The organism is Marinomonas spartinae (assembly GCF_016461715.1).
In the GTDB taxonomy this organism is placed as follows: domain Bacteria; phylum Pseudomonadota; class Gammaproteobacteria; order Pseudomonadales; family Marinomonadaceae; genus Marinomonas; species Marinomonas spartinae_A.
In genome coordinates this window covers 173,014-230,684 of the sequence record NZ_JAEMUI010000003.1, presented here as the reverse complement: position 1 = coordinate 230,684, position 57,671 = coordinate 173,014, and the positions used below count along the sequence as shown (strand labels likewise).

Here is a 57,671-nt window from a genome sequence, read left to right as displayed (position 1 = left end):
GGTAATGGGACATCAAAGAAAAAGTAAAACTGCCCTCCTGCAATCGGCATCACTGATACACGCTTCCCATCACCAACAAAGGTCGTCCATTGCTCTAATGGCGCTATTTCTTCATCCGCTTTCACCAAGCCATTCCAATTAACGTACCCTGCGTAACGTCGCTGAATTTGATAACCAAGGACATGGGACCGAGCAACAGAATGTGCACCATCGGCGGCAATCATAAAATCCCCATGAGCAATACTGCCATCAGTAAAATGAGCGACCACGCTGGTATCGGTTTGTTCAACACGCTCCAGTCGTTTGGCAAATTGCACCTGATCTCTTCCCCAGTGATCAATCATCTGTACTTGCAGCCCAGCACGAGCAACAGGACAAGGTCGTTCTCCCACCGCCTCAATCAAGGGCATGAGACTAAACTGGGTCATGACCTCTCCAGACTTGCCATCTTGGTACGCCATCGCTCGCATAGGCCCACCAAGATCATCCATAATGTGCCCCATCCCTAAATGATTCATACATTTCACCCCGTTAGACCAGACTGAAATGGCTGCTCCAACAGGCTTAATCTCTTTTACTGCTTCAAAAACATCACAATCAACACCTTGCTGCTTTAAGGCGGCTGCAGCTGACATACCACCGATGCCCGCGCCAATAATCAATGCTTTCATGCTTTCTATCCTCTTATGACCGATATCCTCACAAAGCACAATGCGTTCCAACCACTTACTGATTCAGCGCACCTGAATGAAAAAGATATTTATTTTTAATAATTAGAATTCCGAAACATTTGTTTCCATAGTCTGACGATAACGCAAATCTAAGGAAGATATAAGTGCCTTACATCAAGCAAACTTAGACTAATATTATTTATCTATAAATAAAAACTATCGAATTGATTTTTCCCATAAACCCACTTGCTAGTTTGGTCAAGTCATGGCAATTTAAACTTCGAAGGGTTAACAGCACTAGAGGACAAAAATAACAATGACAGTCCATGAAAAGAAAAATCGAAGTCTTTATCGAGACCAGTTAATCAAAGAGAAAGTAGGTCTGGAACGGTTGCGGACGTTGCTCGACAATACGGGCAATAGGCTACTTCGCATTCCACAAGTCTACTTTGCAGATAAAGACACCATTAGCATGCAAGCGATTAAGCAAACCCATGCCAGCGAACAACAAATGGCTCAACTAGGCAGAGGCCTTGCCATGCTTCATTCTCATCCACTAAAACGTTACGGCCTCGATCACGACAATTATATTGGACTTAACCCACAATATAATAATTGGTCGGATAATTGGGGGGCTTTTTATGTTTCTTATCGTCTCGAAGCTCAAATTCAAATGGTCAAAAACGCCAGTGTGGCTGAGCAATTTCAAAACCAACTAGATAAGCAAAAAGCGCATTTGATTGATTTTTTAAATCGACATTGCCATCAGCCAACGATGCTCCATGGTGATTTGTGGTCTGGCAATGTTCTGTTTGATGAACAAGATGTGTGGCTAATAGACCCCGCTATTTACCAAGGTGATAACGAGGTCGACATTGCCATGACGGAACTATTTGGCGGCTTTAGCGAGGAGTTTTATCGCTCATATCACGCAATACTTCCCCGTTCTGAACACTACGCAATCAAACGTGATATCTACAACCTTTACCACTATTTAAACCACTATAATCTATTTGGTGCTAGCTATTTAAGCGACTGTGAGCGTTGTTTTCAATCAATTGGTAGGCTGAATCTATAGTGGACTCGGCTTGTTTCAACGTATTTAAATCGCACCTCCTGTATATCAGGAGGCGAAAGTCTCTTATCATTCCTCAACTAATCGCTGGCTTTTACCATCTGGGTGTTTTTTATCACCTGGATGCTTTTTACCATCTGGATGCTTTTTCAAAATCGTGTACATGTAAGCAACGACAATCAAGTTAATACCCAATACAGCCCCAGTCACGAGATTCGGATCTTTTATGATTTCATAAAACTCAAAAGGCAAATACACCGCACCACTCAAAAAGGCAAACCATTCAGTCCAACGCATTTCGTGCCACAAACCATAAGCCTCTACAAAACGCACTAAGGCATAAAATACAGCAATCACAGTCACCAGCGTAAAACTGGAGTGAGTTAAACCATCAACCGCATGCAATATCATCTGCGCATAATGGCCATCAGCATTCCAGTGCAAATGGGTTAATAACTTTAACACCTCAACATGTAAATTAACGCCTTCCAAGATATGGATACCAATTGCGAGCAACAAGGCTGCCGCCCCTTTTAATGCCTCAAGAAAAGCAATGGTCTTAAGACCTGAAAATTTCATATACGACTCTTACTATCAAAAAGAATGCTCAAAGGCAGAAAAATATAGGCGCTCATTCTATAAAGAGACGCTTACCGTCAAAAAGAAAAAACCACAATTTTACATAAAACACAATCAATCATGACACTTTAATAACAAACCTCTCTTAGAAAGCGGGGTCAAAAAAGCCCAAACTCATTGAAATGAGTTTGGGCTCTAATCTAACCACGAATGACGTGAAAGAAATATTATTAATCAGTCTTTTACGCGCTTCATTGAAGAGAAACCATAAAAAGACACAACGAGGAAGCAAATACCCGGCACAATATAAGACATGGCAGCACCATAAGAATCAATCACCCCGCCTTGAACTACCGGCATAATCGCCCCACCAAGGATCGCCATAACAAGGCCAGCAGAGCCAAATTTAGCATCTTTACCTAGGCCGTTTAATGCCACGCCGTAAATCGTTGGAAACATCAAAGACAAACTGGCAGAAATCATGACAATCGCCCATACACCTGACATACCAGGGTTAATTGCTGCATACACACACAAAGCGGTACCTAATAGTGCCATAACACCCAACAAAAGCGTTGGACGGAAAATACCGATCAACCATGTCATGACAAAGCGAGAAACAAGAAACACGAGCAAGCTGTACTGAAGATAATCACTGGCATGGGTAGCACTGCCCCCCATCGCAGACTGAACATATTGAATAGTGAAGGTCCAAGTACAGGTCTGACCAGCAACATTAAAGAACTGAGCGATCACCCCCCAGCGATAGTTTGGAAGTTTAATCAAACGACCCAAGGTGGCAATAAAACCATAATGATCTTTATCGGTAAGATCGACTTTTTCAGCCACTTTTTCAGACTTGGGTAGCTTAACCAACGCAATCATAATCCAGATAATAATCAGGAAGAATGCCATACCGACGTAAGGGGTCATCACCGCATCCAACTCAGAATGCTGAATGGCAGCTAGAGCCTGAGGTGCCATGGCGGCACGCTGCTCAGCGGTGGCAGGGTTTAAGTTTGGCAAAATCAAAGTCGATGCTAACAAAACACCAATATTGGTCCCCACTGGGTTAAACGCTTGAGCAAGGTTTAAACGTCGAGTAGCCGTCAGCTTTGGCCCCATCGCCATCACAAATGGGTTTGCCGACGTCTCGAGAATAGACAAGCCAGCCGCTAAAATAAACAAGGCAGCCAGAAAAGCGCCATATGTCATTGAGACACTAGCAGGGTAAAACGATAACGCGCCAAGCGTCGCTAGACCAAGACCAGTCAATACACCCGTTTTATAAGAAAAACGTACGTTAATAAATGCAGCAGGTAATGCCAGACAAAAATATGCGCCATAATAAGCAAATTGAACCAGTGCCGACTCAAGATTACTCATGGTAAAGATTTGGCTAAATACTTTTACCAGAGGGTCTGTCATGTTTGCAGCCACCCCCCAAGCAGTGAAACAGGTAATCAATAAAATGAAGGCCAGTTTCATATTGGAATACACAAAAGGGGTTTTTGAGGTTTCAGTTTGTAGATTATTCATATTGTAATAAACATCTTCTCGAGGTTCTTATTCGCTAGTTTGTTGCGGTATTCAGCTCATCATTAGAAAGCAAGAGGTGATCAGATCATCCTCTCTAATACAGGTAACATCACTAACACTTAGGCTACTTATTCGTACCTTACTTACCTATGGCCAAGCGTTATTTTGCTGTCCTAGGGTATTTAGAGGCTGGACTATACAAGCCCAGTTATTACACAAGATGAACAGAGCGCCACGAATGTGCAAATAAAAAGAATCCATATAATTAACAACGACTCGGTCAGCGTGACCTCCATAAAAAAACCCACTAAGACGAAACCTAGTGGGTTTTGATTGGTTAGTTTTTACCCTATTATCATTTTAAAGAGTAAAAGCCGATTAAAATGAGCCCAATTAAGCTAGATCAAAGCGATCCAACTCCATAACTTTTACCCAAGCTGCAACAAAATCATTGACGAAACGATCTTCAGCATCAGAAGAAGCATATACCTCAGCCAATGCTCGCAACTGCGAATTGGAACCGAAGATTAAGTCCGCACGCGTTGCGGTCCACTTAACCGAACCTGACTGGCGATCACGCCCTTCAAATTCCATTTCATCATCGGAAAGCGATTTCCACGTTGTGCCCATGTCCAACAAGTTAACGAAGAAGTCATTGGTCAATGTTTCAGCACGGTCTGTGAAAACACCGTGTTGGGATTGGTCTGTATTTGCGTTCAACACTCGCAAACCACCTACCAATACGGTCATTTCTGGTGCGGTCAATGTTAGCAGTTGAGCACGATCGACCAATAACTCTTCTGTTGTAACCGTAAAACGACCTTTTTGGTAATTACGGAATCCATCAGCAATTGGCTCAAGTACATCGAACGACTCAACATCAGTCTGCTCTTGAGTAGCATCCGCGCGGCCTGGCGTAAATGGCACAGATACCGTTTTTCCAGCTTTTTTCGCCGCTTGTTCAACACCAACATTACCAGCAAGCACAATCAAATCCGCCAACGAAATTTGTTTGCTTGTGTTCGCGCTGTTAAAGGCTTGTTGAATGCCTTCTAGCTTGCTCAATACTGTTGCCAATTGAGCTGGTTGGTTAACCGCCCAATCTTTTTGAGGTGCTAAACGAATACGAGCACCATTGGCACCACCACGCATATCAGAACCACGGTAAGTCGAAGCAGATGCCCACGCAGTGGAGACTAGCTGAGCCACACTCAAACCAGAGTCCGCAATCTTAGCTTTAAGATCGGCAACTTCCTTATCACCTACCAACTCATGAGTCACCGCAGGAATCGGATCTTGCCAAATCAACTCTTCTTTTGGCACCAAGTGACCAAGGTAACGACTGGTTGGCCCCATATCACGGTGAGTCAATTTAAACCATGCACGCGCGAATACATCAGCAAAATACTCTGGGTCTTTATGGAAACGCTCAGAAATCACTTTGTAAGCAGGATCTTCTTTCAAGGCGATATCAGACGTCGCCATCATTGGTGCATGGCGACGAGTAGGATCATGAGCATCAGGAACAGAATTCGCTAGAGCACCATCTTTTGGTGTCCATTGGTAAGCGCCAGCTGGGCTCTTAGTCAATTCCCAATCGTAACCAAGCAATGTATCGAAATAACCGTTATCCCATTTAATTGGGTCTGGAGTCCAAGCGCCTTCTAGACCACTAGAAATGGTATCAACCCCTTTACCAGAGCCCATGCTGTTGCTCCAGCCTAGACCTTGTTGAGTAATACCAGCCGCTTCTGGTTCTGGACCAACCTGAGCAGCATCACCCGCACCGTGCGTTTTACCAAATGTATGACCACCAGCAATCAAAGCAACAGTTTCTTCGTCATTCATTGCCATACGGGCAAAGGTATCACGAATATCAACAGCGGAAGCTAATGGATCTGGTTTTCCATCAGGCCCTTCAGGGTTCACATAAATTAACCCCATTTGTACCGCTGCAAGAGGGTTTTCCAGATCACGCTCACCAGAATAGCGACTTTTTTCACCACCACTCAGTTCTAACCATTCTTGCTCTGCTCCCCAGTAGATGTCCTCTTCTGGTTCCCAAATATCGGCACGACCACCACCAAAACCAAAGGTTTTAAAGCCCATGGATTCCAATGCACAGTTACCAGTCAAAATCATCAGATCTGCCCAAGAGATTTTGCTGCCGTATTTTTGTTTAATCGGCCAAAGCAAACGACGTGCTTTATCCAAGTTAACGTTATCTGGCCAGCTGTTTAATGGCGCGAAACGTTGAGATCCCGTCGCGGAACCGCCACGGCCATCTGCAGTACGGTAAGTCCCCGCACTGTGCCAAGCCATACGAATAAAGAAAGGACCATAGTGACCATAATCGGCTGGCCACCACTCTTGAGAATCTGTCATTAGATCCATTAGATCTTTACGAAGTGCCTCAAGGTCTAAAGTTTTGAACGCTTCAGCGTAATTAAAATCTGTCCCCATTGGGTTAGATTTATTAGAATGTTGGTGAAGGATACGAAGGTTTAATTGGTTAGGCCACCACTCCTTGTTAGACGTACCACGACCTGTTGAGCCATTGCTGCCAACTGCAGTATGATTAAAAGGGCATTTGCTCTCATTAGACATTGGTTACTCTCCTGTTTTTTGTTTTCGCTTATGTATTGCTCGACTCGTTATTAAGCAACTCTGCTTACGTTGCATCTTGTATAATAGTTATAGCCTTTCAAAAAAAATACATCTAATAAATTTAGACTAATAAGTTAATAGTCTACCTGCCGTAGGTTACAAATAGAATCTAAGGATAGTCGAGCGAGCGTCAATTCGATGTAAAAAAGCGTAAGAGCACGATGCTTATTCCATGCGCACTATCACGCTAGAATAGTCTCCCTTGTTGAAATCGAAGTAAAAAAAACCTCGCCGAAGCGAGGTTTAAAGTTTAAAAACAAGAAGATTGCTAAATTCTTTCAAAGACCGTCGCGATACCCTGCCCCATTCCAATACACATGGTCGCCAGACCAATGGTTGCATCTTTTTCTGTCATGACATTGAGCAAAGTGGTCGAAATACGCGTACCAGAGCAGCCCAATGGATGCCCAAGCGCAATGGCACCACCATTCAGGTTCACTTTTTCATCGACTATATCCAGCAATTTCAAGTCTTTTAAAACCGGAATAGATTGAGCCGCAAATGCCTCGTTCAGCTCTACAATCTCAATGTCGTCTATGGTTAGTCCAGCGCGTTTTAGTGCTTTTTTCGTGGCAGGAACAGGCCCATATCCCATGATAGCTGGATCGCATCCCGCCACGCCCATACTGCGGACACGAGCAATCGGTGTCAGTCCAAGCTCTTGAGCCTTCTTAGCCGACATCATTAACATGGCCGATGCCCCATCCGATAAGGCCGATGATGTTCCTGCCGTCACCGTACCGACTTTCGGCATAAAAACTGGAGGCAGTGACGCTAAGGATTCCATCGAGGTCTCAGGACGAATGACCTCATCCACTTCAACCAGTATTTTATTGCCATCAGCATCATGGCCCTCAATAGGCACGATTTCGTTTTTAAAGCGACCTTGTTGGGTTGCTTCATAGGCCAGCCGATGGGAGCGAACAGCAAAAGCATCTTGAGCCTCTCGGCTCACACCATGCATTTTACCAAGCATTTCGGCGGTCACCCCCATCATCATAGAGGCTTTCGCCATATGTTTGGATAATGCTGGGTTAACATCAACACCATGCATCATGCCAACGTGGCCCATATGCTCGACACCACCCACAACGAAAACATCACCTTGCCCTGTCATGATGGCTTGCGACGCTGTATGAATGGCTGACATCGACGAACCACACAAACGATTCACGGTTTGAGCCGCCGTTGTAATCGGTAAGCCTGCCAATAATGAAATCGCACGAGCAACGTTAAACCCCTGCTCTAAAGTCTGATTGACACATCCCCAGATCAGATCTTCCACCTCTTTCGGATCCACTTTCGGATTGCGTTTGAATAATGCCTTTACCAAAGCGGCCGATAGGTTCTCGGCTCGGACGTGACGAAAAACACCGTTTTTCGTCTTGCCCATAGGGGATCGAACTGCGTCAATAATGACTACATCATTTGCATTGAGTTTCATAAAATTCTCCTTAAATCGTTCAACCGTGGGGCATTATTCGCCGTAATACGTTTCGTTGTTGGTTGCCATTTCACGCATTCTTGCGGTGGGCTCATACAACGTACCTAAGTGGCTGTAGTTATCTGCAAGTTGACAAAACGCTTGCAGCCCCATTTGGTCTAGATAGTGCAAAGCACCGCCCAGATAAGGAGGGAAACCAATCCCGTAAATTAACCCCATGTCCGCTTCCGCAGCACTGGATACGATGTTTTCTTCTAAACAACGAGCGGTTTCGATACACAGTGGAATCATCATTCGAGCGATGATATCGTCGTCGGATAATTCTGTTTTAGCGTCCACTGTTGACGCCAAAAGAGCGTTGATTTCTGGATCAAAGAGCTTTTTCGGTTTGCCTTTACGATCAGGCTCATACATATAAAAGCCTTTACCATTTTTCTGGCCAAAGCGCTCTAATTCATAAAGACGATCAACCGCATTCACGCCTTCATGCTTCATACGATCTGGGTAACCATCTGCCATCACTCGATCAGCATGATACGCAGTGTCTATACCCACCACATCAAGAAGATACGCAGGTCCCATTGGCCAACCAAATTTTTCCATCGTCTTATCGACTTGCTGAAAATCTGCTCCTTCTTTCATCATCAAGGAGAAACCAGCGAAATAAGGGAACAGGACTCGGTTAACCAAAAATCCTGGGCAGTCATTCACGACAATTGGCGTTTTCCCCATCGCCTGAGCATAGGAAACCGTCTTAGCGATCGCTGCATCACTGGTTTTCGCACCACGAATAACTTCAACTAATGGCATGCGATGAACAGGATTAAAGAAGTGCATGCCACAAAAATTTTCTGGACGTTTTAGGTCTTTCGCCAGTTCTGTAATGGAGATGGTCGACGTATTGGAGGCTAAAATAGTAGTATCAGCGATATACTGTTCGGTTTCAGCCAACACGGCTTTTTTGACTTTAACATTTTCGACCACGGCTTCCACGACTAAATCAACATGACCAAACTCACCATAACTTAGTGCTGGCGTGATGCCATTCATGGCTTTCAACGCTTTATCAGCGGTTAAACGGCCTCTCTCAATTTGACCATTAAATAGCTTATTCGCTTCACTCAGCCCAAGTTCAAGCGCTTCGGGTCGAATGTCTTTCATAATAATTGGCGTGCCTTTGGAAGCGGATTGATAAGCCACACCGCCACCCATTATACCAGCGCCTAACACAGCGGCTTGTTTGACAGGGGTCGCATCTTTTGCGTATTTGCCAGCTGTTTTCTTGATGACTTGATCACTTAAGAACAAGGTCACCAAGGATTTTGCTACCGTACTTTTAGCGAGTTTAACAAAACCTTTGATTTCTGTTTCAGCCGCTTTTTCCATGTCTTGGCTAATGCCTTTTTCCATGGTTTTAATGGCCGCCATTGGCGCAGGATAATGCTTACCAGCTTTCGCCCCGACTACCCCTCGAACGGACTCAAACACCATCATCTTTTCGATTGGCGAGAACTGCATCGGCGCCCGTAGTATATCTCGGCGAGAACGATAGCTAAGTTTGCCATCTTGCACTTGCTGAATAAGATGTCGAGCAGACTCTTGTACCTTCTCAACGGGCACAACAGCATCCACCGCCCCATCTTTTAATGCTTCTTCGCTGCGTTTTTGAGCACCACCGCAGATCCATTCACAAGCATTATCAGCTCCGATCAAACGAGGTAAACGCACTGTTCCACCCCAACCTGGGTAGATGCCTAGTTGAGTTTCTGGCAAACCCACTTTAGCGGAATCCGCCATGACACGATAATCACAAGCAAGGCACAACTCAAAACCACCGCCCAGAGCAATACCATTGATCGCCGCCACAGTTGGACAACACAGATTCGAAATTTCCTTAAAAATATGGTGAGCTTCACGAAGTTTATCGGCTAAGTCTTCATCTTCTAACTTAAACCAAGCCGTAAACTCTGTGATATCTGCTCCAACAACAAAGACATTTTTTGCACTGGCAAAAATCACCCCTTGTAAATCATCGGTGGTCTTTAACATGGCAACGACTTCAGATAATTCTTTGAGTGCTAATCCATTAAATTTATTAACGGATTCACCTTCAAGATCGAGTGTAACGGTCGCGATATTCGTATCGTCCATCGAGACCTTTATTGCTTTTCCTTGGAACATCATGTTGCTCTCCCATTATTTTTATTGTGTATACGACGAACACTTTGCCCGTCGTATACAGTCGGATGCTGATAATTATGACGTTATACTAATGAGTACGGTGCTATAGACTTTTTTCTAACTCAGGCACCGCATCAAATAAATCCGCCACTAAGCCATAGTCTGCTACTTGAAAAATTGGCGCATCTTCGTCCTTATTGATCGCGACAATCACTTTAGAATCTTTCATACCTGCCAAGTGTTGAATCGCACCAGAAATCCCAACAGCAATGTACAAGTCTGGCGCAACAGTTTTCCCCGTTTGACCCACTTGCAAATCGTTCGGCACAAAGCCTGCATCAACCGCTGCTCGTGAAGCCCCGATCGCCGCGCCCAATTTGTCCGCAATGCCATCCAACAACTTAAAGTTATCACCACTGCCCATGCCTCGACCGCCAGAAATGACCACACTCGCGGCGGTTAATTCTGGGCGATCAGACTCCGCTAATTGCTCACTCACGAAACGACTCTTTTCTGAGGCAATCACCTGTGATAGGACCTCTGTTTGAGCATCGCCACCTTCATCAGCAGCGGCATCAAAACCCGTCGCACGTACCGTAATGACTTTTACTGAATCGCTGGATTTAACGGTCGCAATGGCATTGCCTGCGTATATTGGACGCACAAATGTATCAGCCGATTCCACTTTGATAACATCGGACAATTGGGCGACATCAAGCAAAGCCGCAACACGAGGTAAGGTGTTTTTCCCCGTGGTGGTCGCAGGTGCCAAGATATGGCTGTAGCCCTCGGCGACATCTACCACCAACTTAGCAATATTTTCAGCTAATTGATGTTCGTAAACAGCATTATCGGCAGACAACACTTTACTGACGCCAGCCACTTTTGATGCCTGTGCAATGACTGTCTGGCACTCAAACCCCGCCACAAGTAAATGAACGTCTCCACCAATCTGCGAAGCCGCAGTAATCGTATTAAGCGTCGCTGGCTTTAGAGACTGATTGTCGTGTTCTGCTAAAACTAAAATACTCATGACACCACCTTCGCTTCGTTTTTCAATTTATCAACTAACTCACTCACCGATCCTACCTTAATCCCTGCAGCACGTTCTGGCGGCGGTGTGACAGAGACGATACTGACATTCGAACCTACTTCTACACCAAAATCCGCTGGTGTTTTCACATCCAGAGGCTTTTTCTTAGCTTTCATAATATTAGGTAAGGAGGCGAAACGCGGTTCGTTTAGTCGCAAATCGGTTGTCACCACTGCAGGTAAAGTAATTGCTAACGTTTGTAGACCACCGTCTATTTCACGAGTGACCTTAGCTTCGCCATTTTCTACTATCACTTCCGATGCAAAGGTAGCTTGAGGGTAATCCAAAAGAGCGGCGACCATCTGACCTGTTTGGTTATTATCAGAATCGATGGATTGTTTACCCATAATAATAAGATCCGCCGCTTCGTCCTTGGCAACACCCGCTAACAGTTTCGCCACGGACAAAGAGTCCAACCCATCCTCTGTCTCTACTTGAATCGCACGGTCTGCTCCCAATGCCAAAGCAGTACGCAAGGTCTCTTGGCAAGATTTTGATCCTACCGATACAACCACCACCTCATCAGCGACACCTTTTTCTTTTAAACGAATCGCTTCTTCTACAGCGATTTCACAAAAAGGATTCATCGACATTTTGACATTGGTAAGATCAACGGCGGAATGATCTGCTTTCACACGTACTTTCACGTTGTAATCGATCACCCGCTTTACGGATACTAGTACTTTCATAAGCCCTCTTTACATTCTTTTTACTTTATTAAGGTTCAATCCAACGGTTTGCTGTCTATAGAGTCCAGTCCACTCCAGACTCAGTCAAACCATGACACCTGCTTGTTAATAGTGCGCTTAAATAAGTAGAATTTGTACTACTAATAATAAGTTACAAACTTTTTCCATCAATGACAAAAAAGCCCCAGTTAACTAACAAAAAAAATCACGCAATCAAACAAAGTCAGAAAGCATGTGATTTGGAAAGTCTATTATAGTCGGTGTGGATAAACCTTTGTTAACTAAACAGTGAAAAGATAAGGGCGAAACAGAATCCAGCTTTAATCCATAGAACGCGTTCGCGATAGAAAAGCGGCAAACGCCTCACGAGCTTCTTTGGATTTCAGTCGATCCTTAAAAATACGCCCTTCACGCATCAGTGCCATTTGAACGTCATCTTGACACCGATATTTCAATAAATCCTTACTTAACATCACCGCTTCTGCCGGCAAATTCGTCAGCTTTTGGGCGTATTGCAACGCCACCTCATATGCCTCACCTGAGTCACAAAGATGATTCACTAAGCCCATAGCCTGTGCCTCTACACCACTAAAAGCGTCCCCTAAAATAAGTACCTCAAAGGCTTTTTGATAGCCCACTAGCTTGGGTAATAAATAGCTAGAAGCCGCCTCAGGCACGAGTCCCAAAGGCACGAAAGGAAACTGAAAAGTTGCCTCTCGAGCACTTAATACTAGATCGCAATGGAGCAACATGGTCGCCCCCACACCGACAGCCCTCCCTTCAACCCCCGCGACCAATGGTTTTTTATAGCCACTTAATGTTTGTAAAAATGTAAGAGCGGAGGACATCTTGTCTGGATTTTGAGCAACTTGTAAAAACTCATTGATGTCGTTCCCGGCGGAGAATTCACCATTGGCCCCATGAATTAAGGTGACTTTGATCGAGTCGTCCTGCTCGGCTCGCTGTAAAGCAAGTGCCAAGTTGTCATACATTTCTAAGGTAATGGCATTTTTTTTATCAGGGCGATTCATTTGTAAAACCTGCACTCCCGACAAACAGGTTTCAACAACCATATCTGTAGTCAACTCGCTCATTTACACCTCCTCTTCAGGTAGGCGAATCACATCCTCTGTCACTAATTTGCGTACCATTGGGCCATCATCAGACCAACCATGGCAAGAATTCACAAGTCCCTGTAACGTTTTAGAGATCTGTTCTGGGTATTTATCGCTTAATGGGCCCCACATCATTTGATAAGCCGTTGTCGCAGCCACTGGCAGCAATTCAAGTACATGAGTACAACCGACTTTGCCTTTAAACTCTTGTTTTAGCCAACGGCTCCAACCAGGACCAATTCGCGTTCCTTTGATCACTTCAAAGCTTGGTATTGCACCACTACAGTTTGGAAATGGGAACGCATCCATATGAACATGAATATCAATCACCTTAAACGAATCATCTAATGTCATGGTAAGGCTGATATCGTGAAAAGGGCTCCCTTCTGGCACCTTGCTTCCATCAAAATCCCGATAAACATCATAAGTCTTAAGGTCTTTCATATGAGCTTCTATATCCCATAAACCATCATCACGACGATAACCATTTGACTCAACTCGCCGCCGATGCATTAGCTCGCGTTTTGTTTTGCTTCCAACCGCCTTATCAATCTCATGACCGCTATTAGCATCATCTTGTTCTGTCTGTATTTTTTTATTTGATGACATAAAACTAAGACCTCTCTCATTTCCAATTGCTCGGACTGCAAATCTTGCGCTTCTTAGGCCTTTTCATCGCGTAATGATCGACGCAACACCTTACCGACATTGCTCTTAGGAAGCTCTTTGCGTACCTCGACGTATTTAGGTACTTTGTAGGCAGTAAGGTTTTCTTTGCAATAAGTCCGCACCGCTTTTAAATCGATGGAAACATTGGGATCTTTTAATACAATAAAGGCTTTAATAGCCTCGCCTGCTTTTTCATCAGCCACGCCAATAACAGCGGCTTCCAAAATATCTGGATGCGCAGATAAACATTCTTCGACTTCAGTCGGATACACATTAAATCCCGACACGATGATCATATCCTTGGCTCGATCAACGATTTGTAAATAGCCATCTGGATGCTCCATGGCAATATCGCCTGTAATGAAAAAACCATCCTCTGTCATGGCCTCTCGTGTGGCATCTTCACGCTGCCAATAACCCTTCATCACTTGGGGACCTCGCACACATAACATCCCTGCCTCCCCTTGTGCCACAGGCTTCCCACTGTCATCAAGGATACTGATTTCCGTTTCACTAACAGGCAAACCAATGGTACCAATTCGCTCTTTACCATAAGGGTTAAAGGATACAACAGGGGATGTTTCCGTTAATCCGTAGCCTTCAACAATTTTACAGCCAGTGACATCGAACCATTTAGCCGCCGCAGCACTCGTTAAAGGCATACCACCTGAGCAGGTTAATTTGAGTTCGCTAAAATCCACCTCGGAAAATTCAGGGCGATTGCATAGACCCACAAATAACGTATTCAACCCCGCAAAGCCAGTAAACTTCCACTTTTTCAATTCTTTAATAAAGGCGGGTAAATCCCTCGGATTCGGAATCAAAATAGAATGGCCGCCACGCGACAGCAAACTGAGTCCATGAATTAAAAAAGCATAAATATGGTAGAGAGGAAGTGGCGCAATAAAAATCTCTTTCCCCTCATGCAGAACACTCTCTAAACGAAAGTTCAGCTGATACATATTCGAAATCAAATTGGCATGAGTCAGCATTGCTCCTTTGGCAATGCCTGTGGTACCTCCGGTGTATTGCAAGACAGCAATATCTTCTGGGGTAATGTTCACGGGAGTTACTGTGTGATGCCGGCCTTTCGCAAGGGCCTCATTTAAAGAGATTGCTTGAGGCAAATGGTAGTTTGGCACCAATTTTTTGATGTACTTCACCACACCGTTAATCAGCAAGCGCTTAGGAGCGCTGTGAAAATCAGCAATCTGAGTGATAATGACGTGTTTCAGCTCGGTTTTATGCAGAATTTTCTCGATGTTATGCGCCATATTCGCAAATACAACGAGAACCTTTGCCCCCGCATCATTAAATTGATGCTCCAGTTCATGAGGGGTATACAAGGGGTTCGTGTTCACCACAATCAACCCCGCTTTTAGCGCACCAAAAAAGACCACTGGGTATTGAATAATATTCGGGAGCTGAATCGCGATGCGATCCCCTTTTTTGACACCCGGCAATTGCTGTAGATAGGCGGCAAATTGGTTTGCTTTCTCTTCCAATTGACGATAGGTAATTGTGTGGCCAACACTGCTAAAGGCAGATAAATCGGCAAACCGTTGACAAGATGCATTGAACACATCCAATAACGATTGGTAATGATGTGGGTTCAGTGAATCCGGAATATAACTACCAGGCGTTTTGGTGCCCAATGCATTACCATCAGGAACACGACTACCGGATACATTTTTCATGGTTTCACTCTCCCTGAGAACAGAGCCAGCTGAAGACTGACCACCCTCATTTTGTGTAGAGATCGAATTGTCCATCTGCATTCTTAACTCCAATTATTGTTTTTGTCAGGAGAATGTGCATTGCTTGGAACTCGCGCCAAATAGTGACTATTTGGCGCTCATGTATGCTATGACCAGCAAAGCTAAAGGCTAATGAGGAAAAATCTGCGTCAACTTAGTTGCCAGCATAATATCCCCATCCGCCCGTATTTTTCCCTGCATAAAGGCCGCCATTCCATCCAACTCGCCACTCATCACGTCTTTTAACGTCTGTAAATCCATTTCAAGAGTAACCGTTGGATCATCATGTTCACCTTCAGCAAGAGCACACTTACCATCCTCGATACTAAGGTGATAATGCTCACCTTCATCCATATCAAATTGGAAGACAGCGCTCATATCATCCGCTTCGTCTGCATCAAAACGTCCAAGCATAGCATCAAACACTGCTTTTACTTCACTCATTTCCTATCCTCCAGTCTAGTCTAAAAATACCATCATTCTATTGCGCCTACTCACTTTATAAGCAACTTTTACTCGGCACAGTCACTTCAGCTAAGCATTCAGAAAAAGAAAGTTGTCTTCTTCCATAGCTAATAGGTTACCCGCTCCGGACAACATGGCTTCCGCATGCATTTTTGTCCGTGGCAATAAGCGCTCATAATAAAAGGTCGCCGTTTGCAGTTTCGCTGTGTAGAAACCTACCTCATCCGTTCCTTCGTCGAGTTTCGTTTGCGCAACAACAGCCATCCGAGCCCAGAAATAGGCTAATACAACATAACCAGAGAACATCAAGTAATCGACTGAAGCCGCACCAACTTCCTCTTTGTTTTTCATGGCCTTCATACCGATTTTCATGGTCACATCCCCCCACTCGCTGTTCAATTTATCCAGCGCAGAGATGTAGGATTTAAAGCGTTTGTCGCCTTTGTGTTCCTTACAAAATTTATGAATGATTTTGGTGAAACGACGCAATGTTGCCCCTTGAGTCATTAAGACTTTTCGTCCTAATAAATCCAACGCCTGAATCCCCGTTGTTCCTTCATAAAGCATGGCAATACGACAGTCACGCACGTTTTGTTCCATTCCCCATTCCGCGATGTACCCATGACCTCCATAGACCTGCAAGCCGTGGTTCGCTGCTTCAAAACCAGTTTCTGTTAAAAATGCCTTCGCAATCGGCGTTAGCAACGACATCAACTCATCCGCCTCAGCTTTATCTTCCTCATTACCGTGCTTCATCTTATCCACCAGCATAGAACAATAATGAATAAGTGCTCGTCCTCCTTCTGCAAAAGCCTTTTGTGTTAACAACATACGACGAACATCAGGATGAAAGATAATCGGATCGGCTGCTTTATCTGGCATTTTGGCACCGGATAGCGCACGCATTTGCAGGCGATCTTTTGCATAAGCAACCGAGTTTTGCAACGCCCACTCTGCATGGGCCAACCCTTGAACTGCCGTTCCTAAGCGAGCAACATTCATGAAGGTAAACATGCAGTTAAGGCCACGGTTTGGTGGACCAATCAAAAAGCCCTTAGCACCATCAAAGTTCATCACACAAGTCGCATTACCATGGATGCCCATTTTATGTTCAATAGAACCGCAGGAAACTTGATTGCGTTCGCCCTTATCTCCCGCATCATTGACGGTATATTTAGGCACGATAAAGAGGGAAATTCCTTTGGTACCCACCGGGGCGTCAGGAAGACGGGCTAAAACGATATGAACAATATTTTCCGCCATATCGTGCTCACCTGCGGAGATGAATATTTTGGTACCGGAGATGGCATAACTGCCATCGCTCTGTGGTTCCGCTTTGGTTTTCAACATCCCCAGATCAGTACCACAGTGGGGCTCAGTCAGACACATGGTGCCCGTCCACTGACCAGAGACAAGTTTGGTTAGATAGGTTTGTTTTTGCTCCTCGGTACCATGCTGCTCAATCGTGTTCATGGCCCCATGACTTAAGCCTGGGTACATCCCCCACGCCCAATTCGAGGTGGCAATCATCTCTGTCACCAGCATCCCCAAAGAATCAGGCAAACCTTGTCCCCCCATACTTTCAGGGTGAGATAAAGAGGGCCAGCCGCCTTCGACATACTGGTGATAAGCTTCTTTGAAACCCTCGGGCGTGGTCACCACACCGTCTTTGAATTGACAACCTTGCTGATCGCCAACACGGTTTAAAGGAGAGAGAACACGCTCAGCAAATTTAGCGCCTTCTTCAAGAATCGCTGACACCATATCGGGTGTCGCCTCTTCTGCTCCTGGCAATTTGGCATAATGACTCTGAAAGTCCAAAACCTCATCGGTAACAAATTTAATATCTCGCAAGGGCGCTTTATATTCTGGCATAACCTATGACCTCTTATTGTTTTTAGTCACATCAAACTCAAACAGAGCGATTAACATACCATAAAGAGTCGTCTATAAGTCGCATTCTCTCAATAACAAAACGAACCAAAATCAATGACAAAATTCATCACGAGAATGAGAGAAATGGTTTTTTCATATAGAGAACGGAGTAAAAACTTTTTCAAAACAAAGCATTGTTTATGACACTCATGAAGTTTTGTGCATTTTGGCCCGTATCAAACAAACATTCAAAACGGCTTTCTTTTAGTACTTCAGCGGTCACAATGGATTGCTCAACAGCACTTACATTAACTTGAACAGAGTGCCCATCCGCCGTATTGATAACCCCTTTGGCCCGCCAAAAACCAGGTTGAGATTGCAAATTCGACAACATGTCAACCAGGGCATCAAGGGCAAAAACATAACGATCCTCCATTACCCATCCCAAGCTGCTTAGTTCGCTATCGCGTTTATGAAATACTGTCACCCCTTGCTTAGGCTGACTGGTAAACGACTCGACTTGATCGTGGTGATCGTGGTGATCGTGGTGATCGTGGTGATCGTGGTGATCAATCTTACAAGACTGACGAATTGGCTCAACATTTAACCAATCCAGATCCACAATACCATCGCTAGAAAACCCAATGACGGCTTTTGCAGGCTCAAACTGCTTAGCAAACTCGATAAAGCGCACTTCTTCAAACTCATCATAGGTATCTTGTTTGCTGGCAATCAACACATCGGCCATATTGATTTGGTCGAAAAAGGCCGGATGCCCTAAATAACGAGGATCCGATAAGTTTCGTGCATCCAGCAAGCATATACTCGCTCCAACTTCTAGCACGCCATGGTAATGGGATGCGTTCAGTTGCTTCACTATTTGGTCTGGATGGCCTATCCCTGTGGGTTCAATAATAATCCGGTCAGGGTTTGCTATGGTAATCAGCTCGTTCAGCCCCGTTCCAAACGCAGCCGATGTAGTACAGCATAAGCAGCCCCCTGGCACCTGCTTAACCTTAATACCTTTGCCTTCAATTAAAGCGCCATCAATGCCGACATCACCAAACTCATTAATCAGCACTGCCCAATGTTCGCCATCCGGTACATGAGATAGTAAATGCTGAATCATAGTGGTTTTTCCTGCGCCTAAAAAACCGGTGATTAGCGTTACTTTAATACCTTGATAACGGTCATGGCTTTTACTCATTCAACTCTCCCATTCAGATTAATAAAAGAACGGTTTTCAAGGCAGTTTTACGTCTTACCTGCCTAAAAATAGGATACCCTTGACAAGGTAAAGTATAAAAAGAGCAGAATAATAGCACTCTTTCAGCATATTACGCTGATAATCAATTTTGCTCTCCGCCCCGCATTGCAGTTCTCATAAAAACGGCGCTATTCTGGTAAACAAACTTCAAGTCGGATGCTGTTTATGAGCTTTATCAAAAAATGCGGTCTTACTTTACTCACTGCTGCCACCTTTCAAACCCAAGCAGCCTCTGTCTGGAAGGTGTCCTCGGGTGATCACACCTTGTATATAGGCGGTACCGTACACATGCTCACCCCAGATGACTACCCGTTACCTCACGCTTATGAACAAGCCTATCAAGCTGCAGACAAAGTGGTCTTCGAAACCGATATAAATGCCATCAGCAAACCCGAATTTCGCCAACAGATGCAAGAGCAGCTGTCTTTCACAGATGGCACCACCATTGGCGATGTTATTACCCCAAGCACTTACGGCGCACTAAAAGACTACTTAACCACACGCCATGTTCCCATTGAAGCCATTCAGCATCTAAAGCCCAGCTCCATCGCCATGACATTAACCACCCTTGAGCTCAAACATATGGGATTCATCAGCGAAGGAGTCGATCAATTTTATGCCAATAAAGCCTTACAAGACCATAAGCCACAAGCCTGGCTAGAGACACCAGATGCACAGATTAAAATGCTATCGGACTTGAACAAGGAAGATAGTAACAGCATGGTTCAATACGCCTTAGATGACATAAAAGACATGACAAAAAGTATGAGCCAGATTAGAAAAAGCTGGCGTGAAGGCGATCTAGCGGCTATGGAAGCACAAGAGTTGACCGAGTTTAGGCAAGAGTATCCAGAAATCTACCAAGAGCTTCTTGTCAAACGCAATAATACTTGGATGCCTCAAATCCAAAAAATGCTCACCGACAAACCCGTCGAGTTTATTATGGTCGGAACCTTACATTTGGCGGGGCCAGATAGTCTATTAGCCAAACTTCAAGACAGTGGCTACCAAGTTGAAAAACTCTAAATCAGAGAAGGGCATCAATGTCGGCTTTTTGTTTTTCAAGCTGTTTAGGTAAATCATTAATGCAATAGTTAATGTAATACAGAGTGAACAAAAAGGTGTAAATCACATTCATCTTATACACCTGCTGGTGCTCTACTAGAGCCACCTGCTGCAACGCCTTTCTTGCCTTAAATGCCCACACTTCATAAAGAGCCAACAGGCTCACTGAAATAGCCAAACTCAGAAGCGCCACTAAAGGATAAATACTCTCTGAAAAGACACCAGCCCACGCAAAACAAACCGACATAACCAGTAAAAATGGCTGCCCCACCACTTTAATCCCAGTATGACATTGGATTTTATTGGTTGTTGTAAATATCCAAACCAAATTGTAAATTCCAACTGTCACAAGAGTCAGTAACAATAACTGCCATGTTTTCATGTTTACGTCTTTCTTTAATGCGGCAATATCAGACATGCGGTCACTCACTCTAAAACAGGTTTGAAAGCGCGCATCTTAACGACTAAAACGAATAAAAACCAATACATACCTGAAAAAAATCCATTCAATAAGTATCGTTCTCGGAGCGAACATAAATGGACGGCGAGCCATCAAATGCCATCTCAACATTAAAAACAATTGGGCGGCAACAAACTTGACAGTCTTCAATATATTCTTGGCTCTCTTCTAACACTTCAACCATCACCTCAATCGCCTCTCCACAATAAGGGCATGAGATATCGGTGGTGAGTAAATCGTTCATACACAGACTCCATACAAGCATTACAAATATACAATAGCCTAACGACTTAACATTTGGACGCCAAGCAGGTAAGCAAGGAATCATTTTTGTTCATCCTTATTTCATACCAGTGAAGCACAAAACGAGGTAAATGGCTCAATTCAGTTGTCAGCACTTATTCAGTCGGTGATAATGACTGTTTTGATCAGCAATTGTGGATAACGAAAACTTATGATGTCGAATAACCCTAATAAGAATGACCTTCCAGTAATTATTGCAGGTGGCGGTATCGGTGGCTTAACACTGGCCTTAACACTCGAACAAATAGGCATTCAATGTGTTGTCTATGAAAGTGTCGCCGAGCTAAAACCACTGGGGGTTGGCATCAATATTCAGCCCAACGCAGTACGAGAGCTATATGATTTAGGGTTAGACACAACGCAACTTGATAAAATTGGTCTACAAACAAAAGAATGGGCGTTGGTAGGACTAAATGGAAAGGAAGTCTATTGTGAACCTCGTGGCACAGATGCGGGCTATCATTGGCCTCAATATTCTGTCCATCGCGGCAAACTGCAAATGCTCTTATACCATACGGTTTTAGAGCGACTTGGCGAAGAGTCCATTCAAACAGGCCATAAAGTGACGGGCTACCAAAATACGGATCAGGGAGTGACCGTTCATATTACCAACAAAGAAGGTGAACTGCTGGAAGTCCAAGGCGCCCTACTGATTGCGGCCGATGGTTTACACTCTGCCGTTCGTGCGCAAATGCATCCCTCCCAACCACCTATTCATTGGGGTGGCGCGGTTATGTGGCGCGGCACCACCCAAGCTAAGCCGATTCGCACTGGCGCATCTTTTATTGGTTTAGGGACACATCATCACCGTATCGTGTTTTACCCGATTACACCAGCTGATCCCGTTACAGGATTAGCCACCATCAACTGGATTGCTGAAGTAACGATGGACAATTCACAAGGATGGACAAGTGGTGATTGGAATAAAAAAGTCGATTTGAACGATTTCATCCACCACTTCGAAGACTGGGACTATGACTGGGTCGACATTCAGGGCCTACTTCGCGGAGCAACGGAAGTCTTTGAATACCCCATGATTGACAGGGATCCTATCCCCACTTGGATAGATAATAACGTCGCACTAATGGGCGATGCCGCTCATATTATGTACCCAACAGGCTCGAACGGTGCCAGTCAGGCCATTGTAGACGCCCGTATTCTTGGCGCCGCACTATTGGAGCATGGTGTCAATAGTTCAGCCCTTAACGCATTTAACAAGCAACTTTGTGAGCCTATTTCTAACGTCGTATTACGTAATCGAGGGGCAGGCCCATTTGTTATTCTAAATGAGCTGGATAAACGCTGTGGCGGAGTGTTTGAGGATATTGAAGACGTTTTTCCTGAGGCTGATCGCCAGGAGTTAATGGCCAACTATAAGGCTGCGGCTGGTTACGCAATCGATGCCCTCAATACCGCCCCACCCACCATTAAAATGAAGAAAAAAGTGGCTTAGCTTTATAAATTGGGAGATCGCACATGCTGCAACATTACGTTTTTATCAAATATCAAGAAGACACATCGGATGAACATATCCAAGCCTTTAAAGACAAAATGCTCGCACTCAAAAACACCATTAAAGAAATCAGACGTATTGAGGTAAGCATTGATGAGCTTCACGAAGAGCGAAGCTGGGATGTTGTCTTGAATATGCAGTTTGACTCACTTGAAGATTTACGCACCTACCAAAGGCATCCAGATCACGTTGCAGTCGTACAGTTTAATGGCCCGAAAGTGGCTCAGGCTGGCGCACTGGATTGCCACATTTAGAACGTTTGCCAAAAAACATACACACTTAAAACACAAAAAAACAGCCCAGCCTAAACCAACTGGGCTGTTTTTCTCACTACACTCTTTTTCCTAATGCTCTCTTTTTACTAATGCATAATATGGCAATGCTTAACCCTACGTCCCAAAAAAACGCCAGCCAAAAACCTCACCCTCATTTTATCAAAAAATGTTTATTTCAAGGTTCCCATGGCTAACCAAAAATAGTCACTCTCTTCAATACTGACATCATGACAAAACTCCTCCATCAAAATCTCTAATTCTTCTTGGTCAGGGAAGTTTTTTAGTACCTCATAGCTACATCCATCCGAGAGTACTCTCGTCTGATAAGTATCGCCATGCTCGCTACGAGATGAGATCGGCGTGCTACAGCCTTCAACATAGCGATTATCAAATAAAATCACCCTAGAACCGGGCTTCATAGCTCGGTCAATGCCTTTCATAAAGGTTCGACGCTGCTGTATTTTTATATGAGAAAAGAAAAATCCTGCTAAAAAAACATCAAACTCACTGCTATCGGGAATCTGAAATGCATCCATCACCCGATAGTCAACATGCCCGCCTTCACAACTCTCTAACGCACTTTTAGCCAGTTTTTCGGATGCATCTGTCGCCAGTACATAAAGCGCCGCATTGGCTATTCGTCGTGTCCAATACCCGGTACCGCAGGCCGCTTCTAACACTCGTCGACCAAGAACCGATGCTTCAAGCCTACGTTGCAACCACGCCAAATCGTCTTGTCTTTCAATAATAGAGTAGATTTGTTCATATTCAGGTTGTCGTTGTTCATAATACTCAAGCATCCAGCAGCCCTCTTACTATTCAAATCAATTAAAACGGTTATCCGAAGAAGCGTTGTAAGACAACCTATATCCACGGCCAACAAAACACGCCCCTCTAAAAAGGGCAATTATATCAAATCACATATTCCTGCCCACCCATGATGACGCACTGGCCTCCTCCGATTTCGGCAGGATTCATATACATTTTTTACGATTTTTCTCCCCAAATCCTCCGTCTTTTTTTATACTAGCCGCCCCTTGGCATAAAACTGACCAAAAAATCAGTTTTACTATCTTATCTTGGCGTGTTGATGATGAATAATAACAACCATTATCTAACATTTAGGTTTCACATCACGCCACCCCATTAGCAATAAGGTTTCTCTATGTTTGAACGTTATTTTCAGCTCAAGGCGCACAACACCACGGTGCGCAAAGAAGTCATTGGTGGTGTTACCACATTCTTAACCATGGCTTACATCATTTTCGTCAACCCATCCATTCTTGCGCAAGCAGGTATGGATCAAGGGGCTGTCTTTGTTGCCACCTGCCTTGCCTCCGCAGTAGGCTGTTTGATCATGGGGCTATACGCCAACTACCCCATTGCACTCGCACCAGGAATGGGACTCAATGCTTTTTTTACCTACAGTGTCGTATTAGGCATGCATTACACTTGGGAACAAGCATTAGGCGCGGTGTTTCTATCCGGTATCATCTTTATTCTCATCAGTATTTTTAAGATTCGCGAATGGATCATCAACGCCATACCCAACTCATTAAAATTAGGCATTGCAGCGGGTATTGGTCTGTTTTTGGCCATGATTGCACTGCAAAATGCGGGCATTATTGTTAAAAACCCAGCTACGGCTGTTGGTCTTGGCGATTTATCATCCCCTTCTGCCCTCTACGGATTACTTGGCTTCTTTGTTATTTGCGCTTTGTCCTATTTGAATGTGACAGGGGCTGTGATGATCGGCATTCTATTTATTGCAGTTCTTTCAATGATCTTTGGTCAAAACCACTTTGCAGGGATCGTGTCAGTTCCACCATCTATTGCGCCTACTTTTATGGCCATGGATGTTGAAGGTGCTTTTCAACTCAGCATGATCAGTGTGGTGTTTGCTTTCTTATTCGTGGATCTATTCGATACCTCAGGTACACTTCTTGGCGTGGGTCAACGCGGTGGATTACTTGATAAAGAAGGCAAACTACCCCGCTTGAAAAAAGCCCTTTTAGCGGACTCTAGCGCTACAGCCATCGGCGCAGCACTCGGCACCTCTTCGACAACCAGCTATATTGAAAGCGCATCAGGCGTGGCCGCTGGAGGGCGAACTGGCTTAACCGCTGTTGTTGTTGCTGGTTTATTCTTAGTCAGTTTGTTCTTTTCTCCTTTGGCTGGCTCTATTCCAAGCTACGCCACTGCTGGCGCACTCTTATATGTTGCCGTATTAATGACAAGCAGTCTGGCAAAAGTAAACTGGGATGATATTAGTGATGCGGCTCCCGTACTCATTGCCGCCTTTTCGATGCCATTGACTCACTCAATTGCCGATGGCATTGCTTTATCCTTTGTTAGTTATGCCATTATCAAAGTTTTATCTGGTCAATATAAGCAAGTAAACATCGCGACCTATGTACTGGCCATCTTGTTTATCTGTAAATTTGTTGTGTTTATCTAAGTGACATACACCAACCTAAGTTGAATAGAAGAGCCCTAAAACGAGTATCAGGATGCCTGATACTCGTTTTTCCTTGATGAACCATTCAATACGCTCCTAATATGAGTGATTTTTAAAAGAGTATTCATGCCCCATAACGCCTTATACACAGACCTTTCTGGCTACTATGACCTGATGTGCGCCGATATAGACTATAAAGCACAAAGTGATAGTGCCCATCGCATGCACCAAATTTTTGGTAATGGAGGAAAACGCCACTTAGATTTGGCCTGTGGAACAGGACCACATATTCAATATTTTTGCGCCACAAACTACGACTGTTCTGGCTTAGATATCAACCAACCCATGCTTGATATCGCTCAAGAGCGCTGTCCCCAGGCACAATTTTCACTCGGCAACATGTGTGCATTTCGTTACGAAAAGCGCTTTGATTTAATTACCTGTTTCTTGTATTCCATTCATTACAGCGGCGTTCTTAAAGAACTGGCAGGGTGCATCGAAAGTGCTCACGGTGCATTAGAAAAAGGCGGTGTATTCTTTTTTAATGTGGTGGATAAGCATCAGATCAATAATGACTTATTTATTCAACACAGTATCAACCATGAAGACAGTTGCTTCACCTTCCGGTCAGCCTGGCATTATGTTGGCAACGGTGAAAAGCAAACATTAAACTTAAGCATTAACAAAGTCTCGAACGACTCTCAACAAACTTGGCAAGATGCGCATCCAATGGTGGCGTTAGACTTTGATGAACTACAAGACATGCTATCACCATATTTTGAAGTGCATATCTTTGAACATGACTATGAAAAAATCATACCGTGGCAAAGGCAATCAGGAAATGCGATCTTTGTGTGCGTAAAAGCTTAGCGAATATAAACAACGAAACGATAAACAGATCTGCGACTTATGCCATCGAGCGATATTTCAAAATCAAGCTGATAATCTCATGATCACTCACAGTAGAAGATAAAGACTCATTCACAGACCGTCTCTGAGGGAGGCGGATATTAAATTTACTTTTCAATATCGCAATGACTTGAGAGTCGGAATTAGGGTCAATAATCTGCCCCGCAAAAATACAAATTCGTTTTAAGAAGAAATCTTTGTTACCAGTAACCATAATTTACCTTTATGCTGTATTCAAAAGAGACGTGTGGAAACACCGTGTGACCCCTAGCCAAAGAAAAATGACAAGAGCGAATGTGGTATATGCGTCATAGGGAGATTAGAAAATATATCGTCCTCCCACTCTACTCCAAAATACTAGGATTAGATAATGCTTTTTGCCAAAAAACCTAGGGATTAGGTAAAGTCTCCATCCTTTCTCCTCATAATCCAAAGCGTTTGCAGGCAACCCAACCAATAGACAGTGACGAGCAACCTCCCTAGCTTTTTACCCCCTAATTAAAAATCACGAAAACCTCATAAGAGATCACTAAAACGATACCATACTGACAATGACCATGTTATAAAAAGAAACGTTGTCTAAAGCACATAAGAGATTGCATATCGTTAACAGGATGTTAAGGAAGTTTTAGTATGGCAATGGCCAATTTGGTTTCTATCATTATGCCCGTTTATCAAGGACAGATGACCCTTATAAGAGCGCTCAACTCCCTATTTAAACAAACTTACTCAAACTGGGAGTGCATCCTCATCGCAGATGATGGCTTCGATTATAAATCGTGGTTGAAGCAACAGGGCATACAAGATGTAAGACTGCGTTTTACTCAAACAGAGCAAAAACGGAGTGGCCCTAATATTGCCCGAAACGTCGGCAAGAAACTCGCAAGAGGCGAATGGATTGCCCCCTTGGATGTGGATGATCTCTACTACCCCACTCGCTTAGCACGACTTATTCCCCTTGCTCAGACATCAGGTCTCTCACTTGATAATGTCTGTGTGGTGAATGATGACTCTCAACGAACCATTACCATGGGGTTCAAACAAACGCCCACCCAACTTTCGATTGACGACTTTTTTACTACGAATACTCCTTTGCTTTTTTTATTTCATCATAGTTTAGCCCAACACAGTTGGGAGCCCATTGCCAGAGGAGGCGACACTCTCTTTAACTTAAGGGCATTAGAAACTGCTAGCTATGCCACATTTCATCAAGAAGCTCTACACGAATACCGAGTACATAAACGATCTATGTGCCATGCTCCCAATGTAGGTAATATTTTTGACCAAGCTTATCAGGAAACCTTGCAGCGCCTCTATATGGATGGACTTGGTTTTCAAAATACCCAGTTTAAAAATAAAGTCATCGAGCTTATCACCTATAAAAAAACACTGAATTTAGCCTTCGAAAAAGCCATAAAAAATGGTTTTAATGGCGACTTTCAAGCTTTCAGTTCAGATGTTCAAAGCAAGAGTAAAATGCGTTTGAGCAACAATAAAAGACACCTTATGAGCACGCCTCTTTAGCAAGAGCAAAAACGACCACCTCTCCCTCTAGAAAGTAAAAAGCCAGAGCATAAACTCTGGCTTTTCGAAAATCAGGGAAAGCCCCTAACACATTGAGGAAAATACATTAAACAATCTTGGTTAGCCAATTATGCTTATCTTGCGCATTTCCCCACTGGATATCATTTAGCGTTTTACGCAATTTCTCTGCGATTGGACCAGGCTCACCGGATCCTACTTTGAACTCTTTGCCATTATGGATAAAAGTCCCAACAGAGGTCAGTACCGCAGCGGTTCCTGATAGAACCGCTTCAACGCCCGGCTTAGCAGCACGTTCTAGCAATTCACTAACGGTCAATTCTCGCTCACTAACGGTCATGCCAAGATCTTTTGCAATCGTCAAAATGGAAGAACGTGTCACGCCATGTAAAAAGCTCGAATCCAACGCTTTGGTAATAATTTCATTACCGTCAATTAATAAGAAGTTCGCTGCTCCCGTCTCTTGCACATCCCCATTAGGACAGAACAATATTTGATCTGCCTGAACGTCTTCTTTGGCTTTCATGATCGGTCCAAGTGCACTGGCATAGTTACCGCCACTTTTAATCATTCCCATATGAGGCGCACAGCGCTGTCCATTTTCTTCAAGAAGAATGCGTAAAGCATGCGCACCACCTGAAAAATAATCTCCAACCGGAGACAACAAAACATACACCATAGAGGTTAAACTGGGGGCCGCCGCTTTACCGATAATGGCTTCTGTACCAATGTGCGTTGGACGAATATACATAGAGCCTGGTGGCTCAGGAACATCATTAGCAAACTCAGCCACAATATCTTTGATCATTTGAGCTACTTGCTCTTCATCTACTTCTGGTAAGGCTAATAAACGGCTGCTTTGTGAAAAACGTTTGATATTTTGATCCATACGGAACACATGAACACTACCATCAGCATGACGAAACGCTTTTAAGCCTTCAAAACAAGTACTAGAGTAGTGCAATACATGCGCACCTGGGTGCATTGGGATACTATCAGATGGGACAATCCTAGATTCACCCCATTGGTTATTATCAAATGTTGCTAATGCCATACGAGGCATAAAAATGCTACCAAAAGCCGCCATTATTATTTCCTATACAAATAAATGATTGCGATCATCAATCGCCACTAAATACAGTCAATTTTTCGACCAACTCTGACCGATTCTTTTCACGATATTAAAGCAGAAAGCACCAGCAAGAAAGACTGTTTCGTCTCTAGCAACCAAGCAAACGACTATTTATCGTATTTTTGCGTAATTACTAAAGAAAATGGGCTGGACTGTATTGAGAGATTGGTGGGCTTTCTAATCCCCTGCATTGAACACTGACACCTGACTGCCACCTAATTTTTTCGCTTGATACATGGCAAGATCGGCCTGTTGAATCAGCTCCAATACAGTTGTTACATGATTTTTTCCACTAGAAAGACCAATACTAGCAGAGACATGAAACAACAACCCTTCAATATCAAAAGGTTTACTAATCTCTAACACCATATTTTGCGCAATAATCAACGCATCACTGGCGGAAGCGTCATCACCTAATAATACAAGGAATTCATCTCCACCTTGGCGTGCCACACACCCTGATTCACCAACGCAATGCTGTAGTCTTTGGGCAATTAGTTGTAATAACTTATCTCCTATACCATGACCATAATTATCATTCACTTGTTTAAAGCCATCAATGTCCACAAACAACACATCAGGAGAAAAACCCTTCTCATTTTGACGGCCCCGCAACAACATCTCTTCTAAGCGCTCAAGAAAAAAAGCGCGATTAGGCAAGCCTGTCAATTGGTCATGTGCCGCCATATAGACAAGACGAGACTCCATAACCTTACGTTCTGTAATATCATGGGCCACCGCAATTCGCACCTGGTGCTCTTCAGACCACCGAGCCGACCACAAAACGTGGACAATACGCCCACTCTTGTGGATCCAACGGTTTTCAAAACGGGGTTGAATCTCTCCATTTAACAGTGTTTCCACCACCTTAGTGGTTTTGAACTTATCTTCAGGAAACACCATGCTTTCCATTGACTGACCAATTACCTCACTTGGTGAATAACCAAACACATCTTCAAACGCAGCACTAACAAAAACAAAACGCCCAAAACGGTCGACAACACATACCGCATCAAGCATCAATTCCAACACATCAGAAAGATCAATCAACTCACTCGCTTTCATTTACTCGAATCGCCTCGCTCAAAAAACACCCTCTATTTGCCTATCAAACGAACAACCCACCCATAAAACGAACAACACAATAGGTTAAACCTAAGACAGTATTATTATATTAAGCCCATAACAAGATATAGATACTTCTAGGAGCTATCCCTCTTCAAACAAGCCACCATGGCGAACAAGCCAGTCAAGAAGAAAAACATAACCAAATGTTCAAAAAACACCCTCATTTTTATCGTTATAACGCCTTATTTTGTAACAGAAAGTAACGTTTATGCATCAATATGGCGCCCGACTGATAACTATGGCTAATTTATGAAAGTTTCATCAAAAATAAAAACACACAAAATTGAGTAAATAATAGTCAATAAAATTCTTATTTGAGACATTTATTTATTAAATATATCCTTTATTTACATATTGGCACGCATTGTGCTTTTAAGAATCACGTAGGGTAAACAATGATGATGTTATGTAATTAAATGTATTGATTGCTTTGTAAGCTTTGTTAGAGGGCAGAAAAGTAACCATCAATACTGACAGTAAAGTCAGCCTAGTGATTGTTCTACATGTTTTTTTGATCACTTTTCGACGTCATGAAAGGTATTTTATGCACCAATATGATGCAAAAAAAGAAAGACTTTGTCCGATTTTAGGACGAGGTTGGTCTTTGTCAGGGTGAATATTGGTTCAACTTATATGCAAGCAACATGTAAAAAATACCTAAGGACACAAAGCAGCCGAAAAGTCCCTACTCAACTAAAGCAGAGAAACAAAAACACAGGCAAAAAACAGGAGGATAGACAGAGACTCAACAGAAAAATTGGAACACTAAAATAAGTTTAACTTTACCTAGTATGTGCACTTATCAATTCAATAGAAAGCACACTTGATACAATAAACAATGAAGGAATGCATTTCATGAAAAAAGCGATATTCACCCTAGCTACTCCCTTACTGCTAGCAGCAACAGCAGCAAATGCGGCTAGTATCATAAAAACAGATAATTCCAGCTTGGATATCTATGGTCGTGCGAAGTTCACTGCCACAAATAACTCCGTAAGTGGTAGCTCATCCAGCTTTAGCCCTCGCTTAGGCGTTAAAGGTCAAATTAAAGATGAAAGTGGCACTAGCGCCTTTTTTCAAACTGGCTGGGACATGCAATCTGCTTCAGACAAAAGAAGTTCAAACCTAAGAAATGGTGGAGACAACCTTAAAGCTCGCTACCAGTTCGTTGGACTTGGGTTTGAGGGTATTGGTAAATTTACTTTTGGCCAAAATGACACCCCATTTTACACCTTAGTCACCAGCGCGACTGATATTTTTAACTATGATGGTCTTGAAGCTTCAGCTGGCACTTATGGCTACGACTGGGCCCCTAACGAAGCTCTATACTCTAATACTTTCGGCAAACTGTCTGTTGAAGCTTCTTACCAGTTTAAGACAACAGAAGGTGGCAAGTCAGACAATGGCGATATTTTGGATGTTTTTGATGCTGGCTTAAATTCAGCGAATTTCAAAACACAAAACAACGCCTATAGTGCTGCTGCCGCTTACGCCCTAACGGATGCTTTAAATCTACGTGCTGGTTACGCCTATCAAACCTTTACCAATAACGCGAACAAATCAAATTATGGTTTAGCCGCTGATTATACAGTTGGCAACCTATACTTTGCTGGTGTATACACACACAACAAAGAAGACGATGGACAAAACACAGCTTCTCGCAATGGCTATGAAGTGGCCGCATCTTATAATATGGATAAATACACCTTCACCACAGGTTATGCATACGGCACACAAGACAGTGATATAAAGGCGAGCGATGACATCGCCTATGCTAAAGCCTTTAAACTAGGTGTGGCGTACCATGTATTCAGCAACGTTACAACTATTGCTCAGGTCACACATAACACAAATGGTTCAAACTCTTATTACGGCGGATTAAACTACTCGTTTTAATTTAGGCTATTCGCTTAACTAAAAGGATATAGTTAAGCCGAATTAGTAAGTATTACGTGTTTTTATAGCCTTTTCAGTCCCCCCTTCTGAAAAGCGCTCATTACTGACAATATAGAAAACATTGCTTAAACAAGGATTGCTGTCTAGACAAAAGAAAAAAGAGGCCGGAGCCTCTTAGTGGAAAAGTGACAAAAACGAGTCAACTAATAATCAGTTTTTATCACCTGAAATTCGACTGCCAATGGCAGAGTTTTGGTCTTTATATTTTGCATTATCTCGTTTGTTATAGGGTCGATCTGCCGCCCCCGACATGGTTTCAAAATTAATGGCACCAATGGTCATACCTGGGCTCAAAGCAATCGGCAACTTACCGCCATTAAGGAATTCCAAGACAATGCCGCCGCTCCAACCCGGATCAATACGGTGTGCAGTCACATGTACCATTAAACCAAGACGAGCCAAAGAAGAACGACCATCCAGCCAACCAACTAAATTATCGGGCAAAGTCACCGATTCTTTCGTCACCCCCAACACTAACTCCCCAGGATGAATAAAAAACGGGCGACCATCATCAACGAGAATTTCATCACTCATTACAGACTCAATCACTTTGTTAAGATCTGCTTTTGAGCTACTCAAATCCAGATACGGCGCAGGGTGACCTTGAAATACTCGAAACGAGTTACCTAATCGTAAGTCAACAGACACACCACTGATCACACTGTTATCAGGGCGCGGATCAATCACTATAGAACCTTCGTCTAGAGCGGTAATTATATCTCGATCACACAAACGCATTACTTTTCCTCAATCATCGCTCATGCCAATGGTTGGCATGGCAAACTGTTCATTCTGTGGGGACGCTAGAGTAGCACCAAGTTTGCGAGCAATCGACTGATAAATAGCAGCAATATCACCCTCAGGCGCACTGACCACTACAGGGGAACCAGCATCACTCTGTTCTCGAATGGCAAGACTCAAGGGTAATTTACCCAAAACGCCCACATTATATTCTTTCGCCAAGGTGACACCACCTTCCTCACCAAAGATGGCTTCATGATGACCGCAATTCGAGCAAATATGTACTGACATATTTTCTACTAGCCCTAATACAGGAATATTCACTTTATTAAACATCTCAATACCGCGACGTGCATCTAATAAAGCAATGTCTTGTGGAGTCGTCACAATAACAGAACCTGCCACAGGAATTTTTTGTGACAAGGTTAACTGGATGTCACCAGTACCTGGGGGCATATCCACAAACAAGTAATCGAGATTACTCCAATCCGTTTGTGTCAGTATTTGCATCAGCGCCCCTGTCACCATCGGACCACGCCAGGCAACAGGCGTATCTTTAGTCGTCAAAAATGCCATGGACATCACTTGAACCCCATGGGCAACAGGCGGAATAAACATCTTTTCATCTCGCACCTGAGGACGGGTACCATCTGCAAAGCCCATCATCATACCTTGGCTGGGCCCATAGATATCGGCATCAAGAATCCCAACGCGAGCCCCTTCTCGAGCCATCGCCAGTGCCAAATTCACCGTGGTTGTGGATTTACCAACCCCACCTTTGCCTGAGGCAACCGCAATAATGTTCTTCACACCCTGCAACCCAGTGAGATTACCTTGGGTTGCATGGCGCTCTACTTGGCAATCAATTTCTAACAGCACATCACGGCTATCATTTAATTCACACTTGATACGAGCTTCAAGCGACGCTTTCTCTTGCTCAGCAGGGTACCCCAGATGCAAGATGAGCATGATACGCTCTGCGTCCGTCTTGATTGTCCAAATGGGACCATAAGCATGACCATTATTTTCATCAATAAGGCTTTCTAAACGAGACTGTATTTGGCTGTCTAACAGTCGCTGCTTAGGTTGATGATCATCAGTATGTGTTTGAGTTGTCAAAGGAGTATCTCCAACAGACCATTATCAACACGTTTGTGCGAAATGATCCTTGTCATGTGAATTAATAACCAGAATAGAAGCCAATTTGGGGGCAATTTGCAGAAAAGCAAGCCTACCCCTTGCACACAAAGGATGGGCACTTATAATTAGCCGACTTATGATTACCAATAGTACAACGCTCGCTTTTTCAGAAAAACCTATGCAATGTCTCTATCTGGAAAGGCACCTCACTTCCTATTCAGCGCCCGCTACTATTGATAAAATACTCTACCCTTTTTAATCCAGCAGGCTGATCAATAATGGCACAAACGCAACGCAAAATTTTAGTTACCAGCGCCCTTCCCTATGCAAATGGCCCCATCCATTTAGGGCACATGCTGGAACACATCCAAACTGATATTTGGGTGCGTTTTCAGAAACTTCGCGGCCACCTTTGTACTGCTGTGTGCGCTGATGATGCACACGGAACCGCCATTATGATAAAAGCGGATCAACAAGGCATTACTTCTGAGCAACTAATCGATCGTGTTCGTCAGGAACATATGGCCGACTTTAAAGACTTCTTAATCGGCTACGATAACTATTATTCAACACACTCAGATGAAAACCGCGAATTCTCTAATTATATTTATAAGCGCTTGCGCGATAACAATAAAATAGCTGTCCGTTCAATCACACAAGCCTATGATCCAGAAAAAGAGATGTTCTTAGCAGATCGATTCATTAAAGGCACCTGTCCTAAATGTAAGGCTGAGGACCAATATGGCGATAACTGTGAAGTCTGTTCTGCCACTTATACGCCGATGGAGATGATTAACCCTCGCTCGGTCTACTCAGGTGCCACGCCTGTAGAAAAAGAATCGGAACATTACTTCTTTAAGCTACCAGAATTTCAAGACTTTTTAGCAAAATGGACACGCAGTGGTACCTTACAAGACCAGGTAGCAAACAAACTCTCTGAGTGGCTAGACGCGGGCCTAAAAGAATGGGACATCAGCCGTGACGCACCTTATTTTGGTTTTGAAATCCCCGACGCTCCAGGCAAGTACTTTTACGTCTGGCTAGATGCCCCTATCGGCTATATGGCCAGTTTCAAAAACTTGTGTGATCGCACTGAAGGGTTAACCTTTGACGATTACTGGGCTAAAGATTCCGATGCTGAGCTTTACCACTTTATTGGTAAAGACATCATCAACTTCCATGCGCTGTTTTGGCCCGCCATGCTGGACTGTGCAGGCTATCGCACACCAACAGGGGTTAACGCCCATGGCTACGTCACTGTAGACGGCACAAAAATGTCTAAATCGCGTGGCACCTTTATTATGGCGCGCACCTATTTGAACCATTTGGATCCACAATATTTACGCTACTACTTTGCGGCTAAATTAAACGCCAGTGTTGATGATATCGATTTGAGCCTGTCAGACTTTGTGCAGCGAGTGAATTCCGATGTAGTGGGTAAAGTGGTTAATATCGCCAGCCGTACCGCCAGCTTCATTAATAAAAAGTTTGATGGTCAGCTAGCAAGCGATGTTAGTGAAAACTCTATGATTCAATCCTTCATTGACGCAGGCGATGTCATCGCACAACATTTCGAAAGCCGCGAGTATGGCAAAGCGATTCGTGAGATTATGCATCTAGCCGATCAAGCCAATGAATACATTGCAGATCAAGCACCATGGGTTTTGGCAAAAGACGAAGCAACCCTACCTAAAGTACAAGAAATTTGTACCGTGGCTCTGAATCTCTTTAGTATATTAGCTACCTATTTAAAACCAGTTATGCCGCAAATGGTTGCCGATGCAGAAGCCTTCCTTGGCAAAGTACTCACTTGGGACAATCGCAGTGAGTTATTGTTTGGCAAAACCGTGAACGCCTTTAAACCATTAATGGCTCGCATTGATCAAAAACAAATTGATGCCATGATAGAAGAAGGAAAAGAAGCCGCCGTCGCTGCAGCAGAAGCGGTCGAAACGTCACAAGCGACGACAGAAACGGAACTCAGCAAAGACCCGATTGCAGCAGAAATTTCTTTTGATGACTTTGCAAAAGTCGATCTGCGCATCGCCCTGATTGCCAAAGCAGAGCATGTGGAAAAAGCCAACAAATTGCTAAAGCTGACACTCGACCTCGGCGGTGAAACACGTACCGTCTTCTCTGGGATTAAATCTGCTTACAAGCCAGAAGACCTAGAAGGCAAATTAACCGTCATGGTAGCCAACCTTGCTCCACGCCAAATGAAGTTTGGCCTATCAGAAGGAATGGTGCTTGCCGCTGGACCAGGTAAAGATGAAATTTATCTATTGGAACCACACGCTGGCGCGAAACCTGGCCAACGAGTGATGTAACCCACTCTTTAGTATAAATAAATAGTAGAGACAAACCTACGCCGATTAAATGTCTCATTTAATCGGCGTATTTCGTGATATTAAGAACATAAAAAAGATTAACAATAAAATAATATTATATAAGTTTTACCTATTAAATATATTCTAAATTAATCTATTTTTCGACGAATTTTAACTTGTTAGTTATAAGCAGCTTGGTATAGTTACGCTCTTACGCAGCGTATGCGTACTCCTCGATATTTAACATACTCACAGCATATTTATTTGGACATGAGATGACTGATTATCTGTTGATACTGGTCAGTACCATACTAGTTAACAACTTTGTATTGGTTCAATTTTTGGGGCTTTGCCCATTTATGGGGGTTTCTGGAAAACTGGAAACATCCATTGGTATGGCAATGGCCACTACGTTTGTCTTGACTCTTTCCAGTCTTTGCAGCTATCTCACGTTCGAATACATACTTCAGCCTTTTGGTCTTGAGTACCTTAAAACCATTGCTTTTATTTTAGTGATAGCTGTTGTTGTGCAGTTTACCGAAATGGTCGTACATAAAACCAGTCCGCTACTATATCGCGTATTAGGAATTTTCTTACCACTGATTACAACAAACTGCGCGGTATTAGGTGTCGCCCTGCAAAACACCAGTAAACAAAATAATTTTGTCGAATCCATATTATATGGTTTTGGTGCAGCGGTTGGCTTTTCTTTTGTACTTATTCTGTTTTCAGCCATGCGTGAACGGATTAATGTCGCCGATGTCCCCAGCGTTTTTAAAGGCTCAGCCATAGGCATGATCACAGCAGGGTTGATGGCCCTTGCCTTTATGGGCTTCACCGGTCTGGTGCAAATCTAGGAGCCATTATGTTGACTGTTTTGCTCGCTGTAGGAATTCTATTAGCCCTTTCCCTAGTATTTGGCGCCATTCTTGGCTATGCCAGCGTTCGCTTTCATGTAGAAGGTGACCCTATTGTCGATCAAATTGATGCCATCTTGCCGCAAACACAATGTGGCCAATGCGGCCATCCTGGTTGCCGCCCCTATGCGGAAGCCATCGCCAACGGTGAAGCAATAAACCACTGTCCGCCCGGTGGTCAGGCGACAATTCAAGCGCTCGCTGATTTACTCGACGTAGAAGCGATTCCCCTCGATGGTGACCACGGCACAGAAACCGCCAAGCGCGTGGCGGTTATTCGTGAAGACGAATGTATTGGCTGCACTAAGTGTATTCAAGCCTGTCCAGTAGATGCCATTCTTGGTGCTGCAAAACAAATGCACACCGTCATTTCTGACGAATGTACAGGATGCGACTTATGTGTTGATCCTTGCCCAGTAGATTGTATTGATATGGTAGAAGTCGGCGTGACATCAAAAACCTGGTCTTGGGACAAACCCCAAGGTGTCGCAGCAACCTCAATGAACATCATTGCCACGGATCGCAAAGCGGAGGTGGCACACTAATGCAAACAACCAACATCTTCTCTTTTCATGGTGGTATTCATCCGCCAGAAAACAAAGCTCAATCACTGACATTACCCCTTGGCCACCCAAGCTTGCCAAAGGAGTTGATACTCCCCCTGAGTCAACACATTGGCCAAAGCTCTCGTCCGCTAGTCAGCCAAGGCGAGCAGGTTCTAAAAGGCCAAGCCATTGCCATTAACAACGGTTTTTTAAGCAGCTTTTTACACGCTCCCACCTCAGGTTCCATTACAGCCATTGAAGAGCGCGTCATTGCACACCCTTCGGGATTAAGCGACCTTTGCATTGTGATTGAGCCTGACGGGGACGATAACTGGACAGAGCGCAAACCTCTTAACGACTGGCGTAGGATAAGCAAGACAGATGTCTTGTCCTACCTTGCTGAAATGGGCATCGTTGGTATGGGAGGCGCTGGTTTTCCAACACAAGTGAAACTACAGGGGGCACACAAGCACCCGCTAACCCACTTTATTATCAATGCAGCAGAGTGTGAGCCCTACATCACCGCTGACGACATGCTAATTCGTGAAAAAACCGAACAGCTAGTGCTTGGTATCGAAGTACTACAACATCTCGTTGAAGCGGACCAAGTTATCATCGGCATTGAAGACAATAAACCACAAGCGATTGCCGCACTTAACAATGCTCTAGCGCAACACAATAGCACGATCCAGGTTGCCGTTGTGCCGACCAAATACCCATCAGGTGGCGAAAAGCAATTGATCCAGTTGCTCACAGGCAAGGAAGTGCCCAGTGGTCAACACCCAGCTGATATTGGTATTTTATGCCAAAACGTCGGTACCTGTGTAGCGGTACATGACGCTATTTATTTAGGCCAACCCTTAATCACTCGCTTTACCACCTTGACTGGGGATGCACTCAAGGCCCCACAAAATGTCGAGGTATTGCTTGGCACACCAGTTAAGCATCTACTGGATTATGCTCAGGCAACCCACAAAAAAATCAGTCGCTTGGTCATGGGCGGCCCGATGATGGGCTTCACACTGAACTCTATCGATGCCCCCATCGTCAAAACCAGCAACTGTATTTTAGCGGCAAGCAAAAAAGAGTTGCCCGCTCCCGCTCCAGAGCAAGCCTGTATTCGCTGTGGCATGTGCGAACAAGTTTGTCCTGCCAGCCTGTTACCTCAGCAGCTTTTATGGTTCAGCAAGAGTCAGGAGTTTGAAAAGGCCGAACATTATAATTTGTTTGATTGCATCGAATGTGGCGCTTGTTCTTACGTCTGCCCAAGTAGCATTCCACTTGTACAGTATTACCGACATACCAAAAGCAGCATTCGCGAAGCACGGGAAGCCGCCGTGAAATCGGATCTCGCTAAACAACGTTTTGAAGCAAGAAAAGCACGCCAAGAAGCCGAAGCGGCAGAAAAAGAAGCGAAACGTCTAGCACGCCAAAAAGCCTCCGCCCAGAAGACAGAAGGTAAATCGACGGCGACAGAAGCCAAGAAAGCAACGCCACCAGCAGCAGAGACAAAAACGGCCATCCTAGATGAAAGCAAGAAACTTAAGGTGGATATCGCGCTTGCTAAGAACAAACTGAAAAAGCTTCAGAAACAATTAGTTGAAGCTCAAGAAAATGAACATGTAGAAGAAATTAATCATTTACAGTTACAAGTCACTGAGCAAGAGAAGATCCTTACCTCGCTTGAACAACAGCTTGAGAAAATGGCAACGACACCTGCGGAAAAATCTACTAAGGCCGCACCAGCTCCTGTTAATGAGGAGTTGAAAAAAGCGAAGATCGACGTCGCGCTGATCGGTGCAAAACTGAAAAAGGCGCAAAAGCAGCTAGCGGAATCTCCCGACGATAAAGAACTAAAAGCAAACGTTAGCGAACTCGAAAAAGGCCTCGTGCAAGCACAATCACTGCTTGATAGACTGACTCCGTCGACAGCTGCCCAGAAGGCAGACATGCTACAAAAAGCGTCATCTAAACCCACAGTCAATGATGACCTCAAAAAAGCAAAAATCGACTTAGCCATTGCCAAGGCGGCCGTAAAAAAAGTCGAAAAAGCTCTCAAAAAAGCCGAAGAACTAAAAGCCCCAGAGGCAGACACCCTGCGTCAGCAATTATTGGAAGCACAGCAAAGAGTAGACAGTTTAGAAAAGGCTTTATCAAATCCACAGACTCAGTCTCCAATGACAGAGGCGACAGAATCAAACGCATCAACGGATGAGAGTGCCGCCAAAAACGAACAAATTAAAAAGCAAAAAATTGCCTCTGCTATGGCCAAAGCCGCCATTAACAAATTGAAAAAACGCCTCGCCGCCGAGCCAGATCAAGCGGAGAGTATCCAACAAGAGATTGCCGCAGCGGAAAAAAGACAGCAAGAAGCCGATGCACTGTTGGCACAACTCACACAATCGCAAGACACTATGTAAGAGAATGGTTAAATGGCACTATTGAGGATTACCTCTCCACACACACAACGGGCTGGGCGTCGCACTTCTTGGGTGATGCTCATGGTTATTTTGGCAACGATACCCGGTATCGCCGTGCAATCCTGGCTATTTGGCTGGGGCACCCTAATCAACATTGCTATCGCCGCCATCACAGCACTGCTTTCTGAAGCGGCGGTTTTATCGATGCGCCGTCGCTCCGTTGTGTTTTTTTTAACGGATTATAGTGCCCTACTTACTGCCGTCTTGCTTGGCATTGCCTTACCTCCTAGCGTGCCTTGGTGGGTAACAGTGACAGCCGTAGCCTTTGCAGTGATTTTTGCAAAACAGCTCTATGGCGGTTTAGGAAATAACCCGTTTAACCCTGCGATGGTGGGTTATGCCATTGTCCTAGTATCGTTTCCTGTTCCGATGACCCAATGGGTGGGTGCTTCTGACATGGTGTCATCGGGCTCTATGATGTCCCTATCACAAAGCCTGCAAGCCATCTTTCACCATTTGCCCAGCATTGACTCTTACACTATGGCAACCCCATTGGATGGGTTCAAACATAAAGACAGCCTCTCTAGCGCCGCTGCGTTTAACAGCATCGTCTCATTAAAAGGCGCCAATCTGAGTAGCTGGCTCTTCATAAACAGTGCCTATCTATTAGGCGGCTTAATATTATTAGTATTGCGTATCATTACTTGGCATACACCAGTGGCTGTACTCTCCTCTTTGGCCGTCATCTCTGGTGTTTTTTACTTGATTGATCCCAATCATGCGGCAACACCTTGGTTTCACCTAACCACGGGTGCCGCCATGTTTGGTGCTTTCTTCATCGCCACCGATCCAGTGACGTCCTGCACCAGTAACCGTGGAAAACTGGTCTATGGGACTGGAATCGGCATTTTAATCTATGTGATCCGTACATGGGGTGGTTATCCAGATGGCGTCGCTTTTGGTGTATTGCTGATGAACTTTGCTGCCCCTTTGATCGACTATTACACGCAGCCTCGCACCTATGGCCATAAGAAAGCCAAAAAGGGCCTAACCATTAAAGAGGATAACTAAGTGGACTTAATTGCCTCTATACGTCGTAACAGCATTGGTTTGGGCATTTTTGCCATTCTCACCGCAGGCTTGATCGCCACCATTCACTTGGTGACCAAAGACACCATCGCCAATAATGTGCTTAAAGCGCAGATCGCTGCATTTAATGATATTTTACCCGCTAATCGCTATGACAACGATCTCACCAAGGACACCGCTATACTGCCAGCAGACAAACTATTAGGCGGGGCACCTGTCAAAATCCATATTGCTCGAAAAAATGGCCAAGTCAGTGCCATTATATTCGAAACCGTCGCCCCTGGTGGCTATAATGGCCCTCTTGGATTATTAGTATCAGTAGACAGAAACGGTATTGTGACCGGAGCTCGAGTCATTAGTCAAAACGAAACCCCTGGCCTTGGCGACAAAGTGGATATTAAAAAATCTAACTGGATCTTGAGCTTTAATGGCCACTCTTTGGGTAATCCAGGGTTAGCTGGCTGGAACGTCAAGAAAGACGGCGGTGATTTTGATCAGTTTACTGGCGCCACTATCACACCACGAGCAGTGGTTCGCGGTATTAAAAACACTTTGATCTATTTTAAACAACACAAAGACTCGCTATTAGCGCGTTAGGAAAAGACATGAGTGCAGACGAGCAAATCTTAACCAGTGACGCCACACCAGACAATAAGCCAAGCGCTAATTACACTGAGATCATCTACAACGGCCTGTGGAAAAATAATCCCGCCTTGGTCCAACTCCTAGGGTTGTGTCCAATGTTAGCGGTCACCAGTACCGTAGTGAATGCCCTTGGTCTTGGTCTTGCAACGACTGCCGTATTAATGGGTTCGAATATGGCCGTGTCATTGATTCGAAACTATGTCGCTGATGCGGTTCGACTACCCGCCTTCGTGATGATCATCGCCTCTTTCACCACTTGTATTCAGATGATCATGCAAGCTTATACCTACGAGCTGTATCAGATTCTCGGCATCTTTATCCCTTTGATTGTAACCAACTGCGTTATTCTTGGCCGTGCCGACTCATTTGCCAGCCGAAACCCTGTGCTCCCCTCCATTCTAGACGGCATGATGATGGGGCTCGGTTTTACCTCAATATTGATCGTCCTTGGTGGGATGCGTGAGTTAATTGGTCAAGGTACCCTATTCTCTAATATGCAACTACTCTTCGGTAGCAGCGCCGCTCACTGGAAAATCATTGTCTTTCATGACTACCCCAATGTACTCTTTGCCCTGTTACCTCCTGGCGCCTTTATTGGTCTAGGCATTTTAATTGCGATGAAAAATTATCTGGATGAGCGCCAGAAAAAACGTCTTGCCGAACAAAAGTCAACTCAAACTCCTGTTACCACTAAGCGCGTTCGAGTGACTGGTCAAGCAGCGTCTTAATCTTATATAAATAGTAAAGAGAGTTAATGACAATATTATTGGCAAAAACAGCATTAATGATAAGATTCGTAATGATCAAAACAGACTTGATGCCAATTTAAGAGACAGACAGTGAATAAAGAAAAACGCTACGAGATTTTCGCTCGCCTTCGCGCTGAGAACCCAAACCCAGTGACAGAACTAGAATACAATTCGCCGTTCGAGTTGCTAATTGCAGTATTGTTTTCCGCGCAGGCCACCGACGTAAGCGTCAACAAAGCCACTAGAAAGCTATTTCCCATTGCGAACACCCCTGAAAGCATGCTTGCATTGGGAGTTGATGGTTTAAAAAGCTATATTAAAACCATTGGCTTATTTAACGCCAAAGCAGAAAATGCCATCAAAACCTGCCAAATACTTGTCGAAAAGCACAATAGCGTAGTTCCAGACACACGCGAAGAACTCGAAGCCTTACCAGGCGTGGGCCGAAAGACCGCGAATGTGGTCCTTAATACTGCCTTCCGACAAATTGCTATGGCAGTGGATACTCATATCTTCCGTTTTGCCAACCGCACCAAGGTCGCCCCCGGAAAAAACGTGCTTGAAGTGGAGCAAAAACTCCTAAAATTTGTCCCAAAAGAGTTTTTATTGGATGCCCACCACTGGATGATCCTTCATGGACGTTACATCTGCGTGGCACGCAAGCCTAAATGCACCGCCTGTATCATCGAAGATTTATGTGAGTTTAAAGAGAAAACGTCTATCTAGCTAAGCACAGCAGATACGTTAGACGTGAATTTACACTCCAGAACAGCATAAAAAGGACAAAATATATACTTCCACCTGAGACGACACACAATAAAACAGGTACTATAGCTCACATATAACGTCTCATTAGTCGCTTTCAAGGAGGAAATAGATGCAGTCCATAAAGACGTTTTTTCATGCAATCTATAGCCATGTCAAGCGATCATGTGTAGAAAGCACAGAGTATTTCTTACCCCATCACGCTTTTTACATTGGCATGATTGGACTATTTGGATTTCCTTTGTACTATTTGATATGGACATATGTGTTTCCACAACCCTACGAAAACATAACATTACGCCTTTTGGGTAGCCTTTTATTTGGGGGAATCAGTCTAATACGTTTCTGGCCACAATGGATGCGACGGCACATTCACCTCTATTGGTTCGTTACAATGATTTATGCACTACCCTTCTACTTTGGATTTATGTTACTCAAAAATAATGGCAATCTGGCTTGGTCAATGTCTATGATGGCTGGTTTGGCCTTACTAATATTGCTAGCCTATAATTGGGTGTTATTTATTACCCTATTTTCTATAGGATTCTCACTGGCTCTGATTGCGTACACTGCCACTTCAGATGACATTATGCTAGAAAACTATCTTGGTCAGTTACCCGTCTATTTATTCCTAATAGTCACAGCCAGTATAACTTTCTATTTTCCATACAAACTTAAACAAGAAAAACTTAAAGTGCTCGCATCGGTAGGAGCTGAAATCTGTCATGAGCTACGCACTCCTCTAATGACCATTCAGAACAATACATACGGCTTACATAAGCACCTCCCTAAATTGCTACATGGCTATGAGCTAGCTAAAGCCAATAATCTCGCCATTAACTCGATAAGACCAGATGCATTGAAGGCCTTAGAACAGTCCGTTCATCATATTGAAAAAGAAGTCGTGCACTCAAATACCATTATCGATATGCTGTTAATGAACTTGAGAAAAACAGAACCAAATACTGATAACTTTGGCTATTTTTCTATGGCAGAAATCATACAGGAAGCTCTGTATCGTTATCCGTTTGATTCAGCTAGAAGCAAACAAATCGTTAAAACAGACCTGACCAACAACTTTACATTTTATGGGTCGAATATACTGATGATGCATGTTATTTTCAATTTAATAAAAAATGCCCTAACCTTTACAAAAGGAGCGGCAGAGTCCAGTATCGAAATCGTTCTAGATAGTGATACTAGTGCAAACCATGTTCATTTTAGAGATAACGGTAAGGGGGTTTCCCTACTGGATAGGATGTTAATATTTGATAACTTTTACTCTTCCGGAAACCAAAGTATAAGCTCGGGAACCGGAATAGGGTTGGCTTTTTGTCAGAAGGTATTAACCAGTTTTAATGCCAAAATTAAGTGTTATTCTGAGCTTGGGGAATACACAGAGTTTGTGTTGAGTTTCCCTAAGCAATTGAAAAAAGATGGAATTTAAATGATGCTTAACTTCAATAAAAAAATGATTGATGCCTACTACCACCCTACTACTGTGGTGTTTTTAGACGACCATCAGGCCTTTCTAAACAGCATCCCATTGGCATTAGAAGCCAATGTGGCATATCAAACTTTTGTCGATCCTAAAGCGGCAATAGACTATATTAACACGCGAACTCAGTATCGCCCTTTGGTTGAAAACGACAAAGGCTGGCTGAGCGATACTCCCTACTCATATCATTATAAGCTGGACGTCGAGTCCATTTTACATAAAACCCATGATGGTGATCGTTTTTCCGAGCCATCCATCCTTGTTACCGACTACGCTATGCCGGGACAGAGCTACAATGGCTTGGATGTCTGTCAAGCGATTAATAATCCATATGTAAAAAAGATACTTCTAACAGGAGTTGCCGATGAACAAATTGCCATTGAAGCCCTAAACAATAAGGTCATTGACTATTACCTGAAAAAGAGTGATCTAAACGTTTTTGCTCAAATAAATCGGCTAATTGACCGTTACCAGCAAGAGTATTTTAATGACATGACACGAGTCATTCGAGAAAGCTTAAAAGTAAGCTGCCCTCTAATTGACGACCCTGCGATTGTGGAATACTTCTTTTCTATTATTGAGCAAAAAAACATTGTAGAGTACCATCTTAATATCCATTCCAACTCCGCTTCATTGGATTTTCTGTTGCTGGACGAGTGTGGCAATACCCATAGGCTATTGATTCTAAATCAGGATGACATCAAAGCTCATAGTGAGCTGGCCTCCGACAGTAATGCACCAGAGATGCTGATTACCGCCTTGGAAAATTACGACAAAGTCCCCCTGTTCTCAAGTTTGGATGGTTTTTATCATCCAGATAGACAAGAAGACTGGCAAAAATACTTGCACCCCTGTGTCCAAATTGTCGGACAGGAAACCTATTTAGCATCCTTCATCCATGCTAAAGATATTCCTTCAACGTTTCAGACAGAACAGTGTTTTTCTTTCCAACAGTATCTGCAAGGTGATTTGCCTGCTAAATTCTTATAGCAATGAAGAGTCTTCGGGACTTTTATCAAAAGCCCCGAAGATAAAAGCTAAGTCATAACGAAGCTTTTGATAGCATCATATAAAAATCAAGCAACACAAAGTGGCAGCATATTGGTTTGTTTTTGAGTGGAACGCCATTGGTCTAATCCAACTTCTTCCCGAATATCCCTAAAAACACCGATAACATATCTTAACTCATCCATAGTTAGGTAAGAGTTAACAGATAAACGCATTAACGCTCGATTTTTAGCGGTTGCAGGCGCACAAAATACTGAGCCAAAGACATCTCTAGCCTCTAAAACATCTTTCAGCACTGTCGTTTGCTTCTCTGTTCCCACTTCAAGGCCTATTATCTGTGAGCTTGATACACTTGTATTGTAACCTAACTCGCTAAGCGCTCTCCTTAGATAGGCAGCGTTACTATGAAGCCGCTCACGTCGCTCATCTGCAGTAATAATTAAATCTAATGTCTTATCCAAGCCTGCAATTTCGTATGGCAATAAAGCAGAACTAAAAATCGCAGGGTTTCCCGTGCATTTAAAATAGTCCGCAAAACCAGCTGGACAAGCAACAATGCCAGCTCGTCCAGCAAAAGCTTTGGCCAAACTGGCAGTTCGGAACATAACCTTATCTTGTAGGCCATAATCAACCACCATACCTCGCCCCTGAGGCCCGTGTGTTCCCAATGAATGGGACTCATCAACCAATAATATACAGCCCTTGTCGTAAGCTGCCTCCACTAATGCTTTTAAAGGGCAGACACTACCATTGGTACTGTATACTGAATCGACAATAACCAAACCGGAACCATGGCGTTCAATTAATGACATTAAATGATCTATATTATTATGGCGAAATGGGTAGACTGGAGACGTACTAAATTTTGTGCCATCCCACAAAGACATATGTGCCATCATATCAATATAGACAGGGGCATTGGTATGCTCAACAATTGATTGAATTAATCCAATATTGGCATTATAACCAGACTGGCAAAGCACCGCTTCATCAGACCGCATAAAATCCGCCATACGAGTTTCAAAACGCTGTTGAGGATTATCCCCATGCATATAGATAGAAGACATGATAATTAAATTATCCGAATCATCTAACACTTTCCGCTGCGCTTCAATAATAGCTGGATGATTTGCTAGTGACAGATAATCATTACTAATGAACTTAACTGATGATGCTGTTGCTGTAAGCCCATGCAAAGGATTACGCCCCCCCAAGTCTTCACATCGCTGGACGTGTTTATTCACTTTTTCAGCTAAATAATTAGGGTAGTTATTGATATTGTTTTTCATTACTCTTCTCCTTATGCCAAAAGCGGCATACTTGAAAAACTCAAAAAAGAGAAAAGAGCCAACGAACAGGAAGACCAGCCATCAAACCTTTGTCAGCGTGTCTTAGTAGGATAAGGAAAAAGTGTTATCACCATACACAAATAGAACATGAGCTTAACCCTCCTTCTTGCTCCTTATTGGTGACAGGCCACAATAAAAATTTGCTAAAACTGACCAATGCTCCTCGCATGCAGCTTTTCAATTTTTTGAGAGCCATTACCATCCCCATACAATAGGGACAGCAATTCATTGTAATCCGTTATCTAGTAACAAAAAGTAATGAAACCTGACAAAGGCCGATAAGGCAGAAAGACACCCCAAGAGAAGGCTCACTTATAGTTTAATAATTACTAAACTATAATTAATTAAGATTGAATTTATTAAACATTATTCACGGATCATGCTTCTCTTATACACATTCATGATGAGAGAGACCCACCTTTATGAGCCAGATCGCAAAAACCAAACTTACCCAAGCTCAATTAGACGCCCACTGGATGGCCTACACGGGCAACAGACAATTCAAACAAGATCCTCGCATCATTGCCTCAGCCGAAGGTCGTTATTACACGGATATCGACGGCCGAAAAATCTTTGATGGGCTCTCTGGTTTATGGACATGCGGTTTAGGGCACAGCGTCCCTTCTATTAACGAAGCCGTCGCGAAACAGGTAAAAACACTGGATTACTCCCCCGCCTTTCAATTTGGCCATGAAAAGTCCTTTTTATTGGCTGAGAAAATAACGGAGTTTATGCCTGCGCCACTCAATCGTATCTTTTTTACGGGTTCTGGTTCTGAGTCCGTAGATACAGCATTGAAAATCGCTCGCGCTTATTGGCGTAAAAAAGGCAAAGGCACAAAAACCAAATTTATTGGTCGTGCTAAGGGCTACCATGGCGCAGGGGTTTCAGGCTTTAGTGTGGGTGGTATTCCTGCCAATCGTACTTTATATGGACAAGGTCTTGAGTCTTATCATTTACCCCATACGCAAGTACCTGGCACGGAATTCTCAAAAGGCATTCCAGAAAAAGGCAAAGAGCGCGCCGAAGAGTTGCTTAACTTGATTAACATGCACGATGCCTCCAATATTGCCGCCGTGATCGTTGAGCCCATGTCAGGCTCCGGTGGTGTGATTATTCCCCCCGTTGGTTACCTACAACGCCTCCGCCAAATTTGTGATGAACACGACATCCTATTAATTTTCGACGAGGTCATTACTGGTTTTGGCCGCATGGGCGCAAAAACAGGGGCAGAAGCCTTTGGAGTAACACCCGACGCTATTACCCTAGCCAAACAAGTCACTAACGGAGCCATTCCGATGGGGGCCGTGGCGTTCAAACAGGAAATATATGACACCTTTATGGAGACAGGGGGTGCTGATTATATGTTGGAAGTCCCCCATGGCTATACCTACTCAGCCCACCCCATTGCGTGCGCCGCCGGTTTGGCTTCCCTCGAAGCAATCACACAACAAAACTTGATTGATCGGGTAAAGAAAATGAGCCCTGTTTTGGAGGAATGTGTCCATCAATTGAAAGCCGCTAGTCCACTCATTACGGATATTCGAAATTATGGCTTTGCTGCGGGAATGAGCATTGCCCATATTGATGGTGAACCCGCTAAGCGACCATTTCAAATTGCTATGCGCATGTGGGAGAAAGGCTATTATGTGCGCTACGGGGCCGATACGATTCAGCTAGCGCCGCCATTTACCACAGAAAAGTCAGAAATGGACAGTTTGATCAATGCGTTAGGTGATACCCTAAAGGAACAGCACTAACCGATTTAGCCTAAATGGTAAACAAAAAGTAAAAAATCCGAGCGGAATGACCGTTCGGATTTTTTTATTTCATAAAAATACCTATATTGAACACTGGTCGTAGGATGTGTTTTCCCTATAATACTTGTCAGCGTAAACTTTCGTAAAAGCACAAGAGAAAAAAAATGAAAGCACCATACATAAGATGTTTTTGGGCTGGAAGACTCTATTTAACCAATGGCATGGTGATGTCCGTTCACTGTACTCACATATCCTCTGAGCAAATAGAAGTGGAAGCTCCCTATGGTTCACAAGGTTCAAAACTGGTAAAGCTGGAACTAAACGCCATCCATGAAGGCAAAACAGCTCTCATAAAAGCACTTTGTAAACCTTTGGTAGATGTATTAAACGAACATAATAAGCACTACATCCGGCTCAGTTTTCACAAAATAGCTCCCAAAGACCTAGCGTATATAAAAACCTTTATTGAAGATAACTCTTAGTCCAATAATTATCACACTGCATCTACTCTACATCCATAATCTCGATGCGACGTGAAACATTTGCATTTTATCCTAATACTTTTCCTTCTAGCTCGTTGCTACAACGATTATAAAAGCAATCAAAGACTAGGCATGAGGCGAGCATCATGCCTAGCACTTTCAGATAACGCGACTTGACGACTTAGGACAAGGTTGTCTCAAACAGTTTCAACAACTTCTCACTGTCAACTTCCATACAAACTTGCGTCATCGGCACATTATTCCAATGGGGTTCAGGGAAATCCACACCTTGTGGTGCAAAAATCGTCTGACCAATGCCAATTCCTTCACAAGCAACACGCACCGCCCCTAATTCCACACCGAAGATACTTGGATCCATGGCATAAGCGATCGTAGAGGCATCGTGAAAGTAACAACCATTGACACCAAAACGACTACTATAGAAATTGATATAATGCTGTGCGCAGTCGTACAAGAATCCACCCTCTTCAGGATTGGCAGCTTTTATACGCCCAAGAACATTATTATCCAGTAACACCTGATGAGTCACATCTAAACCGATCATGGTCACTTGCCAAGGCGCAGTAAATACAACATCTGCTGCATGGGGGTCATTCATAATATTGGCTTCTGCAACAGGCGACACATTACCATATTCAATCGCTGTACCCCCCATCAAAATAACTTCGTCCACCAGCTCCGCGATCTCAGGATCTAACTTCAGCGCTGCGGCCAAATTACCCAATGGTCCCAATGCAATAATGGTTACCTCACCTGGGTACTGACGAACCGTATCGATAATAAATTGTGCCGCGCTTTCTTTGACGGCTTTACCTTTGGGAGCAGGCCAATTGATGTTACCAAAACCATCTTTACCATGAACAAAATCTGGATGCGGGCGCGGCTCAATCACGGATGGCACTGCAACACCTTGCGCAACGGGAACATCTACTTTCGCAATTTCCGTTAGAGTAATGGCATTTTGCGTTGCTAGCTCAACAGGCACATTACCAAATGTGGTAGTAAGACCCAGTACATCCAATTCTTTCGCTTGGAATGCAAAAAAGATCGCCATAGCATCATCAATGCCTGGATCTGTATCAATAATAATTTTACGAGCCATATTCGACTTCCTCTTTTTATATAAATTTAGTCTGCCAATACATCGACATGACAAACTAAGCTTGTTCGGCTAAAAACTCATCGACTTCTGAAATACTTGGAATGGCACTTGAAGCTCCCATTCTTGTGACGCAAATAGCAGACGCCGCACAAGCGCGTGTAAGCGCTTCTTTCATATTTAACTGATCCATTAAGGCGGATAGGCAAAAACCGATAAAGGTATCTCCCGCAGCAGTGGTATCCACCGCTTTCACAGAAAATGCTTCAACAAATAGATTTTCATCTTGATTAAAATAACGCACTCCGGCTTTCCCTAGTGTCATCAGCACAGCTAATTCAGGGTAAGCTTTCGGCAGACCGTAGATTGCCGCATCCACATCGCTAACACCAATTAGGTCCATTGCTTCTACTTCATTAACAATCAGAAGATCAACAAAAGGCAGAACTTCCTTCGCTAATTGAGCATCCATTGGCGCGGGATTAAAGGCAACTTTCAGTCCTTTTGCTTGTGCTTGACGCATAATATATTGGATTAGGTTTGTCTCATTTTGTAGCAACACCCAATCTTCAGACGAGACTTGGGACAAGACCTGATCAACTTGTTCCTCCGTCAATGCATGGTTCGCGCCTTGAAATAAAATAATGGCATTTTCTGCCTCTTTATTCAGTTGAATAATCGCATGACCCGTCGGCACATCCAGCCTAGCAATCAAGTCCGTATTCACCCCAAGGCCAGACAATTGTGCCAAAATTTGCGCATCATTTTGATGAACCGCACCAACGTGCTTAACATCAGCCCCCGCTTTCGCCAAGGCAACAGACTGATTCGCCCCTTTGCCACCAAGCAAACATTGATAACTGTCCGATGCCATGGTTTCACCTGGTCGCACAAAGTGATCAAGTTGATAAAGGTGGTCGAGGTTAATCGAACCAAAATTATAAATTGCCATGTAATCTTTCCTTCTGGATGAATAGCGTTCAGTGGTCTGGGAATGACCCTTCAGTCATTATACGCAAGCTTAAAAAATAATTGACCATCTGTACAAAAATAAAAAACGCCCTATTCAACCTGAATAGAGCGTTTATAGACATAGACGACGAGTAAATCCAGACTTTACTGGATTACTTATCAGAATCTAAAAAGCCACGTCCTTTCTGCGCTGCGATTCGCATACGCAATGCATTAAGTTTAATAAAGCCAGCCGCATCTTTTTGATCGTAAGCACCAGCATCATCTTCAAAAGTCGCAATAGAGCTATCAAACAAACTATTGGGCGATTGACGGCCAACAACGCTCACATTTCCTTTATACAATTTCAAGCGCACGGTACCAGAAACGTATTTCTGAGATGTATCAATCATTGCCTGCAGCATGCGACGCTCTTCAGACCACCAGAAACCATTATAGATCACTTTTGCGTAACGAGGCATTAGTTCATCCTTAAGATGCATGGCCTCACGATCCAGTGTGATGGACTCCATCGCACGGTGAGCACGCAACATAATGGTGCCCCCAGGGGTTTCGTAACAACCACGCGCTTTCATACCAACGAAACGGTTTTCTACGATATCGATACGACCAATGCCGTTTTCACCACCGATTTTGTTCAAAGTTTCCAAAATAGTGGCTGGCGACATTTTTTCACCATTAATAGCAACTGGGTCACCATGCGCGTATTCAATTTCAATATAAGTAGGGGTTTCCGGTGCTTGCTCAGGAGCCACCGACCAACGCCACATATCTTCTTCTGACTCTATCCAAGGATCTTCTAACTGATCACCTTCATAAGAGATATGCAACAAGTTGGCATCCATGGAGTAAGGCGACTTTTTCTTCTTAGTTGAAAAGTCAACGGGGATCTGATGCTCTTCACAGTACTTCATTAAGGTTTCACGAGACGTTAGACTCCACTCACGCCAAGGTGCAATCACTTTTACACCAGGCTTAAGAGCGTAAGCACCAAGCTCGAAACGCACCTGATCATTACCTTTACCAGTCGCACCGTGAGCAATAGCATCGGCTCCGGTTTCATTAGCAATCTCAATCAAACGCTTAGCAATCAGAGGACGAGCAATTGAGGTACCTAGAAGGTACTCACCTTCATAAATAGTGTTTGCTCGGAACATGGGGAAAACAAAGTCTCGGACAAATTCCTCACGTAAATCTTCAATGAAGATTTCCTTAACACCCAACGCTTGAGCTTTCGCGCGAGCAGGTTCCACCTCCTCACCTTGACCTAGGTCAGCGGTAAAGGTCACTACTTCACACTGATACTCTTCTTGAAGCCACTTCACAATTACCGAAGTGTCTAGGCCGCCTGAATAAGCCAGCACTACCTTCTTCACGTCAGACATTCTTTCTGTTCTCCTCAACGATGTCACGCAACCACAGTAAAACAGCGGCGCAAAAATTAAAAAAAGGGGCTATCTAGTGTAAGATTTCACTACTTCCTTAGCAAGTAAAAAGCCCAACACGTCATTGAATTTAATGGAATCGTTGGGCTCTTATGAAGACTTGGCAGAATAACCAATCATTACTTACCAATTTTTTCTAAACGAATGGTCACACGACGGTTACGCTCACGGCCTGCTGCCGTACGATTACTGGCCGCTGGGTAACGATCACCATGATAACGGGAAATGATTTTATCGACTGGTACACCTTGTTTTAGCAAATACGCCGTTACTTTTTCAGCTCGCTCTTTAGACAGCTCCCGATTATCACGTCGTGAGCCAACGTTATCTGAATGACCATCAATGTAGATGTATTCAACTGTCGGGTCATGCTTCACATACAACGCCACCAAATCTAAACGTTGCTTAATACTGTCGGTGAGCCGCACTTTTCCAGACGGAAATAAGGCCGCCGTACGAGCAATCTGATCGTAATTAACCGGTAATAGAGACGACAGACATTGGCGAAATTGATTATAAGCAGGTTCAAAATTAATATTAGACAAGCTCACTTCCACCACTTCACGACGATCTTCCCAAGCCGTACCGGCGACCATTGGTTGTCGACCATGATCCAAACTGGTTAGCATTCGTTCCGCCACTTTACCCCCTACCTCAACCGTCAACCCGTAACCTGGGTAAGGCAAAATATCAAGCGTTTCGGGTTTGATGCCAGGAGACCATTCCGGCGCCTGAGAAATGATATAAACCTGTCCCGGCCCTAGTTTCTCATTATTGGGCTTAAGCACAAACTTCATAGGCTCGCCCGCTTCTTTTATAAAATGTCCAACGCCATAATGCGGCACGGGATGACTCAAGCTGCATGAAAAAATATCACCCGATAACAGCCATTTCGAATCCGTGATGCCAGACTGATACAGTATGGACGCCTGAGAACAGGCCACAAACATACTGCTTGCGAACAGAAAACAAGTGCGTGTTATAAATCGTTGGGTAATTCCCATTTAGAGATCTCGTTCAAGCATTATCAATTGTGTTATGATCCGATCTATCTACCCCATCATTATTGAGAAAGTGGCAGAATTAAGGAACTTCTTTTGTCAAACCATGAAATTAAAGATCGATTCCGTGGCTTCCTACCGATTGTTATCGACGTTGAAACCGCAGGCTTTAATCAAAAAACCGATGCATTACTAGAAATTGCGGCCTGTATCCTTCGTATGGATGAAAATGGTGAGCTATATACCCATGAAACCTTGTCATTTTTAGTCAAACCTTTCGAAGGGGCGAATCTAGAAAAAGCAGCGCTGGATTTCACTGGTATTGACCCATATGACCCTAACAGAGCGCATATTGAAGAAAGTGACGCGCTAACGCAAATTTTCTCCAAAGTACGTAAAGAATTAAAATCAGCAGGCTGTAAACGTGCCATTCTTGTTGGCCACAATGCTGCCTTTGACCATGGTTTTTTAAACGCCGCTATTGAACGGGCACAAATAAAACGCAATCCATTCCACCCATTTTCCAGCTTTGATACCGCCAGCTTAGCAGGCTTAATCTTTGGACAAACGGTGCTGGCAAAGGCCTGTGAAGTCGCCTCTATTCCCTTTAGCAATGCAGAAGCGCACTCTGCCAAATACGACACAGAAAAAACTGCTGAGCTGTTTTGTGAAATGGTAAATCGATTAAAGCGTCTAGGTGGCTGGCCATTGAAAACATCAGAAGCTGACAGCTCCATGGAGGACATCTTTAATGCAGGAAAATAGCAAGACGACAAAATAGTCATTCAGAAAATAATATCGCCCTCAAAAAGCCAGCTAAACTAGAGAAAATATGGCAAAGTTTATCTGTTCGTCTCTTTATTTCGCAGGACTTTTTTGGGCTGGCTATCTTTGCAAGCAAGGTTAAAATAACACATTCATTACCACTCAATGTCACGGATCAGTCTATGCAGGGGAAACGAATTGCTTTACTTATCTTGGGTTGGCTGTCATTGATTACAGGCATTATCGGTATATTTTTGCCTTTACTCCCTACCACCCCTCTGGTACTTCTCGCGGCATGGTGTTTTTCTAAATCCTCCGAACGCTTCCATAATTGGCTGATGAACCATAAATACTTCGGCCCGATGGTTCGTGATTGGCAATCAGGTAAAGGCATCCCAAGAAAAGCGCGTAACCGAGCTATTATTCTGATGTGGATGGGGATGGGGATTTCTATGATTATTATCGGTCGTCTTTGGGCGACCATTTCTCTTATTTGTATTGGCGTCGCGGTATGCACTTACCTATTACGCCTGCCAGTACGACCAGAACAACCAGATGACACATCGATTTAACTCCTCAAGGTAGAGAATATGGCGCTTAGCAACATCACCAAAAGACCGTTACGCAATCTGTTTATTATTCCCAGCCTAACCCTTATTGGGATAATTTTTATTGTCTGGCTAATTACGCCGTTTGTAGCAAGACATTATTTACAAGAATACTTTCAGTCACAAGGCGAAAACGCTTCACTACAACACCTTCGTGTCCACTTTTTTCCGCCAAGAGTGACCATAAAAGACTTAACCATCACTAAAGAAAAACAGGATACCTTAACCCTTAAAGAACTGGATTTAGGAGTCAATATTTCCCCTCTACTTTCTGGCACTATCCAGGTTTCTCACGCCAAAATTGATGGACTGACCCTGTCGGTTAAACAACAACAAAACGACTGGATCATTGCAGGTATCAACCTTGCTCAATACCAATCTAAGACGGCACAAGAGCCGACAAACAATACACCCAAAACAGAAAAAAACAGCACGCCTTGGTCAATCAAAGTCCCACAGTTTTCGTTCGTTAATAGCCATATCAACTTAAGCCGACAGCTAGATGCCAGCACACCCGTACAGCAAGACACTATCTCAATCAATAAGTTATCGATTAACGATTTGATAGGGAAAGGCATGGACTGGCAAGGTTCCGTCCAACTAAACACAGACATTAATACCGCCAAGATTGATCTTGCTAGTCAGTTTCATTACACACCAATAAAAGGCCAAGCAAGTCTAACGATTCAGGATACCTTACTTCCACTGCAAGCCTTCGCCCACTTTATTCCAGCCCCTTATCAAACAGGTAAGGGGAATATCGGCCTGAAAGGAACTCTGACTGCCAGCCTGCAAAAAAATGATGGTACAACATCGTATCAGTTTAATAATTCTGCGCTCACAGTTAGCCTTAAAGCATTGGATTTCCAACTGCCAGAACAAAATCATGTCTCTCTGGATTCCAGTACTTTAGCGCTATCAAACCTATCCGCCTCTTATGACTCACAAAACAACATCAGTGCAAAAGGCAATGTGGATATTCAAGTGAATGGATTAACAACCAAACTAAAAGATAAGCAAAGTGCCAGTGTCGCCCAGCTATCCGTTAACACGCCTTTCGATGTAACACAGCACGACCAAACACTCACCGCCAATACACCACAGGCCAACATCAACCTTCATCAATTAACATTGGCGCTCTCTTCTCTTGCCTTGACGAATGAGCAAAGCACCTTGGCTCTTAGTCAGTTACAGTTGAGCAAATCCACTACTGATGCGCTTCAGCTCTCAGTAAAAAGTCAGCTAGACAGTCACAACCTAAGCGCAGAACAAGCGGATATAAAAACCCACTACGACACTCTCAGCCTGACGAATACCAGTTCGTTCTCACAAACACCGAGCAAGGGTATAAAAGTCAATAATAACGATATAAAACTGGCATTAGCTGGTCTCACGGCTCAACAAAAAAATAAAGCGGATGTCTCACTAGGACAACTGCATATTACGGCGAATACCCTGAACCTAGACCTTAACGACCAACAAACACCCCATGTAATAAGCACAGACCTAAACCTGATGACTCAAGCCTTTGATGCGAAGTTATCAGACACAAAACGAGCGGCATCATGGCAAGATGCTTCACTCTCTCACGTTAACCTTAACCAGCAAGGTAACAACTTTAACGTCTCTCTTAATAAGTTGAACATTCAAAAACTTATCGTTTCTGAGCCTCTTGTGCCTAAAACAAATCAGCCCGCCTCTCCAGCCCTTGCTACCATTGATGATGTGTCTATTGATCAAATCCATGCAAACCAAGATGGCATTCGCATCAAACAGATCGATACCAAAGGAGTTAAAGGCAACTTGCTATTAGACAGCAAAAAACGCATTGAAAACTTGGTATTTGTCGACACCAACGAACAGCAAGCACCCTCAGAAAAAGCCAAACCAATCGACGTACCGAAACAACAAGACATCGCCACACAACAGAGTTCAACCAACGCTTCTGCAAACACCGCATTTAAAGCCCCTTATTATGTGATCTTAAATGCTTACAACATGACAGGTAAGTCTAGCTTATATATTCAAGACAAGAGTATTGATCCCGCTCTAAAGCGCACGCTAACCATTGAAAAGTTTGCTATTCGCAACCTCAACACTAAGGATAAAGAGCAAAAAGCCACTTTAGATTTCCAAGCTAGAAATGACAAATACTCCACTCTTTCTGGTGAACTGACGATACTTCCTCTCGCCAAAAAACTCACCATGTCGTCACACTTAGTGGTTAGCCAAGCCGAGTTACCGCCTTACTCTCCTTATATCGCGAATGTTTTGGGTTACCAAATTGATTCTGGTCAATTGAATCTAAACCTTAAATTGACCTCGAAAGAAGGTGTTATCAGTGGCACAAGTCATATTGTACTAAAACAATTTGACCTTGGAGGGACATACAAAAGCAGCTCAGTGATCAAAACTGGAGTAATTCCTCTGAACATTGCAGTTAGCGCATTAAAAGACGGAAACGGTAATATTAATCTCGATATTCCCCTCTCCGGTAA

Annotated in this window: 50 protein-coding genes (2 of these 50 only partly in view); 23 read left to right on the top strand and 27 right to left on the bottom strand. The window is 43.7% G+C overall.

From position 1 onward, the window contains the following. Nucleotides 1–671, bottom strand: the 5' portion of a protein-coding gene (gene hpxO / locus JHD45_RS04695; protein WP_199475343.1) for an FAD-dependent urate hydroxylase HpxO. Its footprint begins 484 nt before the window's first position; the window shows 671 of its 1,155 coding nt (coding positions 1–671); it begins with the start codon at nt 669–671; the stop codon falls past the left edge of the window. A gap of 316 nt (nt 672–987) precedes the next feature. Here hpxO and JHD45_RS04690 point away from each other — a divergent pair, with 316 nt between their 5' ends. After that, nucleotides 988–1,749 (top strand): fructosamine kinase family protein, encoded by a 762-nt coding sequence (locus tag JHD45_RS04690; protein WP_199475342.1) that lies wholly within the window; start codon nt 988–990, stop codon nt 1,747–1,749. 66 nt (nt 1,750–1,815) lie between these two features. Here JHD45_RS04690 and JHD45_RS04685 read toward each other — a convergent pair whose 3' ends face one another. The 13 genes from JHD45_RS04685 to JHD45_RS04625 form a co-directional block, all read right to left on the bottom strand. After that, nucleotides 1,816–2,325 (bottom strand): DUF2127 domain-containing protein, encoded by a 510-nt coding sequence (locus tag JHD45_RS04685; RefSeq protein WP_199475341.1) that lies wholly within the window; start codon nt 2,323–2,325, stop codon nt 1,816–1,818. 234 nt (nt 2,326–2,559) lie between these two features. Beyond that, complete coding sequence (gene fucP / locus JHD45_RS04680; RefSeq protein ID WP_199475340.1) at nt 2,560–3,864, bottom strand: L-fucose:H+ symporter permease; 1,305 nt, start codon at nt 3,862–3,864, stop codon at nt 2,560–2,562. Between the two features lie 393 nt (nt 3,865–4,257). Then, nucleotides 4,258–6,471, bottom strand: coding sequence for a catalase/peroxidase HPI (gene katG / locus JHD45_RS04675; protein WP_199475339.1), 2,214 nt, complete (start codon nt 6,469–6,471; stop codon nt 4,258–4,260). A gap of 328 nt (nt 6,472–6,799) precedes the next feature. Then, nucleotides 6,800–7,975, bottom strand: coding sequence for an acetyl-CoA C-acyltransferase FadA (gene fadA / locus JHD45_RS04670; RefSeq protein WP_199475338.1), 1,176 nt, complete (start codon nt 7,973–7,975; stop codon nt 6,800–6,802). Nucleotides 7,976–8,008: 33 nt separating this feature from the next. Then, on the bottom strand, nt 8,009–10,159 hold the full coding sequence (gene fadB / locus JHD45_RS04665) for a fatty acid oxidation complex subunit alpha FadB (protein ID WP_199475332.1): 2,151 nt from the start codon (nt 10,157–10,159) through the stop codon (nt 8,009–8,011). 100 nt (nt 10,160–10,259) lie between these two features. After that, nucleotides 10,260–11,189 carry an electron transfer flavoprotein subunit alpha/FixB family protein gene (locus JHD45_RS04660; RefSeq protein ID WP_199475324.1) on the bottom strand — a complete coding sequence of 310 codons (930 nt, stop codon included), beginning with the start codon at nt 11,187–11,189 and terminating at the stop codon, nt 10,260–10,262. After that, on the bottom strand, nt 11,186–11,938 hold the full coding sequence (locus JHD45_RS04655; RefSeq protein WP_199475323.1) for an electron transfer flavoprotein subunit beta/FixA family protein: 753 nt from the start codon (nt 11,936–11,938) through the stop codon (nt 11,186–11,188). The genes JHD45_RS04660 and JHD45_RS04655 overlap by 4 nt, the downstream gene beginning before the upstream one ends. Before the next feature lie 320 nt (nt 11,939–12,258). Further along, a complete protein-coding gene (locus JHD45_RS04650) occupies nt 12,259–13,032 on the bottom strand; it encodes an enoyl-CoA hydratase-related protein (RefSeq protein ID WP_199475321.1) in 774 nt (257 codons plus the stop codon). Then, nucleotides 13,033–13,662: a DUF2889 domain-containing protein gene (locus JHD45_RS04645; protein WP_199475319.1), complete on the bottom strand. Its 630-nt coding sequence runs from the start codon at nt 13,660–13,662 to the stop codon at nt 13,033–13,035. A 53-nt stretch (nt 13,663–13,715) separates the two neighbouring features. After that, entirely contained in the window at nt 13,716–15,419 is a 1,704-nt protein-coding gene (locus JHD45_RS04640) for an AMP-binding protein (RefSeq protein ID WP_199475467.1), read from the bottom strand. 189 nt (nt 15,420–15,608) lie between these two features. Beyond that, the gene (locus tag JHD45_RS04635) at nt 15,609–15,923 is read right to left on the bottom strand and encodes an SCP2 sterol-binding domain-containing protein (protein WP_199475317.1); all 315 of its coding nucleotides are present in this window, start codon (nt 15,921–15,923) and stop codon (nt 15,609–15,611) included. A 90-nt stretch (nt 15,924–16,013) separates the two neighbouring features. Continuing rightward, on the bottom strand, nt 16,014–17,819 hold the full coding sequence (locus JHD45_RS04630) for an acyl-CoA dehydrogenase C-terminal domain-containing protein (protein ID WP_199475315.1): 1,806 nt from the start codon (nt 17,817–17,819) through the stop codon (nt 16,014–16,016). Between the two features lie 181 nt (nt 17,820–18,000). Beyond that, complete coding sequence (locus JHD45_RS04625) at nt 18,001–19,026, bottom strand: CobW family GTP-binding protein (RefSeq protein ID WP_199475314.1); 1,026 nt, start codon at nt 19,024–19,026, stop codon at nt 18,001–18,003. Between the two features lie 225 nt (nt 19,027–19,251). Here JHD45_RS04625 and JHD45_RS04620 point away from each other — a divergent pair, with 225 nt between their 5' ends. Further along, nucleotides 19,252–20,112: a TraB/GumN family protein gene (locus tag JHD45_RS04620; RefSeq protein ID WP_199475312.1), complete on the top strand. Its 861-nt coding sequence runs from the start codon at nt 19,252–19,254 to the stop codon at nt 20,110–20,112. 1 nt (nt 20,113) lies between these two features. On the opposite strand, the gene JHD45_RS04615 is transcribed toward JHD45_RS04620, so the two are convergent. Both JHD45_RS04615 and JHD45_RS04610 read right to left on the bottom strand, forming a co-directional pair. After that, nucleotides 20,114–20,569: a DUF4234 domain-containing protein gene (locus tag JHD45_RS04615; RefSeq protein ID WP_199475310.1), complete on the bottom strand. Its 456-nt coding sequence runs from the start codon at nt 20,567–20,569 to the stop codon at nt 20,114–20,116. An 88-nt stretch (nt 20,570–20,657) separates the two neighbouring features. Continuing rightward, nucleotides 20,658–20,855, bottom strand: coding sequence for a CPXCG motif-containing cysteine-rich protein (locus tag JHD45_RS04610; protein WP_199475308.1), 198 nt, complete (start codon nt 20,853–20,855; stop codon nt 20,658–20,660). Nucleotides 20,856–21,065: 210 nt separating this feature from the next. Here JHD45_RS04610 and JHD45_RS04605 point away from each other — a divergent pair, with 210 nt between their 5' ends. Together JHD45_RS04605 and JHD45_RS04600 are read left to right on the top strand one after the other, a co-directional pair. Further along, a complete protein-coding gene (locus JHD45_RS04605) occupies nt 21,066–22,367 on the top strand; it encodes a flavin-dependent oxidoreductase (RefSeq protein ID WP_233407574.1) in 1,302 nt (433 codons plus the stop codon). A 23-nt stretch (nt 22,368–22,390) separates the two neighbouring features. After that, nucleotides 22,391–22,681, top strand: a complete 291-nt coding sequence (locus tag JHD45_RS04600; protein WP_199475306.1) for a Dabb family protein — start codon at nt 22,391–22,393, stop codon at nt 22,679–22,681. A 191-nt stretch (nt 22,682–22,872) separates the two neighbouring features. On the opposite strand, the gene JHD45_RS04595 is transcribed toward JHD45_RS04600, so the two are convergent. Then, complete coding sequence (locus JHD45_RS04595) at nt 22,873–23,502, bottom strand: class I SAM-dependent methyltransferase (protein WP_199475304.1); 630 nt, start codon at nt 23,500–23,502, stop codon at nt 22,873–22,875. 365 nt (nt 23,503–23,867) lie between these two features. On the opposite strand from JHD45_RS04595, the gene JHD45_RS04590 reads away from it, so the two are divergent. Both JHD45_RS04590 and JHD45_RS04585 read left to right on the top strand, forming a co-directional pair. Further along, nucleotides 23,868–25,160 carry an NCS2 family permease gene (locus tag JHD45_RS04590; protein WP_199475302.1) on the top strand — a complete coding sequence of 431 codons (1,293 nt, stop codon included), beginning with the start codon at nt 23,868–23,870 and terminating at the stop codon, nt 25,158–25,160. Nucleotides 25,161–25,286: 126 nt separating this feature from the next. Then, nucleotides 25,287–26,030: a class I SAM-dependent DNA methyltransferase gene (locus JHD45_RS04585; RefSeq protein ID WP_199475300.1), complete on the top strand. Its 744-nt coding sequence runs from the start codon at nt 25,287–25,289 to the stop codon at nt 26,028–26,030. Nucleotides 26,031–26,067: 37 nt separating this feature from the next. Here JHD45_RS04585 and JHD45_RS04580 read toward each other — a convergent pair whose 3' ends face one another. Beyond that, complete coding sequence (locus JHD45_RS04580) at nt 26,068–26,283, bottom strand: hypothetical protein (protein WP_199475298.1); 216 nt, start codon at nt 26,281–26,283, stop codon at nt 26,068–26,070. Nucleotides 26,284–26,702: 419 nt separating this feature from the next. On the opposite strand from JHD45_RS04580, the gene JHD45_RS04575 reads away from it, so the two are divergent. After that, nucleotides 26,703–27,593, top strand: coding sequence for a glycosyltransferase family 2 protein (locus tag JHD45_RS04575; RefSeq protein ID WP_199475297.1), 891 nt, complete (start codon nt 26,703–26,705; stop codon nt 27,591–27,593). A 106-nt stretch (nt 27,594–27,699) separates the two neighbouring features. On the opposite strand, the gene JHD45_RS04570 is transcribed toward JHD45_RS04575, so the two are convergent. Further along, nucleotides 27,700–28,698: a branched-chain amino acid aminotransferase gene (locus tag JHD45_RS04570; protein WP_199475295.1), complete on the bottom strand. Its 999-nt coding sequence runs from the start codon at nt 28,696–28,698 to the stop codon at nt 27,700–27,702. Between the two features lie 222 nt (nt 28,699–28,920). Next, nucleotides 28,921–29,808 carry a diguanylate cyclase domain-containing protein gene (locus JHD45_RS04565; protein WP_199475293.1) on the bottom strand — a complete coding sequence of 296 codons (888 nt, stop codon included), beginning with the start codon at nt 29,806–29,808 and terminating at the stop codon, nt 28,921–28,923. A gap of 918 nt (nt 29,809–30,726) precedes the next feature. Between JHD45_RS04565 and JHD45_RS04560 the strand changes: the two genes are divergently transcribed. Further along, on the top strand, nt 30,727–31,767 hold the full coding sequence (locus JHD45_RS04560; RefSeq protein WP_199475288.1) for a porin: 1,041 nt from the start codon (nt 30,727–30,729) through the stop codon (nt 31,765–31,767). 210 nt (nt 31,768–31,977) lie between these two features. Here the strand turns inward: JHD45_RS04560 and dcd are convergent, their stop codons facing one another. After that, nucleotides 31,978–32,565 carry a dCTP deaminase gene (gene dcd, locus JHD45_RS04555; protein ID WP_067019608.1) on the bottom strand — a complete coding sequence of 196 codons (588 nt, stop codon included), beginning with the start codon at nt 32,563–32,565 and terminating at the stop codon, nt 31,978–31,980. A 9-nt stretch (nt 32,566–32,574) separates the two neighbouring features. Beyond that, the gene (apbC, locus tag JHD45_RS04550) at nt 32,575–33,687 is read right to left on the bottom strand and encodes an iron-sulfur cluster carrier protein ApbC (RefSeq protein WP_233407572.1); all 1,113 of its coding nucleotides are present in this window, start codon (nt 33,685–33,687) and stop codon (nt 32,575–32,577) included. Nucleotides 33,688–33,986: 299 nt separating this feature from the next. Between apbC and metG the strand changes: the two genes are divergently transcribed. From metG to JHD45_RS04500, 10 genes are all read left to right on the top strand, one after another. Continuing rightward, a complete protein-coding gene (gene metG, locus JHD45_RS04545) occupies nt 33,987–36,035 on the top strand; it encodes a methionine--tRNA ligase (protein ID WP_199475287.1) in 2,049 nt (682 codons plus the stop codon). 275 nt (nt 36,036–36,310) lie between these two features. After that, nucleotides 36,311–36,892, top strand: a complete 582-nt coding sequence (gene rsxA, locus JHD45_RS04540; RefSeq protein ID WP_067019603.1) for an electron transport complex subunit RsxA — start codon at nt 36,311–36,313, stop codon at nt 36,890–36,892. Between the two features lie 8 nt (nt 36,893–36,900). After that, nucleotides 36,901–37,497 (top strand): electron transport complex subunit RsxB, encoded by a 597-nt coding sequence (gene rsxB, locus JHD45_RS04535; protein WP_199475282.1) that lies wholly within the window; start codon nt 36,901–36,903, stop codon nt 37,495–37,497. Beyond that, a complete protein-coding gene (gene rsxC / locus JHD45_RS04530; RefSeq protein ID WP_199475280.1) occupies nt 37,497–39,917 on the top strand; it encodes an electron transport complex subunit RsxC in 2,421 nt (806 codons plus the stop codon). Before rsxB ends, rsxC begins: the two co-directional genes overlap by 1 nt. 12 nt (nt 39,918–39,929) lie before the next feature. Further along, nucleotides 39,930–40,988 (top strand): electron transport complex subunit RsxD, encoded by a 1,059-nt coding sequence (gene rsxD / locus JHD45_RS04525; protein WP_199475278.1) that lies wholly within the window; start codon nt 39,930–39,932, stop codon nt 40,986–40,988. Continuing rightward, nucleotides 40,989–41,603 carry an electron transport complex subunit RsxG gene (gene rsxG, locus JHD45_RS04520; protein ID WP_199475270.1) on the top strand — a complete coding sequence of 205 codons (615 nt, stop codon included), beginning with the start codon at nt 40,989–40,991 and terminating at the stop codon, nt 41,601–41,603. Between the two features lie 8 nt (nt 41,604–41,611). Beyond that, complete coding sequence (locus JHD45_RS04515) at nt 41,612–42,379, top strand: electron transport complex subunit E (protein WP_199475268.1); 768 nt, start codon at nt 41,612–41,614, stop codon at nt 42,377–42,379. Nucleotides 42,380–42,490: 111 nt separating this feature from the next. Further along, nucleotides 42,491–43,126 (top strand): endonuclease III, encoded by a 636-nt coding sequence (nth, locus tag JHD45_RS04510; protein ID WP_199475266.1) that lies wholly within the window; start codon nt 42,491–42,493, stop codon nt 43,124–43,126. Between the two features lie 433 nt (nt 43,127–43,559). After that, complete coding sequence (locus tag JHD45_RS04505) at nt 43,560–44,612, top strand: sensor histidine kinase (RefSeq protein WP_233407571.1); 1,053 nt, start codon at nt 43,560–43,562, stop codon at nt 44,610–44,612. Further along, nucleotides 44,613–45,653, top strand: coding sequence for a response regulator transcription factor (locus tag JHD45_RS04500; protein ID WP_199475257.1), 1,041 nt, complete (start codon nt 44,613–44,615; stop codon nt 45,651–45,653). It begins immediately after the preceding gene. Nucleotides 45,654–45,739: 86 nt separating this feature from the next. On the opposite strand, the gene cqsA is transcribed toward JHD45_RS04500, so the two are convergent. After that, nucleotides 45,740–46,960: an alpha-hydroxyketone-type quorum-sensing autoinducer synthase gene (gene cqsA, locus JHD45_RS04495; RefSeq protein ID WP_199475255.1), complete on the bottom strand. Its 1,221-nt coding sequence runs from the start codon at nt 46,958–46,960 to the stop codon at nt 45,740–45,742. 482 nt (nt 46,961–47,442) lie between these two features. On the opposite strand from cqsA, the gene JHD45_RS04490 reads away from it, so the two are divergent. Then, a complete protein-coding gene (locus JHD45_RS04490; protein ID WP_199475248.1) occupies nt 47,443–48,780 on the top strand; it encodes an aspartate aminotransferase family protein in 1,338 nt (445 codons plus the stop codon). Between the two features lie 164 nt (nt 48,781–48,944). Then, nucleotides 48,945–49,262, top strand: coding sequence for a hypothetical protein (locus JHD45_RS04485; protein ID WP_199475246.1), 318 nt, complete (start codon nt 48,945–48,947; stop codon nt 49,260–49,262). Between the two features lie 181 nt (nt 49,263–49,443). On the opposite strand, the gene JHD45_RS04480 is transcribed toward JHD45_RS04485, so the two are convergent. From JHD45_RS04480 to JHD45_RS04465, 4 genes are all read right to left on the bottom strand, one after another. Next, on the bottom strand, nt 49,444–50,385 hold the full coding sequence (locus tag JHD45_RS04480; protein ID WP_199475244.1) for a nucleoside hydrolase: 942 nt from the start codon (nt 50,383–50,385) through the stop codon (nt 49,444–49,446). A gap of 55 nt (nt 50,386–50,440) precedes the next feature. Next, the gene (locus tag JHD45_RS04475; protein ID WP_199475242.1) at nt 50,441–51,334 is read right to left on the bottom strand and encodes a ribokinase; all 894 of its coding nucleotides are present in this window, start codon (nt 51,332–51,334) and stop codon (nt 50,441–50,443) included. A 172-nt stretch (nt 51,335–51,506) separates the two neighbouring features. Further along, nucleotides 51,507–52,739: an argininosuccinate synthase gene (locus JHD45_RS04470; RefSeq protein ID WP_199475240.1), complete on the bottom strand. Its 1,233-nt coding sequence runs from the start codon at nt 52,737–52,739 to the stop codon at nt 51,507–51,509. 179 nt (nt 52,740–52,918) lie between these two features. After that, on the bottom strand, nt 52,919–53,803 hold the full coding sequence (locus JHD45_RS04465) for a flagellar protein MotY (RefSeq protein ID WP_199475238.1): 885 nt from the start codon (nt 53,801–53,803) through the stop codon (nt 52,919–52,921). Nucleotides 53,804–53,896: 93 nt separating this feature from the next. On the opposite strand from JHD45_RS04465, the gene rnt reads away from it, so the two are divergent. The 3 genes from rnt to JHD45_RS04450 form a co-directional block, all read left to right on the top strand. After that, nucleotides 53,897–54,565, top strand: coding sequence for a ribonuclease T (rnt, locus tag JHD45_RS04460; RefSeq protein ID WP_199475236.1), 669 nt, complete (start codon nt 53,897–53,899; stop codon nt 54,563–54,565). A 182-nt stretch (nt 54,566–54,747) separates the two neighbouring features. Beyond that, complete coding sequence (locus JHD45_RS04455; protein ID WP_199475235.1) at nt 54,748–55,137, top strand: YbaN family protein; 390 nt, start codon at nt 54,748–54,750, stop codon at nt 55,135–55,137. A gap of 18 nt (nt 55,138–55,155) precedes the next feature. Next, nucleotides 55,156–57,671: the 5' portion of a DUF748 domain-containing protein gene (locus JHD45_RS04450; protein ID WP_199475233.1), read on the top strand. Its footprint extends 493 nt past the window's final position; the window shows 2,516 of its 3,009 coding nt (coding positions 1–2,516); the start codon lies at nt 55,156–55,158; its stop codon lies off the right edge, out of view.

Excerpts from the sequence above, each read along its gene's own strand:
- JHD45_RS04610 (WP_199475308.1), bottom strand. The coding sequence starts at position 20,855 with ATGAACGATTTACTCACCACCGATATCTCATGCCCTTATTGTGGAGAG.
- rsxC (WP_199475280.1), top strand. The coding sequence starts at position 37,497 with ATGCAAACAACCAACATCTTCTCTTTTCATGGTGGTATTCATCCGCCA.
- JHD45_RS04620 (WP_199475312.1), top strand. The coding sequence starts at position 19,252 with ATGAGCTTTATCAAAAAATGCGGTCTTACTTTACTCACTGCTGCCACC.
- JHD45_RS04560 (WP_199475288.1), top strand. The coding sequence starts at position 30,727 with ATGAAAAAAGCGATATTCACCCTAGCTACTCCCTTACTGCTAGCAGCA.
- JHD45_RS04570 (WP_199475295.1), bottom strand. The coding sequence starts at position 28,698 with ATGGCGGCTTTTGGTAGCATTTTTATGCCTCGTATGGCATTAGCAACA.
- cqsA (WP_199475255.1), bottom strand. The coding sequence starts at position 46,960 with ATGAAAAACAATATCAATAACTACCCTAATTATTTAGCTGAAAAAGTG.
- katG (WP_199475339.1), bottom strand. The coding sequence starts at position 6,471 with ATGTCTAATGAGAGCAAATGCCCTTTTAATCATACTGCAGTTGGCAGC.
- JHD45_RS04655 (WP_199475323.1), bottom strand. The coding sequence starts at position 11,938 with ATGAAAGTACTAGTATCCGTAAAGCGGGTGATCGATTACAACGTGAAA.
- fadB (WP_199475332.1), bottom strand. The coding sequence starts at position 10,159 with ATGATGTTCCAAGGAAAAGCAATAAAGGTCTCGATGGACGATACGAAT.
- JHD45_RS04660 (WP_199475324.1), bottom strand. The coding sequence starts at position 11,189 with ATGAGTATTTTAGTTTTAGCAGAACACGACAATCAGTCTCTAAAGCCA.
- JHD45_RS04580 (WP_199475298.1), bottom strand. The coding sequence starts at position 26,283 with ATGGTTACTGGTAACAAAGATTTCTTCTTAAAACGAATTTGTATTTTT.
- JHD45_RS04490 (WP_199475248.1), top strand. The coding sequence starts at position 47,443 with ATGAGCCAGATCGCAAAAACCAAACTTACCCAAGCTCAATTAGACGCC.
- JHD45_RS04595 (WP_199475304.1), bottom strand. The coding sequence starts at position 23,502 with ATGCTTGAGTATTATGAACAACGACAACCTGAATATGAACAAATCTAC.
- JHD45_RS04650 (WP_199475321.1), bottom strand. The coding sequence starts at position 13,032 with ATGAGCGAGTTGACTACAGATATGGTTGTTGAAACCTGTTTGTCGGGA.
- JHD45_RS04625 (WP_199475314.1), bottom strand. The coding sequence starts at position 19,026 with ATGAGTAAAAGCCATGACCGTTATCAAGGTATTAAAGTAACGCTAATC.
- JHD45_RS04575 (WP_199475297.1), top strand. The coding sequence starts at position 26,703 with ATGGCAATGGCCAATTTGGTTTCTATCATTATGCCCGTTTATCAAGGA.
- JHD45_RS04475 (WP_199475242.1), bottom strand. The coding sequence starts at position 51,334 with ATGGCAATTTATAATTTTGGTTCGATTAACCTCGACCACCTTTATCAA.
- dcd (WP_067019608.1), bottom strand. The coding sequence starts at position 32,565 with ATGCGTTTGTGTGATCGAGATATAATTACCGCTCTAGACGAAGGTTCT.
- JHD45_RS04640 (WP_199475467.1), bottom strand. The coding sequence starts at position 15,419 with ATGAAAAATGTATCCGGTAGTCGTGTTCCTGATGGTAATGCATTGGGC.
- JHD45_RS04515 (WP_199475268.1), top strand. The coding sequence starts at position 41,612 with ATGAGTGCAGACGAGCAAATCTTAACCAGTGACGCCACACCAGACAAT.
- JHD45_RS04635 (WP_199475317.1), bottom strand. The coding sequence starts at position 15,923 with ATGAGTGAAGTAAAAGCAGTGTTTGATGCTATGCTTGGACGTTTTGAT.
- JHD45_RS04690 (WP_199475342.1), top strand. The coding sequence starts at position 988 with ATGACAGTCCATGAAAAGAAAAATCGAAGTCTTTATCGAGACCAGTTA.
- metG (WP_199475287.1), top strand. The coding sequence starts at position 33,987 with ATGGCACAAACGCAACGCAAAATTTTAGTTACCAGCGCCCTTCCCTAT.
- JHD45_RS04500 (WP_199475257.1), top strand. The coding sequence starts at position 44,613 with ATGATGCTTAACTTCAATAAAAAAATGATTGATGCCTACTACCACCCT.
- JHD45_RS04590 (WP_199475302.1), top strand. The coding sequence starts at position 23,868 with ATGTTTGAACGTTATTTTCAGCTCAAGGCGCACAACACCACGGTGCGC.
- JHD45_RS04485 (WP_199475246.1), top strand. The coding sequence starts at position 48,945 with ATGAAAGCACCATACATAAGATGTTTTTGGGCTGGAAGACTCTATTTA.
- JHD45_RS04455 (WP_199475235.1), top strand. The coding sequence starts at position 54,748 with ATGCAGGGGAAACGAATTGCTTTACTTATCTTGGGTTGGCTGTCATTG.
- JHD45_RS04480 (WP_199475244.1), bottom strand. The coding sequence starts at position 50,385 with ATGGCTCGTAAAATTATTATTGATACAGATCCAGGCATTGATGATGCT.
- JHD45_RS04615 (WP_199475310.1), bottom strand. The coding sequence starts at position 20,569 with ATGTCTGATATTGCCGCATTAAAGAAAGACGTAAACATGAAAACATGG.
- JHD45_RS04600 (WP_199475306.1), top strand. The coding sequence starts at position 22,391 with ATGCTGCAACATTACGTTTTTATCAAATATCAAGAAGACACATCGGAT.
- JHD45_RS04505 (WP_233407571.1), top strand. The coding sequence starts at position 43,560 with ATGATTTATGCACTACCCTTCTACTTTGGATTTATGTTACTCAAAAAT.
- rsxD (WP_199475278.1), top strand. The coding sequence starts at position 39,930 with ATGGCACTATTGAGGATTACCTCTCCACACACACAACGGGCTGGGCGT.
- JHD45_RS04630 (WP_199475315.1), bottom strand. The coding sequence starts at position 17,819 with ATGCCAGAATATAAAGCGCCCTTGCGAGATATTAAATTTGTTACCGAT.
- rsxB (WP_199475282.1), top strand. The coding sequence starts at position 36,901 with ATGTTGACTGTTTTGCTCGCTGTAGGAATTCTATTAGCCCTTTCCCTA.
- JHD45_RS04465 (WP_199475238.1), bottom strand. The coding sequence starts at position 53,803 with ATGGGAATTACCCAACGATTTATAACACGCACTTGTTTTCTGTTCGCA.
- fucP (WP_199475340.1), bottom strand. The coding sequence starts at position 3,864 with ATGAATAATCTACAAACTGAAACCTCAAAAACCCCTTTTGTGTATTCC.
- JHD45_RS04605 (WP_233407574.1), top strand. The coding sequence starts at position 21,066 with ATGATGTCGAATAACCCTAATAAGAATGACCTTCCAGTAATTATTGCA.
- JHD45_RS04470 (WP_199475240.1), bottom strand. The coding sequence starts at position 52,739 with ATGTCTGACGTGAAGAAGGTAGTGCTGGCTTATTCAGGCGGCCTAGAC.
- JHD45_RS04565 (WP_199475293.1), bottom strand. The coding sequence starts at position 29,808 with ATGAAAGCGAGTGAGTTGATTGATCTTTCTGATGTGTTGGAATTGATG.
- rsxA (WP_067019603.1), top strand. The coding sequence starts at position 36,311 with ATGACTGATTATCTGTTGATACTGGTCAGTACCATACTAGTTAACAAC.
- fadA (WP_199475338.1), bottom strand. The coding sequence starts at position 7,975 with ATGAAACTCAATGCAAATGATGTAGTCATTATTGACGCAGTTCGATCC.
- JHD45_RS04645 (WP_199475319.1), bottom strand. The coding sequence starts at position 13,662 with ATGTCATCAAATAAAAAAATACAGACAGAACAAGATGATGCTAATAGC.
- JHD45_RS04685 (WP_199475341.1), bottom strand. The coding sequence starts at position 2,325 with ATGAAATTTTCAGGTCTTAAGACCATTGCTTTTCTTGAGGCATTAAAA.
- JHD45_RS04585 (WP_199475300.1), top strand. The coding sequence starts at position 25,287 with ATGCCCCATAACGCCTTATACACAGACCTTTCTGGCTACTATGACCTG.